General features: G+C 44.7%; 50 protein-coding genes (2 of these 50 cut by a window edge). 27 read left to right on the forward strand and 23 right to left on the reverse strand.

Translation table 11 applies throughout. The features are described 5' to 3' along the window. The 3 genes in view from RIH33_RS16705 to RIH33_RS16715 are tightly spaced (at most 6 nt apart) and all read left to right on the forward strand, a layout consistent with a single transcriptional unit that may run on beyond the window. On the forward strand, positions 1 to 392 hold the 3' portion of the coding sequence (locus RIH33_RS16705; RefSeq protein ID WP_406655029.1) for an acyl-CoA thioesterase. 4 nt of this gene lie to the left of the window's left edge; only the last 392 of its 396 coding nucleotides appear in the window; its start codon lies off the left edge, out of view; the stop codon is at positions 390 to 392. Between the two features lie 6 nt (positions 393 to 398). After that, the gene (locus RIH33_RS16710; protein ID WP_406655030.1) at positions 399 to 1,088 is read left to right on the forward strand and encodes a hypothetical protein; all 690 of its coding nucleotides are present in this window, start codon (positions 399 to 401) and stop codon (positions 1,086 to 1,088) included. Then, positions 1,088 to 1,939 carry an SDR family oxidoreductase gene (locus RIH33_RS16715; RefSeq protein WP_406655031.1) on the forward strand — a complete coding sequence of 284 codons (852 nt, stop codon included), beginning with the start codon at positions 1,088 to 1,090 and terminating at the stop codon, positions 1,937 to 1,939. Before RIH33_RS16710 ends, RIH33_RS16715 begins: the two co-directional genes overlap by 1 nt. A gap of 3 nt (positions 1,940 to 1,942) precedes the next feature. Here RIH33_RS16715 and RIH33_RS16720 read toward each other — a convergent pair whose 3' ends face one another. Continuing rightward, entirely contained in the window at positions 1,943 to 4,207 is a 2,265-nt protein-coding gene (locus RIH33_RS16720; RefSeq protein WP_406655032.1) for a TonB-dependent receptor domain-containing protein, read from the reverse strand. Between the two features lie 201 nt (positions 4,208 to 4,408). Here RIH33_RS16720 and azu point away from each other — a divergent pair, with 201 nt between their 5' ends. The 6 genes from azu to leuB all read left to right on the forward strand — a co-directional run bounded on the left by azu (position 4,409) and on the right by leuB (position 10,275). Then, positions 4,409 to 4,927 carry an azurin gene (gene azu, locus RIH33_RS16725; protein WP_406655033.1) on the forward strand — a complete coding sequence of 173 codons (519 nt, stop codon included), beginning with the start codon at positions 4,409 to 4,411 and terminating at the stop codon, positions 4,925 to 4,927. A gap of 283 nt (positions 4,928 to 5,210) precedes the next feature. Continuing rightward, positions 5,211 to 6,620 carry a 3-isopropylmalate dehydratase large subunit gene (gene leuC / locus RIH33_RS16730; RefSeq protein ID WP_406655034.1) on the forward strand — a complete coding sequence of 470 codons (1,410 nt, stop codon included), beginning with the start codon at positions 5,211 to 5,213 and terminating at the stop codon, positions 6,618 to 6,620. 34 nt (positions 6,621 to 6,654) lie between these two features. Then, positions 6,655 to 7,002 (forward strand): four helix bundle protein, encoded by a 348-nt coding sequence (locus RIH33_RS16735; protein WP_406655035.1) that lies wholly within the window; start codon positions 6,655 to 6,657, stop codon positions 7,000 to 7,002. 42 nt (positions 7,003 to 7,044) lie between these two features. Then, entirely contained in the window at positions 7,045 to 7,641 is a 597-nt protein-coding gene (gene leuD, locus RIH33_RS16740; protein ID WP_406655036.1) for a 3-isopropylmalate dehydratase small subunit, read from the forward strand. A gap of 54 nt (positions 7,642 to 7,695) precedes the next feature. Then, complete coding sequence (locus RIH33_RS16745) at positions 7,696 to 9,210, forward strand: alpha-isopropylmalate synthase regulatory domain-containing protein (protein WP_406655037.1); 1,515 nt, start codon at positions 7,696 to 7,698, stop codon at positions 9,208 to 9,210. 6 nt (positions 9,211 to 9,216) lie between these two features. After that, complete coding sequence (leuB, locus tag RIH33_RS16750) at positions 9,217 to 10,275, forward strand: 3-isopropylmalate dehydrogenase (RefSeq protein ID WP_406655038.1); 1,059 nt, start codon at positions 9,217 to 9,219, stop codon at positions 10,273 to 10,275. An 87-nt stretch (positions 10,276 to 10,362) separates the two neighbouring features. On the opposite strand, the gene RIH33_RS16755 is transcribed toward leuB, so the two are convergent. The 4 genes from RIH33_RS16755 to RIH33_RS16770 form a co-directional block, all read right to left on the reverse strand. Continuing rightward, positions 10,363 to 11,082, reverse strand: a complete 720-nt coding sequence (locus tag RIH33_RS16755) for a pirin family protein (RefSeq protein WP_406655039.1) — start codon at positions 11,080 to 11,082, stop codon at positions 10,363 to 10,365. 16 nt (positions 11,083 to 11,098) lie between these two features. After that, complete coding sequence (locus RIH33_RS16760) at positions 11,099 to 11,689, reverse strand: nitroreductase family protein (RefSeq protein WP_406655040.1); 591 nt, start codon at positions 11,687 to 11,689, stop codon at positions 11,099 to 11,101. Positions 11,690 to 11,818: 129 nt separating this feature from the next. Then, entirely contained in the window at positions 11,819 to 13,870 is a 2,052-nt protein-coding gene (locus RIH33_RS16765) for a ComEA family DNA-binding protein (RefSeq protein WP_406655041.1), read from the reverse strand. After that, entirely contained in the window at positions 13,867 to 14,673 is an 807-nt protein-coding gene (locus RIH33_RS16770) for a hypothetical protein (RefSeq protein ID WP_406655042.1), read from the reverse strand. Before RIH33_RS16770 ends, RIH33_RS16765 begins: the two co-directional genes overlap by 4 nt. Positions 14,674 to 14,730: 57 nt before the next feature. Between RIH33_RS16770 and RIH33_RS16775 the strand changes: the two genes are divergently transcribed. Next, the gene (locus tag RIH33_RS16775; RefSeq protein WP_406655043.1) at positions 14,731 to 15,360 is read left to right on the forward strand and encodes a toxin-antitoxin system YwqK family antitoxin; all 630 of its coding nucleotides are present in this window, start codon (positions 14,731 to 14,733) and stop codon (positions 15,358 to 15,360) included. Here RIH33_RS16775 and RIH33_RS16780 read toward each other — a convergent pair. Then, positions 15,357 to 16,817, reverse strand: a complete 1,461-nt coding sequence (locus RIH33_RS16780; protein WP_406655044.1) for a POTRA domain-containing protein — start codon at positions 16,815 to 16,817, stop codon at positions 15,357 to 15,359. The genes RIH33_RS16775 and RIH33_RS16780 overlap by 4 nt on opposite strands. 111 nt (positions 16,818 to 16,928) lie before the next feature. On the opposite strand from RIH33_RS16780, the gene yidD reads away from it, so the two are divergent. After that, a complete protein-coding gene (gene yidD / locus RIH33_RS16785) occupies positions 16,929 to 17,150 on the forward strand; it encodes a membrane protein insertion efficiency factor YidD (RefSeq protein WP_395416299.1) in 222 nt (73 codons plus the stop codon). On the opposite strand, the gene nadE is transcribed toward yidD, so the two are convergent. From nadE to RIH33_RS16805, 4 genes are read right to left on the reverse strand one after another with little or no spacing between them, the layout of a single operon-like run. Then, complete coding sequence (gene nadE / locus RIH33_RS16790) at positions 17,147 to 18,949, reverse strand: NAD(+) synthase (protein ID WP_406655045.1); 1,803 nt, start codon at positions 18,947 to 18,949, stop codon at positions 17,147 to 17,149. The two genes, yidD and nadE, sit on opposite strands and share 4 nt — an antisense overlap. 47 nt (positions 18,950 to 18,996) lie before the next feature. After that, on the reverse strand, positions 18,997 to 19,743 hold the full coding sequence (rnc, locus tag RIH33_RS16795; protein WP_406655046.1) for a ribonuclease III: 747 nt from the start codon (positions 19,741 to 19,743) through the stop codon (positions 18,997 to 18,999). Further along, positions 19,743 to 20,996 carry a beta-ketoacyl-ACP synthase II gene (gene fabF, locus RIH33_RS16800; protein WP_406655047.1) on the reverse strand — a complete coding sequence of 418 codons (1,254 nt, stop codon included), beginning with the start codon at positions 20,994 to 20,996 and terminating at the stop codon, positions 19,743 to 19,745. The genes rnc and fabF overlap by 1 nt, the downstream gene beginning before the upstream one ends. A 15-nt stretch (positions 20,997 to 21,011) precedes the next feature. Next, positions 21,012 to 21,248 carry an acyl carrier protein gene (locus RIH33_RS16805; protein ID WP_115868928.1) on the reverse strand — a complete coding sequence of 79 codons (237 nt, stop codon included), beginning with the start codon at positions 21,246 to 21,248 and terminating at the stop codon, positions 21,012 to 21,014. Positions 21,249 to 21,380: 132 nt separating this feature from the next. On the opposite strand from RIH33_RS16805, the gene RIH33_RS16810 reads away from it, so the two are divergent. The 3 genes from RIH33_RS16810 to RIH33_RS16820 all read left to right on the forward strand — a co-directional run bounded on the left by RIH33_RS16810 (position 21,381) and on the right by RIH33_RS16820 (position 25,188). Then, positions 21,381 to 21,809, forward strand: coding sequence for an IPExxxVDY family protein (locus RIH33_RS16810; protein WP_406655048.1), 429 nt, complete (start codon positions 21,381 to 21,383; stop codon positions 21,807 to 21,809). A 98-nt stretch (positions 21,810 to 21,907) separates the two neighbouring features. Further along, on the forward strand, positions 21,908 to 23,341 hold the full coding sequence (pyk, locus tag RIH33_RS16815) for a pyruvate kinase (RefSeq protein ID WP_406655049.1): 1,434 nt from the start codon (positions 21,908 to 21,910) through the stop codon (positions 23,339 to 23,341). Positions 23,342 to 23,415: 74 nt separating this feature from the next. Further along, positions 23,416 to 25,188 (forward strand): sensor histidine kinase, encoded by a 1,773-nt coding sequence (locus tag RIH33_RS16820; RefSeq protein ID WP_406655050.1) that lies wholly within the window; start codon positions 23,416 to 23,418, stop codon positions 25,186 to 25,188. Positions 25,189 to 25,197: 9 nt separating this feature from the next. Here the strand turns inward: RIH33_RS16820 and RIH33_RS16825 are convergent, their stop codons facing one another. The 6 genes from RIH33_RS16825 to RIH33_RS16850 are packed head-to-tail and all read right to left on the reverse strand — an operon-like array spanning position 25,198 to position 33,466. After that, positions 25,198 to 27,144 carry a M1 family aminopeptidase gene (locus RIH33_RS16825; RefSeq protein ID WP_406655051.1) on the reverse strand — a complete coding sequence of 649 codons (1,947 nt, stop codon included), beginning with the start codon at positions 27,142 to 27,144 and terminating at the stop codon, positions 25,198 to 25,200. 46 nt (positions 27,145 to 27,190) lie between these two features. Next, positions 27,191 to 28,735: an NFACT RNA binding domain-containing protein gene (locus RIH33_RS16830; RefSeq protein ID WP_406655052.1), complete on the reverse strand. Its 1,545-nt coding sequence runs from the start codon at positions 28,733 to 28,735 to the stop codon at positions 27,191 to 27,193. A gap of 37 nt (positions 28,736 to 28,772) precedes the next feature. Further along, the gene (locus tag RIH33_RS16835; protein WP_406655053.1) at positions 28,773 to 29,534 is read right to left on the reverse strand and encodes an MBL fold metallo-hydrolase; all 762 of its coding nucleotides are present in this window, start codon (positions 29,532 to 29,534) and stop codon (positions 28,773 to 28,775) included. Beyond that, the gene (locus RIH33_RS16840; protein WP_406655054.1) at positions 29,531 to 29,806 is read right to left on the reverse strand and encodes a hypothetical protein; all 276 of its coding nucleotides are present in this window, start codon (positions 29,804 to 29,806) and stop codon (positions 29,531 to 29,533) included. The genes RIH33_RS16835 and RIH33_RS16840 overlap by 4 nt, the downstream gene beginning before the upstream one ends. Then, on the reverse strand, positions 29,796 to 30,173 hold the full coding sequence (locus RIH33_RS16845) for a response regulator (RefSeq protein WP_159578805.1): 378 nt from the start codon (positions 30,171 to 30,173) through the stop codon (positions 29,796 to 29,798). The genes RIH33_RS16840 and RIH33_RS16845 overlap by 11 nt, the downstream gene beginning before the upstream one ends. Continuing rightward, a complete protein-coding gene (locus RIH33_RS16850) occupies positions 30,173 to 33,466 on the reverse strand; it encodes a PAS domain S-box protein (protein WP_406655055.1) in 3,294 nt (1,097 codons plus the stop codon). The genes RIH33_RS16845 and RIH33_RS16850 overlap by 1 nt, the downstream gene beginning before the upstream one ends. Positions 33,467 to 33,489: 23 nt before the next feature. Here RIH33_RS16850 and miaA point away from each other — a divergent pair, with 23 nt between their 5' ends. Beyond that, on the forward strand, positions 33,490 to 34,407 hold the full coding sequence (gene miaA / locus RIH33_RS16855; protein WP_406655056.1) for a tRNA (adenosine(37)-N6)-dimethylallyltransferase MiaA: 918 nt from the start codon (positions 33,490 to 33,492) through the stop codon (positions 34,405 to 34,407). Here miaA and pfkA read toward each other — a convergent pair. Continuing rightward, the gene (pfkA, locus tag RIH33_RS16860) at positions 34,396 to 35,367 is read right to left on the reverse strand and encodes a 6-phosphofructokinase (protein WP_406655057.1); all 972 of its coding nucleotides are present in this window, start codon (positions 35,365 to 35,367) and stop codon (positions 34,396 to 34,398) included. The two genes, miaA and pfkA, sit on opposite strands and share 12 nt — an antisense overlap. Before the next feature lie 122 nt (positions 35,368 to 35,489). Between pfkA and RIH33_RS16865 the strand changes: the two genes are divergently transcribed. From RIH33_RS16865 to RIH33_RS16905, 9 genes are all read left to right on the forward strand, one after another. After that, complete coding sequence (locus RIH33_RS16865) at positions 35,490 to 36,800, forward strand: hypothetical protein (protein WP_406655058.1); 1,311 nt, start codon at positions 35,490 to 35,492, stop codon at positions 36,798 to 36,800. A 2-nt stretch (positions 36,801 to 36,802) separates the two neighbouring features. After that, complete coding sequence (locus tag RIH33_RS16870; protein ID WP_406655059.1) at positions 36,803 to 37,897, forward strand: DegT/DnrJ/EryC1/StrS family aminotransferase; 1,095 nt, start codon at positions 36,803 to 36,805, stop codon at positions 37,895 to 37,897. Positions 37,898 to 37,980: 83 nt separating this feature from the next. Beyond that, a complete protein-coding gene (locus RIH33_RS16875; RefSeq protein ID WP_406655060.1) occupies positions 37,981 to 38,805 on the forward strand; it encodes a class I SAM-dependent methyltransferase in 825 nt (274 codons plus the stop codon). 12 nt (positions 38,806 to 38,817) lie between these two features. Continuing rightward, complete coding sequence (locus tag RIH33_RS16880; RefSeq protein ID WP_406655061.1) at positions 38,818 to 39,576, forward strand: phytanoyl-CoA dioxygenase family protein; 759 nt, start codon at positions 38,818 to 38,820, stop codon at positions 39,574 to 39,576. Between the two features lie 204 nt (positions 39,577 to 39,780). Then, on the forward strand, positions 39,781 to 42,036 hold the full coding sequence (locus RIH33_RS16885) for an N-acetylneuraminate synthase family protein (protein WP_406655062.1): 2,256 nt from the start codon (positions 39,781 to 39,783) through the stop codon (positions 42,034 to 42,036). Between the two features lie 2 nt (positions 42,037 to 42,038). After that, positions 42,039 to 42,806, forward strand: a complete 768-nt coding sequence (locus tag RIH33_RS16890; RefSeq protein WP_406655063.1) for an FkbM family methyltransferase — start codon at positions 42,039 to 42,041, stop codon at positions 42,804 to 42,806. Then, positions 42,803 to 43,516: a cytidylyltransferase domain-containing protein gene (locus tag RIH33_RS16895; protein WP_406655064.1), complete on the forward strand. Its 714-nt coding sequence runs from the start codon at positions 42,803 to 42,805 to the stop codon at positions 43,514 to 43,516. The genes RIH33_RS16890 and RIH33_RS16895 overlap by 4 nt, the downstream gene beginning before the upstream one ends. 53 nt (positions 43,517 to 43,569) lie before the next feature. Beyond that, entirely contained in the window at positions 43,570 to 44,523 is a 954-nt protein-coding gene (locus RIH33_RS16900; RefSeq protein WP_406655065.1) for a dihydrodipicolinate synthase family protein, read from the forward strand. A gap of 485 nt (positions 44,524 to 45,008) precedes the next feature. Further along, a complete protein-coding gene (locus RIH33_RS16905) occupies positions 45,009 to 46,007 on the forward strand; it encodes a hypothetical protein (RefSeq protein ID WP_406655066.1) in 999 nt (332 codons plus the stop codon). A 109-nt stretch (positions 46,008 to 46,116) separates the two neighbouring features. Here the strand turns inward: RIH33_RS16905 and RIH33_RS16910 are convergent, their stop codons facing one another. The 6 genes from RIH33_RS16910 to folK all read right to left on the reverse strand — a co-directional run bounded on the left by RIH33_RS16910 (position 46,117) and on the right by folK (position 53,290). Beyond that, the gene (locus tag RIH33_RS16910; protein WP_406655067.1) at positions 46,117 to 47,238 is read right to left on the reverse strand and encodes an acyltransferase family protein; all 1,122 of its coding nucleotides are present in this window, start codon (positions 47,236 to 47,238) and stop codon (positions 46,117 to 46,119) included. Next, a complete protein-coding gene (locus RIH33_RS16915; protein ID WP_406655068.1) occupies positions 47,235 to 47,981 on the reverse strand; it encodes a class I SAM-dependent methyltransferase in 747 nt (248 codons plus the stop codon). Before RIH33_RS16915 ends, RIH33_RS16910 begins: the two co-directional genes overlap by 4 nt. Before the next feature lie 49 nt (positions 47,982 to 48,030). Beyond that, positions 48,031 to 50,463, reverse strand: coding sequence for a YfhO family protein (locus tag RIH33_RS16920; RefSeq protein ID WP_406655069.1), 2,433 nt, complete (start codon positions 50,461 to 50,463; stop codon positions 48,031 to 48,033). A gap of 1 nt (position 50,464) precedes the next feature. Beyond that, positions 50,465 to 51,958, reverse strand: a complete 1,494-nt coding sequence (locus tag RIH33_RS16925; RefSeq protein ID WP_406655070.1) for a lipopolysaccharide biosynthesis protein — start codon at positions 51,956 to 51,958, stop codon at positions 50,465 to 50,467. 85 nt (positions 51,959 to 52,043) lie between these two features. Continuing rightward, complete coding sequence (locus tag RIH33_RS16930; protein WP_406655071.1) at positions 52,044 to 52,796, reverse strand: sulfite exporter TauE/SafE family protein; 753 nt, start codon at positions 52,794 to 52,796, stop codon at positions 52,044 to 52,046. Beyond that, positions 52,793 to 53,290, reverse strand: a complete 498-nt coding sequence (gene folK / locus RIH33_RS16935) for a 2-amino-4-hydroxy-6-hydroxymethyldihydropteridine diphosphokinase (RefSeq protein WP_406655072.1) — start codon at positions 53,288 to 53,290, stop codon at positions 52,793 to 52,795. The genes RIH33_RS16930 and folK overlap by 4 nt, the downstream gene beginning before the upstream one ends. A gap of 87 nt (positions 53,291 to 53,377) precedes the next feature. Here folK and sppA point away from each other — a divergent pair, with 87 nt between their 5' ends. The 3 genes in view from sppA to RIH33_RS16950 are tightly spaced (at most 57 nt apart) and all read left to right on the forward strand, a layout consistent with a single transcriptional unit that may run on beyond the window. Continuing rightward, positions 53,378 to 55,111, forward strand: a complete 1,734-nt coding sequence (sppA, locus tag RIH33_RS16940; RefSeq protein WP_406655073.1) for a signal peptide peptidase SppA — start codon at positions 53,378 to 53,380, stop codon at positions 55,109 to 55,111. 57 nt (positions 55,112 to 55,168) lie between these two features. Further along, positions 55,169 to 56,152 (forward strand): biotin synthase BioB, encoded by a 984-nt coding sequence (gene bioB, locus RIH33_RS16945; protein ID WP_406655074.1) that lies wholly within the window; start codon positions 55,169 to 55,171, stop codon positions 56,150 to 56,152. A gap of 18 nt (positions 56,153 to 56,170) precedes the next feature. Then, a protein-coding gene (locus tag RIH33_RS16950) for an ATP-binding protein (RefSeq protein WP_406655075.1) crosses the window boundary here: on the forward strand, positions 56,171 to 57,671 show its 5' portion. Its footprint extends 209 nt past the window's final position; the window shows 1,501 of its 1,710 coding nt (coding positions 1-1,501); its start codon is at positions 56,171 to 56,173; the stop codon falls past the right edge of the window.

The raw sequence follows: 57,671 nt of genomic DNA on the forward strand, positions 1-57,671 counted from the left end.
CTCCTATACAGTACAGTGAAGAAATAAAAGTGAGTGTCGGAGATCTGGATGAACTCCATCATGTCAACAATGTGGTTTATCTGAAGTGGGTACAGCAGGTAGCTGAAAATCACTGGAGGTCAGCGGCCAGCCAGCTCGTTCAGGATCAGTTCATTTGGGTGGTTTTGAGTCATTTCATTCAGTATCGCAAGCCGGCGGTTCTCGATGATAACCTCACACTGTTAACATATGTGGGAGATTTTCGGGGAGCCAGAAGTATTCGCCATGTGGAAATCAAAAGAGGGACGGAGTTGATTGCCGATGCCAAAACGGAGTGGTGTATGCTGGATGCGATAACTCAACGCCCCAGACGAGTAACCGATGAAGTATCCAGGTGGTTTTTCAAAACATAATCAACGATGAAAAAAGCAGTTAAAATTAGCCTGATTCTTATGCTGAGCTTATTAGTCATTCTCCTTATTACCTGGACAACGGTGAATGAGCCGCTACCTGAAGGAGAGTCGGGCCCACGCGCTGAGGCCCTGGCAGACCGGATGCTTCTGGCCCTGAATGATAGTGCATATCAGCAACTCGAACAGATTAGCTGGAGGTACCCCAGGGGACCTCATGAATATGATTGGTATATACAGAAGGATACGGTAGAGGTGCGATGGGAGGACATGCGGGTTCTGTTTTGCACCAGCACATTGGATGGAAGTGCATTTTTGGGTAACAAAGCATTATCCGGCAGCCAAAAGGAAAAAGCGTTATATACAGCTTGGGATTTTTTTGCGAATGACTCCTTTTGGCTCATTGCTCCATTCAAAGTGAAGGATCCGGGTACCGAAAGAAAAATTGTAGAAACGGACCGGGGGCCGGCACTGCTGGTGACCTATACCAGTGGAGGGGTGACACCCGGCGATTCCTACCTCTGGATACTAGATGAAAATGCCCGGCCTGTGGCGTGGAAGCTCTGGGTGCAGAAAATCCCGCTGGGAGGTTTGGAGACCAGCTGGGGCAACTGGCAACAGTACAAAGGAGTGTGGCTGGGTACCAGCCATGTGATAGGGCCAGTGCAGATCAATTTAGAAATTCAGAACATTAAATAATGAATCAATCAGGAAATGTACTCATTACAGGGGTGTCTACAGGGATCGGGTATGCATGCTGTGAGGTTTTTTTGGCTGCAGGGTATCGGGTGTTTGGTAGTGTGAGGACACCAAAGGATGCTGACAGCATGAGTGCGACATTGGGTGATCATTTCACACCCCTCATTTTTGATGTCACGGATCATGAGGCTATAGACCGGGCGGCGATAACTGTGGCAGAAGCGTTAGGAGATCAGGGGTTAGCCTGCCTGATTAACAATGCAGGAGTAGCACTGGGTGGACCGATGATGCACATTTCCATTGAGCGTTTGCGTGAGCAATTTGAGGTCAATGTCATCGGTTTAGTGAAGGTGACTCAGGCTTTTTTGCCACTATTGGGAGCGAGAGCAGACCATAAAGGGAAACCAGGCAGGATCATCAACATCAGCTCGGTAGTCGGGCATATTGCTATGCCTTTTCTTGGGCCATATGTCGGCTCCAAACATGCCCTGGAGGGTATTTCCAATGTGATGCGCCGTGAGCTCATGCATTATGGCATTGAAGTGGTAGTGGTGGGTCCTGGTGCTATCAAAACACCCATTTGGAACAAGGGAATGGATAACCTGTATGAGGATACTGCTTTCGCTAACTCACTGCAAATTTTCGCCAGGGGATTTATTCGTGGAAGTATTAAGCACGGGTTTGAAGCCAATAAACTGGCTGATGACATCCTCAAGATCTTCAGAAAAGCCCGCCCTAAAACCAGGTACGCTATTGTGGCTAAGCCCTTCTTAAATTGGTGGCTTCCAAAGATTTTGCCTGCCAGAATGATGGATCGGTACCTGGCGAAGAAACTTGAGATTACGCGGTGAAAATTAACGGAAGGTGTATTTGAGCGAAACACCACCGAAATAGTTTCTTGGATTTCCCGGGTAGTAGTATCGGGGTTGACTGCCACCAAAACCAGTGGCATTGATTAGGAGCATAGCGGCGTAGTTGGTGTCGGTGAGGTTATTGGCACCCAGATTTATATCCAGCTCCAAGGGCCCCACGACATGCCTGAAGCCAGCCTTGGCTCTGAGGATGAAATATCGCTCAGCATAAAGTGAATTTTCATCGTTTACTGGAATCTCTCCAACCAATTGCGCACTAAGGTTTCCATAAAACCCCAGGTCACTAAGGAGTTCTACACCCGGGTTGATAATCCATTGCGGTACGCCAGTTAGCTGATTGCCGCTGTAGTCATTTCCGTCATTGACAAATTCATCAAAATGGTAATTCATATAGGCCACACTGGTAAAAGCATTGAGGGTGTATCGGTCTGAGAGGGGGAGATAATAGTTACTCAAAATATCTACTCCAAAGTGATTATTTAATCCCGCATTTACGCCTACATAGGCGTCATCGCTTATACGTTGTGCTACCAGCAGATTTTTGATCTGCATATAGTAGGTAGTAATGTCGTAAGTAAACCTGGGCTGTGTACCTCGAATACCTAATTCATAGTTCCAGCCGGATTCCGGGAGTATATCCGGATTGATTTGGCCATCGGGGTAAAGGGTCTCTTCAAGACTCGGCGGAGAGAAGCCATGGCTTAAGTTCGCAAAGAGTGTGTGGTGAGCGCCTGTCGCATAGGTCAGGCCTAGTTTGGGAGAGACCACAGGGTCGAAGGCATAATCCCCACTGATGTTATTGGCTGATTCATTGAACTGATCAGCTAGCGTATAATGTGTAAAATTCAAATTTAGCCCCAATGTTGTGTTGAGGTTTGGTACCAATGTGGCGGCTGCTTCTGCGAAAGCATTGAAATAGCTTCTGTTTTCCAGATTGCTCGACAGGAGGTTACCCTTCACGCTGCCATTGCTGTTATCATCATAATTGTTCTCGAAGGTTTTCCATTTGTATTCATCAAAAAACAGCTCTATTCCGGTGAAAAACCGAATATTTGCCCACCGCTTGGCTAAAGTATTTCTGGTGCCCATCGTAAAGGTGGTTTCATCCAGAATGTTAAAGGGTCTGGGCTCATAGGCATCTCTATTTTTCAGAAACACTGTGGATTTCAAGCTCCAATCCTGATTAAACCCGTGATAATAGGTCAGGCCAAAAAGTGTTTTATCATAAGCTTCAAATCCCCTGGCCTGTTTCCAGGTGAAGGCTGCTTTTTCAGGGTTGTTTTTAAAATCATCTTCATTGATAGAGCTGGGAATGAAGGCTTTTAGATGAGTAAAAATACCCAGGGCAGCAATGTAGCTCTGTGGGGTGAGCTGGTACTTGAAGGTCACTCCCGCTTGTTGCCTGTGGTATTCACTGTTTTCTCTGTACCCCTGCCGATGTAAGTCGGAGTAGACTGCCGATACCGTGGTTTTGTTGTCATGATGTGAGCCTTGGAGTACCCATCTGCGGGTATCAAAGGAACCCATTGTCAGGCTGCTTTTGGCGCTGGTTTGCTGAACCGGAGGTGTAGGTGCCAGCAGTCGGATAGCGCCTCCCAATCCGGCGCCGTACGCACTGGAGTTAGGCCCTTTTGTGATTTCTATCCGGCTGATCATTTCCTGGTCAAGGTCCTCGATAGAGGAGTTTCCGGAACCATCCGTGAGGGGGATGTCTTCATAATAGGCCTTGATCTTATTGGTCCCATACAGGCTTCTGGAACCAATGCCCCGGATGGTGATTCTGTTGGTGGTGAGCGTGCCCACATGCATGAACACCCCTGGAGTTCGGTTGAGTGCGTTGGTCACAGAGAAAGGGTCATCGCGTATGAGCATTTCCCGATTGATGGACTGGATACTCGCCGGGGTGTTGAGTGTTTTCCTTGAAAAACTTCCACTGGTCACGATGACATCATTGAGCGTAAGGCTGGAGGGCTCAAGAGCCAGCGTGATTTCTTTAGCCTCTTTTACCTGAATGGTGAGTGTTTGGTAACCAAGATAACTTATTTGAAGGGTTATGGGAAAATCCGCCACCGGCAACTGGAAATTCCCGTCCATATTGGTGACGGAAGTATCAGCCCCTGTACTAACGAGCGCTCCTATGAGCGCTTCCTCATTTGCACCGTCCTTCACATGACCCTGTAGGGTGGTTTGTGCATGGCCCGGATGGCAAAGGATAATAAGCAGAATGAGGAGGATAGGTAATTTCATAAGTTGGTTTTGAAACAGGCGAGGCGGTTCAGAGAGGACGAAAAACAGCACCTTCTGGTTCCCAAAGTTAAGTGGTAAGTCATAAATGAATTCAATCGCTGCATAAAATGTGAGCGGTCGACTGAATATGAGATTGAAATTTGGGTGGTCTGGGCTAAATGCTGTTATTTTATTCCCGCTAAGACAATCAAAATTACATTCATGAAAAAATCTAGATTATACGTATGCCTTTTAGCAGGTTCGGCACTTGTTTATGGCTGTGGTGGCGGTGCTCAGAAACAGTCTGCTGAAAGTACAGAAACCGCTGCGGCGGAAGTACCGGCAGAGGTGGTGGCGGATTCTGTTACACTGGAGATTTCTGCCAATGACAACATGCAGTTCAGCACGGACCAACTGAAAGTAACCGAGGGACAGGTGGTAACCCTGAATTTTAAGCACACCGGTAAGATGCCAAAGGAGTCCATGGGCCACAACTGGGTACTTCTGGCAGCAGGCTCAGACCCGGCAGTTTTCGGAGCAGCCGCAACCACGGCGCCCAAGACAGAGTATATTCCACAGGATAAACTGGAGTGGGTGATTGCCAATACACCCATCATCGGTGGCGGCGAGGAGGTTAGTATCAGCTTTCAGGCGCCTAAGGCAGGCTATTACAAATTCATCTGCAGTTTCCCCGGACACTGGGGCGTGATGCAGGGTGATTTTGTAGTTTCTCCCAGGTAATCTTTTCAGAAAGTTCCAAATGAAAGACCGTTTTGAAAGAGAGGTGATTTACCTTTTTTTGAAGACGGTCTTTTGATGTCAGTTCCTCTGCCTTATTCCTATGCAACCTAAGTGATTTCCTGTCACTTTCCATGTTAGGCATCGTACTTATTTTCTAATTTGTTGGTCTTCTATAAAGGCTTTTCCCAATTCTATTCCTTAGTTTTGCCACCTTATTTTAAAAGAGTTGAATGACTTTTTTAGAATTTTTAAGTATTGAAATTGTATAAACGCAAAATAAAAAATGGGTAAGACGCTGTTTGATAAAGTTTGGGATTCACATGTGGTGCGGAAGATAGAGGGCGGACCAGACGTATTTTTCATCGATAGACATATGGTTCATGAAGTGACCAGTCCGGTTGCTTTTCTGGGATTAAAAAATCGGGGATCGGGCGTACTCTATCCCAATCGTACTTTTGCCACTGCCGATCACAACACACCTACGATCAATCAACATTTGCCAGTACAGGATCCACTATCTGCCAATCAGCTCAAGGCCCTGGAAGAAAATGCGAAAGAGCATGGAATTTCTCACTGGGGCTTGGGTCATGAGAAAAATGGAATTGTACACGTGGTAGGCCCTGAGTACGGCATTACGCAGCCTGGAGCTACCATTGTTTGCGGTGACTCTCATACTTCTACCCATGGTGCTTTTGGGGCCATTGCCTTTGGAATTGGTACCTCAGAAGTAGAAATGGTTTTGGCCACTCAGTGTATCATGCAGCCAAAGCCTAAGAAAATGCGCATCAACATCACCGGTCAGCTGCAGTATGGAGTGACCCCAAAGGATGTGGCGTTGTTCATCATTTCCCAACTGACCACTTCGGGTGCCACGGGCTATTTCGTGGAGTATGCAGGAGAGGTGTTTGAAAATATGACCATGGAAGGTCGTATGACCGTTTGTAACCTGAGCATCGAGATGGGCGCACGCGGAGGAATGATCGCTCCGGATGAGAAGACATTTGAGTACATCAAGGGTCGTGAGTTTACTCCACAAGGTGCTGACTGGGACCGTGCGATGGAGTACTGGGAAACATTGAAAACAGATGCAGATGCGGTGTTTGATAAGGAGCTGACCTTTGATGGTTCCAAAATAGAGCCGATGATTACTTACGGTACCAACCCGGGTATGGGCATGGGCATCAGCAATCATATTCCTGTAGCTGAGTCGTTGGAGGGCGGAGTATCCACCTACAAGAAATCATTGAGCTACATGGGCTTCAACGAAGGGGAGTCCATGATGGGCAAAAAGATTGATTATGTCTTTGTGGGCAGTTGCACCAACGGGCGTATTGAAGACTTTAGGGCATTTGCTTCTTTGGTGAAAGGCAGAAAGAAAGCAGATCATGTGACGGCTTGGTTGGTTCCAGGTTCGCACAAAGTAGAAGCTGCTATCAAAGAAGAAGGATTATTAGCAATTATTGAGGAGGCCGGATTTTCATTACGGGAGCCGGGGTGTTCCGCATGTCTGGCTATGAATGACGATAAAGTGCCTGCCGGAAAGCTGGCCGTTAGTACTTCCAATAGAAATTTTGAAGGAAGACAGGGACCCGGATCGAGAACCCTTTTGGCCAGTCCATTGGTGGCTGCTGCCAGTGCCGTTACCGGCGTAGTGACAGACCCAAGAGAGTTGATGGAGGAGGAATACGCATGAGCGCCTGGCGCTGACCGCTTAGGCGCAAATCGGTATGAGGGAGTATAGAAAATATAATGTTTGGGAGTTCGGTCACGAATTGACTCTTGAAATATATAAGTCTACCGAGAGTTTTCCAGATGCCGAAAAGTTTGGTCTTATTAGCCAGATGAGAAGGGCTTCATACTCAATACCTTCTAATATAGCTGAGGGTTGTGGAAGGGAATCTGATGCCGATTTTAAGCGATTTCTCGTAATTTCCCGGGGGTCAGCGGCAGAGTTAGAGTACTTTTTAATCCTTTCCAGGGATCTGGAGTTACTCAATGTGGAGCAATTTGACCTGTTATTCGATAAGGTGAATAGAGTGAAAAGAAGTTTGAATAACCTAATAAATAAAATTTAACTGCGTTTGGCGCAAAGCGTTAAACGCCTAGCTTTTTAAAGCATGGCATACGACAAATTTGAAATATTAAAGACTACGGCGGTTCCCTTGCCGATTGAAAATGTGGATACGGATCAGATCATTCCAGCGAGGTTTTTGAAAGCCACTACTCGTGATGGATTTGGTGATAACCTGTTTCGTGACTGGAGGTATAACTCAGATAACACACCCAAGCAGGATTTTATCCTCAACAACCCTCTTTATGGAGGCAAGATATTGGTGGGAGGGAAAAACTTCGGGTCGGGCTCTTCACGAGAGCATGCCGCCTGGGCAGTTTACGACTATGGCTTCAGGTGCGTGATTTCCAGCTTTTTCGCCGATATTTTCAAGAATAACTGCCTCAATATTGGGGTGCTTCCTGCACAGGTGAGCGCCGCGTTTTTGGATAAAATATTCAAGGCCATTGAGGCTGATCCAAACGCCGAATTTGAAGTGAGTCTTCCCGAACAAACCGTGACCATCGTAGCCACCGGTGAGCAGGAGAGCTTCGATATCAACAGCTACAAAAAAGGAAATATGCTCAACGGATTCGATGATATTGATTATCTCCAGAGCATGAAGGATGAAATCAAATCCTTTGCTGAGAAGCTGCCCCTATAAATTTCGCATGGACGAGGGAGCTTTGAAGTACCTTGGTCTCTAATCAATACAATTTTGAAAGTAGAAATTCTCGATACAACATTAAGGGATGGTGAGCAGACCTCTGGGGTGTCCTTTACCGACAGTGAGAAGCTGACCATCGCGCAGCTTCTATTGGAGGAATTGCGGGTGGACCGTCTGGAGGTGGCTTCTGCGAGGGTTTCAGAAGGAGAATTTAAAGGCGCAAAGAAAATACTCAACTGGGCGGCACAAAATGGCTACCTGGATCGCATTGAGATTTTGGGTTTTGTGGATCACACCATCTCTGTGGACTGGATCAAAGAATCTGGCGGGAAGGTCATCAATTTGCTTTGCAAAGGCTCCCGCAAGCACTGTGAAAGCCAACTTAGAAAAACAGTAGAAGAACACCTGGCGGACATTGCTCAGACGATAGGTTATGCCCACGAGCAGGGACTGACGGTGAATGTATACCTGGAGGACTGGTCTAACGGAATGCGGACCTCTCCTGATTATGTGGATCAGATGGTGGAGGGGCTATTGAAGCTGCCTGTAAGCCGTATTATGTTACCGGATACCCTCGGAATTCTTAATCACAAAGAATCAGCTGATTTTTGTGGTCAGATGACTGCCAAATTTCCTCAGGCGCGATTCGATTTCCACGCTCATAACGACTATGACCTCTCCACCGCCAACGTGTATTCGGCGTTGGAGGCAGGGATCACCGGCATTCATACCACTCTGAACGGTCTTGGTGAACGAGCAGGTAATGTGCCCTTGTCCAGTGTAATCGGCATAGTGAAGGATCATCTCCATGGAGAGATGAACATCGATGAAACGAAACTTTACAAGGTATCCAAGATTGTTGAGTCGTTTTCAGGTATCCGTATCCCGGCCAACAAGCCGTTGGTAGGAGAGTTTGTGTTTACACAGACCAGTGGAATACACGCCGATGGGGACAGCAAGGATAATTTGTATCACAACAGCCTGAACCCTGAACGCTTTGGTAGACATTACTCTTACGCACTGGGCAAGATGTCTGGCAAGGCCAATATCAAGAAGAACCTGGAGGAGCTCGGAATAGAGCTGAGTAAAGAAGAAACCAAAAAGATCACCGAGAAAATCATAGAGTTGGGGGATAAGAAGGAGGCGATTACCAAAGAAGACCTTCCATTTATCATCAATGATGTACTCAGAAGTGAAAAGATTGAGCAGCATGTGCAGATCAAAAACTACTCACTTTCGGTGGCTCAGGGGCTGAGGTCTGTGGCTACGCTTTGTATAGAAATAGGAGGCAAAACCTTCGAAAAGACTGCTTCAGGTGATGGTCAGTATGATGCATTCATGAATTCGCTTAAGCGAATCTATAAGGACTTAGGGGAGTCACTTCCCCGACTCGTGGACTATGAAGTGCAGATACCGCCCGGAGGGGAGACCGATGCCCTTGTGATCACCACCATTACCTGGGCCAATGGAAAGACTTTTAAGACCAGGGGACTAGACCCTGACCAGACAGTTGCCGCTATTAAGGCAACAGTGAAAATGCTAAATATTATTAAAAATCATAATTGAGGATCAATGAACTTTAAAATTGCAACCCTTCCGGGAGACGGCATAGGGCCGGAAATTGTAGATCAGGCTATCAAAGTAATGAAAGTTGTGGGCGAAAAATATGGCCATGCTTTCGACTTTGAATTTGCACCCACAGGGGCTTCAGCTATTGACCTGGTAGGAGAACCTTATCCCGACTCTACGCATGAGATCTGTATGAATGCTGATGCGGTGCTTTTTGGAGCTATTGGCGATCCTAAGTACGACAATGATCCTAAAGCAAAAGTACGTCCCGAGCAGGGACTGCTGAAAATGAGAAAGAAACTTGGGCTATACGCCAACATCCGTCCGGTGGCTACATTTCCTTCTTTGATCGATAAGAGTCCGTTGAAAAATGACAGGGTAGAAGGTGCTGATTTTGTGGTGGTTAGAGAGCTGACAGGAGGCATTTACTTTGGGGACAAAGGAAGGTCAGAGGATCTTACTTCTGCATTTGATAATTGTGTATACACCACAGAAGAAATAGAGCGCATCCTGAAGCTGGCCTATGAGTATGCCGGAAAAAGAAACAAGCGACTGACCGTGGTGGATAAGGCCAATGTACTTTGTACTTCTCGTTTGTGGAGGGAGATAGCACAGAAAATGGAGAAAGACTACCCTGAGATAGAGACTGATTACATGTTTGTGGACAATGCAGCCATGCAGCTCATTCAATGGCCAAAGAAATTTGATGTGATGGTGACCGAGAACATGTTTGGAGACATCCTTTCGGATGAGGCCAGCGTGATCACTGGATCTCTGGGCTTATTACCTTCGGCATCTGTAGGGTTGCATACGTCCGTGTTTGAGCCTATACATGGGTCATACCCTCAGGCAGCTGGCAAGAACATTGCTAACCCTGTTGCGACCATACTCTCCGCAGCTATGCTGCTCGATGCGCTGAATCTGCTGGAGGAAGGACAGGCGGTAAGAGATGCTGTTAATGCTTCTTTGGAGGCCAATTTTGTGACTGAGGACATTTCCAAAGAAGCAGCTAAGTCTACTTCAGAGGTAGGGGACTGGATTGCTGCTCAGGTGAAGAAGTAACGGATATCGGAATTAAGATCACTTTAAAAAGAAAAAGCCCGGGCCATCTGGTCCGGGCTTTTTGCTTAATGTTCAAAGTCATATTTATTAGAATGGACTCTTAATCATCGGTACCTCTATCAGGAGCAGTCTGGCATCATTGGATGCCGAGAAGGTTATTTTTTCCGAGTCAGTGATTCCCATGGCATCACGCTTCTTCAGCTGTTCGCCATTCACGGTTACTTCCCCTTCTATCACAAAGGTATAAACTCCGTTACCTTCTTTCTTTAGGTCATAGCTCAGCTTCTTTGTGGCATCCAAATCAGCCAGGGAAAACCAACTGTCCTGGTTGATCCAGAGGGCCTGATCATTGTCAGGAGCCACTACTGTTTGCCATTGATTCTTGCGGCCTTCAGGCGCAAAAGTGATCTGCTGATAGCGTGGCTCTATGTCCCGTTCTTTGGGCAATACCCAAATCTGAAGAAAATTAACTTCATCTGACTTGGAGTGATTGTATTCAGAGTGAGTGAGTCCGTACCCGGCGCTCATGATCTGCACATCTCCTGTTTTGATCACCTCCGTATTTCCGGTGCTGTCTTTATGCTCCAGGTCACCCGAAAGTGGAATCGACACGATTTCCATGTTGTCGTGGGGGTGGGCTCCAAAACCCATTCCTGCCGATACGATATCGTCGTTCAGCACTCTAAGTGCCCCAAAGTTCACACGCTCCGGATTGTAATACCTCCCAAAGCTAAAGGTGTGTCTGCTTTGTAGCCAGCCGAAGTTGGCGGTACCTCTGCTTTCAGAGGCGTGTTTAATGGTATTCATCGTTTTCCTTTCTTTTTTAACTTAAAAATTGTCCGTGATGAACAAATTCATCGATGGGCATTCTGTTTCTTTCTTCCAATTCTCTGTCTCTAAGCGCTTCTGGCAGCTGATCAGGGTCACCGAAATAGCCCAGTGCTATGATCGTTACAGCTTCAAAATCCTCAGGCAGCTCAAAAAGTTCTTCTACCTGTGCCTTATGAAATCCCCCCATTTGGTGCAGCCCAATGCCCTCTGCGGTGGCCTGCAGTGCAAGGTTACCAATGGCCAATCCTAAATCGTGATGGGCTGACTTATTGGGCGATCCGTTGCGAGTGTAGGTCTTTTTAACAAGGTTTATCATGAGGACCGGGGCTTGTTCGGCCCAAACCTGGTTGCCAGGCATCAGGGTTTCTACAATTTTTGCATGTGCTTCTTCACCTTTGTGAGCGTAGATCACGCGCCAGGGTTGTTCATTCATGCTCGATGATGCCCAACGCATGGCTTCAAACAATGTGTTGAGCGTCTCAGTATCCACTGGCTTCGGTGCAAACGCCCTGGGGCTCCATCGGTCCTTGATTTCCTTTAATATATGGTATTGTGTTTTGGCTTCTTTAGCTTCTAGTATCATGATGCAAAATTTTTAATGTAACTAGTTATTTGTACGAGCATACATTATATGTAGTTACATATAAATGTAATTAAGTAGATATTCCTCCTTTTAGGCATTCAGAGAGTCATTTCTGAAGCCTATCGTCGATCAATCCCGGAACTTATACCTGACCATCACCCTTAGTTCGGATCTGGTGCTGCCGGCCACTGCCTGCAGACCTGAGCCTACTGAGTCTTCATCGGGGTACTCAAATCGGGCGTAGCGCGCCCAGAAGCTAAGTGATTTGCTGGCTGTATACTGCAGCAGTAAGTAGGATCTGAATCCGGTACCATTGTAGGCCGGTATGCTGAAGGCATAAAGCACGTTGCGCTCGTAGAGGTATTGGCGGTTATTAAAGTCTTCTGTTTCGAACAGTGCAAACCGGCTGGAGAGTTTCATTTTCCAAAAGGTGAGGTTTATATCCTGTACGAGGGCAATTCCGTGAGTTTTGGTTTTAGCTTCCTCATAATTAGATCCCTGTACCCGAGATTTGAAGCTAAAAGTTCGTCCTAAGGCATAGTCTACATTGAAAATATAACTCTGTTTGATGGTCTCCGTAAGCTGGCTCAGGTTGCCATCTTCAGATGATACGGAGAGTTCCTTATTTTCCTGACGAAACTGTGCGTACATCTGTACTGAGCGGGAAGGCTTGTAGGTAAACCTGCCAAGGTATTCAAATCCCTCGGAGGGGGCGTTCACTCTGAATCGTAACCAGGGGAAGGAGAACTTGTCAAAATAGGCAGACAGTTGATACTTTCGTGAAGGTTTGTACATGAGTCCCCAGTACACGCCGGTTTCATTGATGTTTCTGGAGCTTTCGCTAAAAGCATTGCCATAGAAAGAGTGGTAGTTTTTATCATAATTTCTTACCATCCAGCTGAAATCGAGCTTTGGGGTGAGTGAGGCGAGCAGCCCACCCACTGCCCCAACACCGCCTGATTGTGATCGGGCCACTTCGCTGAAAAAGATGAAATTCTGCCAGTTGTAGCTGGCGTACAGGCTTCCGATGAGGTTTTGATCTCCTGCAAATTCATACTGATTGTAGTTGTTGGGCTTCTTTTGCAAAGGCCTGGAGAAGATAGACATAAGACCCGTGGCTCCGATACTCAGCCCAGGCCCCATGGAGTAATCAAGCGCAAATCCTGTGGAGATTTCCCGTAAGGTATTTTTGCCACCAAGCTCTGTTTCAGTACGGTGAAGCCCGGTGGCCTGGATGCTGTTTACAAATTCTTCAAAGTTGGAATAGCTGCTGTCGTTGCGCAGGTTCCCATCTTGCATAAGGGTAGATCCAAATACGGTTGCCTCCAGCTGTCCAAATGAAAGGGTGGCGGCTGCTCCTCTGAAATAGCCTGATTCCAGCACTGAAGAATAAGGTCTGATTCCCACGGTGCTTCGTTTGATGGTATTAACCGTCTCGGCACCTTTGCCAGCCCCAAATCCTGATCCAAGGACAAGCCCCTGGCCAAACTGCATCTGGTAGTCTCCGATTGCCAGTGTTTTCATCCGGCCTTTGTTTTCCAGGAGAAAATGAAACGAATAGAAATCAAACCCATACTGCTTTTGATCAGAATCGATCTGAAATGCTTCACCGGCATCTTTTTCGAAGGTGACACCCAGACTGAAATCGTCAGGGTGGCTCACTCGAAATCTTCCATAGAGGGTGTTTTGATCGCCCTGATACCCGGAGCCATCCTCCCGTTGGTATCCTTCTTCTGTTTCGAGGGTACGGCTATACCTCAGGAGCAGGTAGTTATTTTCTTCCGTAAGTATCCGCTGAGCCAGTGGCCTTCCGTCGGCTGTTTCGGTCACTGTCACAAAGGGCAGCAGATCCCTGATAGTAGCCATGTCGAACTCAGGGATGGCCTGCAGTTCATAGAGCGAGAGCAGCTTACCTCGCTTGTTCATGTAATTGAAAAATGCGTTGAGTTGGATAGGACTTAGGATTGACAGTGAAGCCAGGTCTGCTCTGGTGGCCTTATTCAGGTTAATAGGATTGGTATAGTAGAGGAGGAGCGATTCATACAGGTCTTCATAATTGATGTCATCATCCTGTATCTGAAAGCGCCGCTCTGCAAAATCCTCCAGATCAATTTCAGACCTTACCTGAGCCTGAGCAAACAGCACGAGCCCTACCATACCTATGATGAGTGCTGCTTTCAAGGTTTTTTGAGTTGATAGGCCAAGGATATTTCGTGTATGGCTCCCAGATTTTCATTGGAGAAAGCATAGTCAAACAGGAAATTTTTGGGTTGAAACCCAAAACCGAAGGTGGCTCGCACCTGGGCGCTGTTGAGGTCATTTGGCTGTACGTTCAGACCGGTTCGGATAAGTACGTTTTTAATAATGGCATATTCAAGCCCGGCTTTTATTTTCTCCCGACTATTCAGTTGCTTTTCCACTTCGGTATTGATCATCAGAAAATCTTTCGGCCGAAAGGAGAGCCCTGCTTTCATCGTGGTGGGGTGCATTGATCCATGCTTGAAATTGAAGATGTGGGCTCCGAAGATGATTTGCCTGGTGATTTCCGCCGTACCACCCATTTCAAGCGCTGCCACGCGCCGGGTACTGAGCCCTTCTGCATGCGTTTGTATAATGTTTATGCCAGCGCCCAGACTGACCATCTGAATCCTGTTGGCAACCACCAGTCCGATTACCTGTTGATTAAAAAGGTCATCCCCGAACTTATAATACTTCAGGGCAGTATTAAACAGTGAATGATGGTAAACGAGTCCACCTCCAAGGACATGGAAGCCCTCTATATTATATCTGTTTTGATAGGTGATCATGGCCGTGGAGGCATCCAGACCACCCAAAGCTCCTGGGTTATTGAAAGTAGCCCACCCATCGGTGAAGGTGAGGGAAGTACCGGCCATGGCGCCATTTCTGGCACCTAGAGCGTAGTTTCCATCCTGAGCAGAGAGCAGCCAGGGTGTCAGCAGAAGAAAGAGCATTATCCAACGCATATTGCAAAGTAGGTTATTCCACTTATTAAGTCAATGGTGCTATATTAATGACCTGTTATGATTCGATATATTTTTACTTGTTGTTACTTATTTATAGGCTTTTTGGTGGTTGCTCAGGATACGCTCTATTATGATTCAGGAGCCATTAGGTCTGTAGGCCGGCTGGTCAATGATCAAAAGGAGGGAGATTGGTTGATTTATTATCCGGGTGGCTTACTCAATTCTCAGCTGTCATATCACCGGGGTGTACTGGAAGGAGAGCAACGGGTATATGGATTTACCGGGGCGCTAGAATCCAGAGAATTTTGGGTTGATGACCTCCCTCAGGACTCGGCGTTTTACTATTATGCTGACGGGACACTGGAGCGCCATGGCAGGTATGAGATGGGTCTATACAGTGGCTTGTGGCAGTTTTATCATGCGAATGGGGAGTTGAGGCAGGAGGGCAGTTACCAGAAAGGTTTGCCGCATGGGCTATGGCTCAGTTATTATGAGAATGGTCAGGTCCGCGATGAGGGATTTTACACTGATGGTCGGGAGTCAGGATTGTGGAAGTTTTTTGATGAGCGTGGTAACCCTACCTATGAGGGCCACTATGCCGATTGGAAGCGAGTGGGGCAGTGGTATTTTTACAATAAGACAGGTAAGCAGAAAAAATGGAAAAGATTTCCATTGAGTGGAGATTAGAGTTCTGACTGGAAGTTGATAAAGAAATTGAGTTCACCCTGGGAATTGTAAGAATACTCAAAGCGGAAGGTGATGTCATACAAGGTAACTATGTCAAGCCCAAGCCCTACGCCGTACAGCAGCCTGTTTGTGAGCACGTCACTCTGGTAGTATCCGGGGTAGTTGTTTACCCATCCTGCATCACCAAACATTTTAGCGTAAAAGGCAAATGGAATTTTTCTGAACTTCTTCAGAGGCATGGCCTGGCCGAGGTTGGCCTGGGTACTAAGGAGTCTTTTTTTCAAGGTGTTCTTGGTTAAAAAATTCTGTGGACCTTCAATCACATCAAGCTCATAGCCCCGTACATAGTAGTTATCCAGACCAAACTGGGTATAGTTGAAGTAGGGGACATTATCACTCGTGGTGAGCTGTCCACCTATGCTCACGTTGCCATAAAAACCAGACCCCATGTCGAAATAGTGGTAGTGGTTGGCGGTGAGTCTCCATATGTCCACGTCTTTGAATATCCCCAAACCAAGTTTTTCGATCATCGCGAGGGTTTTGTGACCGGTAAGTGGATAGTTTTTATTGTTTCGCTTATCCTGTGAGAAGGAATAGGACAACCCCAGTACCTGTTGGCTGGTCGTCCCCTCACCGAAATAGTTGGGATTGAGCGCTGCAATGGTATCGGATATGTTCATGGAGTAACCCTGTAGCATCAGATAATGGTAGTTGTAGAAAGAGGGCCTGTAGGTATATACAATATACCCCGATGTAGCCTCCCTGTTAATTTCCTCAGCGGTGGTAGAGTCCGTGAAGACCGTGAAGTGATCGGTAGTCATGTAGGGTAGTTTTTTGTTGTTCAGGTATCCACCACCAAAGGTCAGCCCGTGTTTTTGACTTTTGTCTATGTAAGGGATTGAGTACTGAAAAATCAACCGCTTTTCAAAGCCTGTGAGCCCGATGAAGCGGAGACTTTCTTTCCGTCCTCTGAAGTTATAAACATCCAGTTTCAGCCCATATTTTACCCTGCTGGGATCATGGTCGCGGTTGTACCACCAGTCATTGAAGTTTCTATCCGCCAGTCTGAATACGGGAGAAGGCCAGATGTACCATCGTTCCTCTACTTTGATCAGTAAATCCACTGTGGCCGAATCCAGCTCCAGTTGGTCTATGGTGACTGAGTAGAAGAGGTTTGTGTTGTACACGTTATTTCTGGAGGTCTCCACCAATTCGTCCAGACTGCCTGCAGGTACATATTCTCCCTCCTGGAGCCTCAGCTCACGGGTGATGATGTAATCCTTGGTCTTTTCATTTCCCAAAATGAAGATTTTATGCACCTGTATGAGACGGGAGTCGAGTGTGTCTTGCTTGGCTGTTTGCTTTCTATTACCCTTTTCTGTTTGCCCGAAGGCCACTGTACCGCCTACAAAGGCCACCAGCAGTAATAGATATAGTTTCAATAGTTCTTTCCTCACGATCCTACTTTATACCGACTAAAACAAGCCGGAAGTGTGTTTCATTTAGTGCAATCTGCAAACTGAGCGAATATAATTGTTTGCGCCAAATATGGTGACTACTTTTGATGGGTGAAAAACGTAATCAGAAAGCTTTTTATTCTCCCGGTGCTGTTTTATCAGTATAGTATTTCACCACTTTTTCCCAGTACCTGCCGTTATTCACCCACCTGCTCCAATTATGCCAAAGATGCCATCATGAAACACGGTGTGTTCAAGGGAACCTGGCTGGCGATTCGCCGAATTTCAAAGTGCCACCCATGGGGTGGGAGCGGGTACGATCCGGTGCCTTAGGGAGTCTGTTGTAATTCTTTCAGTTCCTCATCAAAACCACTGGAAAGAATAGGGAACCGGCACCACGTTCTCGGATCCACGTTGAAGTCATCCAGGTGAAAGCTTGGCGCTATTCGCTCCCGCTTCCATTGATTGATTGACCATAACCTGAAAAATTTAGTGATCCACTGTTTCAGCAACACGTGATCGGGCCATCGTCCTTTGAGTCTGGCATATACTTCCAGCGGTGATTTTCTATCTCTGATGGCTTTCTCCTCTATGTCTACGAGTACGGCATAGGGCATCAGATCATCCTCGTCCGTTTGGTGCCGGTCCTGGGGCCGTAGTTCGGCAGTGGGCGATAGGGTGTTTACCTTATGCAGTCCTGTATATCCCAGCTCCTTTTCGGCGTATACCAGCCAGCTGAGAATAAAGTTCTTGTCAACAGCGGCAATAGGTGAAATACTACCACTCGTATCACCATCCATGGTGGCGTAGCCTACATCACCTTCACTTCTGTTTGAAGTGGACAATAGCAAGCACTTCTTGATATTGGCCAGCATCCAGATGATCGGGGACCGGGCTCTGGCCTGGATGTTTTGAAGGGCAATGTCATCAGTTGTCCAGTCAAGGGATCGTTCGAGTACGGTCTCGATGGATCGGGTATAGGCGGACACTTCCTCGTCTATGGTCCAGTGAAAGAACTGAGCACCAATACTTTCCGCCAGGCCTTTTGCTGAGGACAGGGTGTCCTCTGATGAGTTTTTGGTACCCTGATAGGCGGTATAAAAAAGTTGGCTAACGATTTCCTTCGGATCATCTGCAGGCACTAGGTCGATACCCAGCTTGTTCTTGAATTCATCAAAGCCAAGTTCAATCAGTCCGTTTTTCACAGCCTGAGCCACTAATACAGCGATACTGCTGGAGTCTGCGCCACCACTTAGTGAGAGGACAAATCCTTTGCTCTTGCTTTTTCTCAGGTAATCGAAAAGGGCCAGTGAGGCGGCTTTGGTAAACTCTTCGTGTCTGCCCTTGGCATCCGGGAGAATGTTTTCCTCGCTCAACTCCGGCTGATCAAAATCAATGGTACACCCCAGTGTGTTGAAGTTTTTGAATGAAAGTCGGGTGTTTTTTCCCTTCAATACCCCTTCCTGAGCAATGAGGATGTCACCGTCATAAATCATCCGTCCGGATTCATTTCCCAGGAGATTGGCATATAAATAGGTGCAACGAAAGGTTTCGGAGCTGCTGATGACCAGGTGCTCTCTGAAATCCGCTTTGGCAAATGCAAAATGACTGGCCGATGGGTTCAGCAGCAAGTCCACCTCTTCATTGATCAGGTGGCATGCCGGACGATCCTTTCTCCAGGCATCTTCACAAATTTCAAAGCCTATTTTGATACCCAGATAATCGATCGTGAGGTGCCCGAAAGGGCAGGTTTCGTTACCAATCTGTAGCTCTGTAATCCTGCCGGATTCCCAGGGGGTAAACCATCTTGGTTCATAGTGCACGCCATCATTGGCCAGTTTTTGCTTGGCGTAGACTCCCAGTATTTTCTGGTTGGCAATGAAGCAGGTGGTGTTGAAGACCCGCTCCCCGTATCTCATGGGCAGGCCCACAGCCACTGCTATATCCTGAGTGTGCGGAACAATGTCCTGAAGTTTCAGAAGGGCCTTTTCAGGGAGCCATTCGCTGAGAAACATGTCTTCACAGCCATATCCGGTAATGGAAAGTTCGGGTAAGCAAAGAATCTCTATGCCCTCGGAACGGGCCTGAGCAATAGATTGCTTAATATTTTGCAGGTTGTTTGACCAGTCCATAGGGATCTGGTTGAGGCAGGCGCCGCCTATTTTAATCCTTCTTCCCACTATTCTATCTTTAGTTGTTGCAAAGACCTCTGAGCTGCGTCTTGCTCCGCTTTCTTTTTGCTAAAGCCAAACCCTTTGCCCAGTGGTTCTTCATCCACGATCACCTGAGCTACAAACTGCTTGTCCCTGGCATCTTCATTTGATTTTAGAATCTCAAAACGAATGGTTTTGTTTTCCCTTTGTGCCCACTCGATGATCTTGCTCTTATAGTTGGTGGTGGTGCTGGCCAGCTCTTCAAAGTCGAAATGAGGCTGAATCAGCTTGTTTTCAATGAATTTTTTACTGAATCTAAACCCCTGATCAATGTAAATAGCGCCAATAAGTGCTTCCAGAGAGTCACCATAGACGGATTTGTGAGAGATGCTGCTTCCTTTGTTTTTGTGATACTTCACCAGGCCTTTCAGCCCAATTTTTTTTGATAGGTTATTGAGTGATTCACGGTTGACAATCTTAGAGCGCAGCTCTGTGAGGAAGCCTTCCTCTTTGAAGGGAAAGCGCTTGAAAAGCATCTCGGCCACTACCATCCCCAGGATGGCATCCCCGAGATACTCCAGTCGCTCATAGGAATCTTTAAGTCCTTTTGAGTTGAGCTCGGCAGCACTGGAGTGCCGCGTAGCTCTTTCATAAAGGGAGAGGTTGTTGGGTCTGCGACCCGTGACGATCTTGTAATTCCTGTATAGCTCCTTATCCGGTCCGGAGAAAAGATATTTAATGAACCCGTGAGATTTCCTGAATATTGAGGGCACTACCCGCTGTATTTACCGAAAATAACAGAAGCGTTGTGACCACCAAAACCAAATGTATTACTCACTACCACATTGACATCCCGCTTTTGGGCGGTGTTAAATGTGAGGTTCAATTTAGGATCTATTTCAGGGTCATCCGTGAAATGATTAATAGTTGGAGGTATAATGCCCAACTCTAAAGCCATGATAGAGGCGATACTTTCAATGGCACCTGCAGCTCCTAAAAGATGTCCTGTCATGGACTTGGTACTACTGATGTTCATGTTGTATGCGTGCTCTCCAAATACCTTTTGGATGGCCTTTACTTCTCCGGCGTCTCCAAGTGGGGTAGAGGTGCCGTGCGTATTGATGTAGTCTACTTCGGTAGGCTTGATATTGGCATCTGCAAGGGCCTCATTCATTACGATCACAATCCCATCCCCATCGGGGTGCGGTGCCGTGATGTGGTAGGCATCGGCAGACATTCCCACACCGAGTACTTCAGCATAGATTTTAGCTCCGCGTGCTTTGGCATGATCCAGATCTTCAAGCATCAGTGCTCCGGCACCCTCGCCGAGCACAAAACCGTCACGATCTTTGTCATATGGACGCGAAGCAGTTGTAGGGTCATCATTTCTTTCAGAAAGCGCTTTAAGGGCATTGAAACCACCAATTCCGGTTTCGATCACTGCCGCTTCAGAGCCACCAGTTAGAATGACGTTGGCTTTACCGAGTCGGATGTAGTTATATGCATCTGACAAAGCGTTGTTAGAGGAAGCACAAGCCGATACTGTGGCAAAGTTGGGTCCTCTGAACCCGTACTTGATAGACAAAAGTCCGGGGGTAATATCCAGAATCATTTTTGGAACGAAGAAGGGGTTAAACCTCGGGGTGCCGTCACCCTTTGCGTAGCCTATCACTTCGTCCTGGAAAGTGGTGAATCCACCAATTCCGCTGCCCCATATCACCCCGATGCGGTCTTTGTTGGTTTTTTCCAGATCCAGTCCTGAGTCCACGATAGCCTCATCTCCGGCTACCATACCATAGTGACTGTTAGGGTCCATTTTCCGGGCTTCTTTTCTATCTAAAAAGTCCAATGGATCAAAACCTTTCACCTCGCAGGCGAATTTGGTGCGAAATTTTTCTGAATCGAATCGAGTTATAGGAGCGGCACCGCTAACACCCTTAGCAAGTGCGTCCCAATAATCATTTTTATTGTTTCCTAACGGTGTTACCGCACCGATTCCTGTAACTACGACTCTTTTTAATTCCATAAACTGAATCTCAGATTATTTTACGTTTTCTTCCAAATATGAGATGGCCTGGCCAACAGTAGCGATATTTTCAGCCTGATCGTCTGGGATAGAAATATTGAACTCTTTTTCAAATTCCATGATTAGCTCCACAGTATCCAAAGAATCAGCTCCCAGATCGTTGGTGAAGCTGGCCTCAGTAGTTACTTCTGATTCTTCAACACCCAATTTGTCAATGATTATTGACTTTACCTTTTGTGCTATTTCTGACATTTTTATAAAATTTAGTTAAAATCCGATGCAAAGAAATACATTCTAACCATTAAAATCAAAACAAATTAAACCCTTGAGAAATGGTATCGCACAAGGTATTTGGGTAATTTAGCGCTTCATTAAGCCACAGGGATGAAGAAGAGTCGGCTAACTACCCAGTATCCAACTGATTTTGAATTGATAGGGATCGTATCATCGGCTAAAGAGTATCAATTAGCCTGGCATTTGAATCAATTAAATGAGTTTCACCTGGTAAAGGAGGAGGATGTGAAGATTGATTTTGCCGAAAACAGACAGATTCGTGTATCAGTACTGATGGAAGAGACAGAATTCAGGAAAGTGTACTTGCTGAAGAATAAGCTTGTAGCTACCAATATCCAGTCCAATCAATTTCTTATTCAGGAGCTGCAACAATTTGATTTTTTGCTGAAGTTGTCCAGCCAAACAGACGAAAACTGGGCGAATGAGTTACTTTTGAAGGTCAAAACCATCCCCGTGATAGACTATTGTCTGACCATAGACGTGAGCAAGATTAAAATGAAAGATAATTTGGTTTTCTGATAAAGAAGGGCCGAATGGCAATGTTGGATTCAACATGATCAAAATATTCATTTACTTGCGGTCAATTTAAGAGAGAATTTACAACCGATATTATACGCATGAAAAAATCCCTTTTCAAAAAAACCAAAATAGTGGCCACCATCGGGCCTGCCAGCCGCAACAAGGAAACACTGGCAGAACTGATCAAAGCTGGCGCTAATGTATTCAGATTGAATTTTTCACATGGTACACATGCTGATCATCAGAAAACCATACAAATGGTACGTGAACTGAATGATGAGCTTGGAGCCAACGTGGCTTTACTTCAGGATTTGCAAGGCCCGAAAATCAGAGTGGGGCAGGTAGAAAATGACGGTGTACCCATAGCTCCGGGTCAGCAATTGATCATTACCACCAAAGACATGCTGGGTACCAGCGAAAAGGTGAGTACGGTCTATGAAGGTATCGTGAATGATGTGAAGCCTGGAGATGCTATTTTGATTGATGACGGCAATATTGAATTAAAGACAATCAAGGTGACCGGTGATGAGGTGATCACCGAGGTGGTTCATGGCGAACTTCTCAAATCAAGAAAAGGCATTAATCTGCCCAATTCCAATGTATCGGCTCCATCTATGACCGAGAAGGATATAGAGGACCTGGAATTTGGTTTCCAGTTTAATCTGGAATGGGTGGCCCTCTCTTTTGTGAGAAAAGCCAGTGACATTATAGAAATAAAGAAAAGATTAGTGGCCGCTGGTGTCAATACCAAGGTCATAGCCAAAGTAGAAAAGCCGGAAGCCATTACTAATCTGGAAGAAATCATCAGAGAGACTGATGGAGTGATGGTAGCACGTGGTGACCTGGGTGTGGAGGTTCCTTCTGAGAATGTGCCATTGTTACAGAAGCGTATGGTGAAGTTGTGCAACAGAGCGGGCAAGCCGGTGATCATTGCTACCCAGATGATGGAGAGTATGATAGAGAACCCGCGTCCTACAAGAGCGGAAACCAACGATGTGGCCAATGCCGTTTTTGACGGAGCAGATGCACTCATGCTCTCTGCTGAGTCAGCTTCAGGTAAATTTCCGGTGCAGGCCGTGCAGCAAATGGCCAAGACGATCGTGGCGATAGAGTCTGATTCCAGGACCATTTACTCCAAATACGAAGAAGAAGACACAGAGTCTACTACCCGACACAATGACTTGCTGGTAAGATCAGCCTGCCGGTTGAGCGATCAGGTAGGGGCAAAGGCCATAGTAGGGATGACCAAAAGCGGCTATACTGGTTACCGACTGGCTATGCACAGACCTAAGGCCAATATTTTCTTGTTTACAAACCAGAAACACCTGCTTCGCCAGATGAATCTGGTATGGGGAGTGACAGGCTTCTTCTACGATAAGACTTATGGGATTGATGAAACCCTTGTGGAAATAGAGAAAGAGCTTGTGAAAGAAGGTTATTTGGAAAAGGGGGACTTCTTTATCAATACGGCCAGTATGCCACTCCACTGGAAGGGTCATACCAATATGATGCGAGTGACCCAGGTAGAGTAGAGGAGGATTTTGGCTCATTCACCGTGACTAAGGTATCAGTGGGCGAGTATTGAGGTTGCTAACATATGAAAATCATGAGTTTTGCTGTATATATGGCAAAGCGCATGATTTTTTTTGTATCAGGAATAAACGGCCAATTGCTTTTTCTGGGCATTATTCTTGTTTTTGGAAGTGTTTTCCTACCGGTGATTCAGTCCCGGATCGAAAAAAAGGAAGCTGAGATCCTTAAGGTACATTTAGAAAACAGACATCAACAAACCCTGATAACCTTTGAGGAGTCTATGAAGGGCTTTGTGACGCTCATGTCTGGGGTGAGAGCTTTTATGGTTTCCGGCGATACTCTGCCATCTCAGCAGGAACTTCAGGATTTTTTGGCCTATCAAATGAAGGACCTGAAGTACAACACGCCTATTATTTTGTCCTTTGTGGACAAGAACCACATATTCAGGTATTCATTCAATCAATATGAAGATGACCCGGCTAAGCTCATAGGATCTTCCGTAAGGGAGTTTAGGAGTGCAGCTGAAATTGCAGAACTGGATGCTGTGATGCGTGATGAATTGATTCATTTACTTGCCCCGATCAACATGGTGGAGGGGAAGGTAGGGATACCGGTCACCTTTGGCATTGTCAGGGATGAACAGGTCCTTGGATACGTCGCAGCCATTATCGACTTTAAAACTCTTATTAACCCCATATACAACGCCCAGTCTGTGGAGTCTTATGTTCATCATTTCTCTGTGGGAGATCACATTGATTTTGACCGGGAGAGAATTTATGATGGATCAAAAACCTATCATGATAGGCAAGATTCAAGTTTTTATAAGAATTACGATGTTCCTGAAAATACATACCTCTACAGTGGATTGGATTTATACGGCTTGAAATTTACCATTGGCACAGCTTTTCTGGAGCAGGATGAGCAAAGGTTCAATATGTCGATACTCCTTTACGGTTGGTATCTGTTGCTTATAGCCTTTGTGGGGTTTTCTGTCTACCGTCTCCTGCATTATAGAAAGCTAAATGGGGAACTAAATACTTCAAAAGCCAGAGTAGAGTCACACAAGGTGATGCTGGAAGAGCAGAACAAGGAATTGCAGCGGGTGGTGGGTACGAAGGATAAGCTTTTTTCCATCATTGGTCATGACCTTAGAGGGCCACTTTCCTCCATTGTGACGATGATGAGTGAGTCACAGCATAACAGGATTAGTCCGGAGGAAAAGTTGAGGTTTTTAGCCGGACTCCGTGATGCGGCCAAACAGAGCCTGAATCTACTGGATAACTTGCTGCGTTGGTCTATGATCAATACTGGGGCCAGGTCACTGGACTTAAGGAGAGTTGATGTAGCCAAATTGGTGAGTCATGTCACTGATCACCTGGAGGTAGTTGGCAGGTCCAAGGATATTTCTATTGTGGCTGAAGTATCAAATGGTCTGGAGTTAATGGGTGATCGGGATATGTTATCCACGGTGTTGAGGAACATTATTTCTAATGCTATTAAATTCAGTTATATCCATTCTGAGGTGAAGGTCAGAGCTTATTCAGCAGGGCACCTGGTTATATTTGAGGTACACGATTCCGGGGTAGGGATGACTGAAGAGCAATCTTCGACATTGTTTGAGGTAGACAGAGGAATGGGTGACAGGGGTACAGAGGGTGAAGCTGGAACAGGCCTGGGGCTTATTGTGTCCCACGATTTCGTCAAGCTTCATCGCGGAGACATTAAGGTGGAAAGCAGGGAAGGACAAGGGTCTATGTTCAGGATTATTTTGCCAGGAGGTGATGTGAGCCATGAAGAAGAGCTTGCTAAGAGTAAAGAGGAGCATCTGAAGGCCTCGGGCTGGTAAGGGCCGAGTCTATTCCTTCAAGAATTTACCTGTCCATTGGGTCATACCATCTGCCGCCTGAAAGAAATATAGGCCGGAAGGTAGCTGGCTGATATCTATGGTTGGTTCTTCACGATTGAGTTGAATCAAAAGAACACTTCTGCCAGTGGAGTCATAAATTTTAATCGAATTCACCTTTCTGTTCAGGTGAATGAGCGAAGAGGCAGGATTTGGAAATATTTGCAGGTCTTTCTCCGTGCTTTGTTCAGCCTGCAAGATGATATTCCCCTTTTCATCTACCTGATGGAAGGAGTTCACTTTTTTAATCAGCCACTTATCCGGATCAAAAGTCAGCTGCTTCACCTGGCCACTTGCTGGAATCTTGAAGTATTGGTGATTTTCTGTAGGGTAAAGCCTGGAACGTTTCACCTGCCCACTCTTGTAGGTGATTTGAAATTCCAAAGGTGTAGAGAAAAAGGACACATCATCAGTGGTGGTCTGTTGAATATTGATGCCCAGGGTGTCACCGGCTAATTTGGTCCAGGTGATGTCAAAAACCGGAAACCCTCCACCATAATACCATTGCTGGAAAAAGGACTCAAAATCCATCTTGGTCTCCCGCTCCAGTACAGCTCTGAAATCCTCACCAGATGCCGACTGACCGCCATATTCCTGAAGATAAGTACGCATGGTCTTAAAAAACAATTCATCGTTATCAATAAGCTCACGGATCATATTGATCAGCAGCCCACCTTTGAGATAGGTCAGTCTATATTGAAAAATTCGCGAATCGGTCAGTTCCTCATCCAGAGGAATATAGACAGAACCCGTGTCTGTACCGGTGACGCTGAGCATGTCGTCTTCCATGATGGCGCGGGCATTCTTAACAGACAGAAGCTTTTCAGCGGCTATGTATTCACAGTATCGTGCAAAGCCCTCGTTGATCCAGATATCATTCCAGGTAGCACAGGTCACATGATCTCCAAACCACTGGTGTCCAAGCTCATGCGCATCCAGCCCAAAGGTGAAAATACCCATAGAGCTCATGGTTTGATGTTCCATGCCCCCGCTGAATGGCGCCATTACATGACCATACTTTTCCTGATGGAAGGGATAGAGTCCAAAAAGCTCAGAAAAAAGCTCCATCATCTCCGGTAACATATCAAGTTCGTCCTTGTAGTAGGGCAGGGTTGCGGGGTTGTTGTAGATGTAATTCTGAATCAAAATGGAGTCGCCGGAGAGCGCTGCGGGCTTGGCGTAATTGTTATATTCTACGTATTCACCTACGGTAAAGGCCACCAGGTAGTAGGCCATTGGGTAGGTAGATTTCCATTCATGGCGTGTTTTCCCATTGATCAGGCTTAGGCTTCGGGTTAATGTCCCATTGGAACCCACTTTGAGGTGATTGGGGACAGTGATGTGGACACTGACCGAGTCTATTTTATCATTGAGGTCTTGTTTGGCAGGCCACCAGCTTTTAGCATTAAATGGTTCTGATAGTGTCCAGGTGACCTGGTTATCCCAGGCATTGGATTGGGCATTGTTGATGCCGGAGAAAATGCCACTGGAGGCAGGGTTGGGAGTGCCCTCATAGGTAACCGAAATGGAAATCAGCTCACCTGCTGCTACCCTTTCCGGTGGGGAGATATGCAGCAGGTCCTCAGTATGCGTAAAGGAGACATCTTCTCCGTAAATTGTGACCCTGAGTACATTTAGTTCATCGATCAGTTCCAGTATGAATTCATCCGGCTCTTCCCTGACTACCTCCACGAGCAAAGTAGCGGAGCCAGAGATGCTGGTAGAGAGGTTGTCAGCTGCCAGATCCAGTATCAGGTATTTCATATCAAAATGATCTGAAACAGGTGCCGAATACTGCGTGGACGCTACACCGGAGCCACGATGACAATAGGCAATGTCTGTCTGAGAATAGGTCAGACCGGAAATGGCCAAAAGAACAACATAAAGGAGAGTTCTCATAAATCTAAGGTAAGAACAATATGAACACGTAGGTACCTGATTTATTTCAGAAGTTTTTAGGCTCCACCATCACTATCTGCTCTTTTTCCACCATCACGGCGCCCGCAGGGGTTCCTTTCCGCTTTCGTACGTACTTTTTCGGTGTATAAATGACCGGGCAGAGGGAGTCAGTTTTGCGTTTAGAAAACCATGCGGCCAGTTGAGCTGCATGCTCCAGTACCGTTTTGGGGATGTTCTTGCCAGCCTGATGTCTGATCACTACATGGGATCCGGCCACATCTTTGGCATGAAGCCAAAGGTCATCCTTGTTGGCCACCTTCAGGGTGAGCTCATCATTGGCTTTGGCGTGCTTGCCCACCATGATCTGGTATCCCTCGAAGGTGTATTGGTGATAGGGTAGTACCTCTTCTTGTTTTTCTTTCTTCTTTTGGGTGGGTTGCAGGCTACGGATGGCTTTGATGTTTTCAGCCTCTTCAAGCTCCGCCGCTTTCACCTCCAGTGTGTTCAGATGTGTCTGCCGGATATGTAGGTTCTCCTCAAGTTTATTGATTTCCAGCTGCTGATTTTTGGATTTGCGGTAGAGGTTTTCAGCATTTTTCTGAGGTGTCCATTCCGGGTTGAGCTTGATGGTAATCTCAGTGTCAGCATAAAAGTCGTGGAGTGTGACCGAAGTGCTCCCCTTGGGAATCTGATGAAGGTTGGCCATCAAAATATTAGCAATTTCTTCGTAGCCACGTCTCTCCCTGATGGCTTCCAGTTTTTCACGGGTTTTTGTCAGATAGCTCCTGGTTTTCTTAATGGTGTCTTCCAGAGGGCGCAGTGCGGCATGTTTTTCAGACTGGAGATAATATGAGCGGGTATACTCCTCATAGTATCTGGTACAGGCGGCGATGGCATCACTTGTTTTCAGTAGTATGGGGAGATTCTGTTCCAATAGGGAAAGGACGGGCATTCCATTTTTTTGGTAGATCCAGATGGGGTTGCTTTCCAGCTGATTCAGCGTCTGGGTCATGAGTTCCCATTTTTCCGGGATGTCTTTGCGCTCATATCCAAGGTCAGCAAGGAATTGGTTCACCTCTTTTCCGAGTACCGGAATGTAAGCTTTGGGATTTCCATCAAGGTCTGCGAACCTTTCAAAATTCAAGGTAAGATCCTTTTTTAACTCCGCAGGGATTAGTTCCTTGTCTCCGGGAAGATTGTTTCGGAAGAGTTTTAGGGTTTCATGATTTTGAGCCAAAAGGACATTGGAGCGACTGGCGTGCATTTTGAAAATGAGGTAGTACCCATTCTCAAAATCGATGGCAAAGGACCTTTCGAAGGGATAAACCCTCACTGAAGAAACCTTTTTGCCCCGGAGTCTTGCAAAGAGATCTATGCTGTTTTTTTTGGCTCTTTTGAAATCGCTTGAAATCTGCAGAAGGCAGATTTGAGGGTTTAAATTAGCTCGGATATATACCTCGCCACTTTCAGCAGCCAACCCAAGAATGAGCTCGTCTTTGCTTTGGGAGAAGCATTCCAACAGCTCGTGACCAGCTAACAGGTTATGCAGGTCACGGGCAAGTCTCTTGAGAAAAAAGTAACTGTGAAACATGAGGGCAAAGATGCATGATCCTGATGATGATATGGTATCACAGGGTGACCTTAAGGCCGTCGAAAGCAAAGTCGATACCCTCCGGAAGCTCCGGCTCCACATCGCGGTGTTTGCCCATGGAGTGACTCATGTGCGTAAAGTACGTTTGCTCTGCGCCTAGTTCTTCCGCCATGGCGATGGCCTCTGCCAGTGTGAAGTGGCTGATGTGTGCCTTTTTTTGGAGGGCATTGAGCACAAGTATTTTGGAACCTTTGATCTTTTCTTTTTCAGCCTCGGGAATGGCGTTAGCGTCGGTGATATAGGTGAAGTCACCAATCCTGAACCCAAAGACCGGGAGCTGGTAGTGCATCACCTGGATGGGGGTGACAGCTACGCCACGTATGCTGAAGGGCTCATTGTGAATTTCATGAATTTTCACCTGTGGTACCCCAGGATATTTCTGCTCGGCAAAGACATATGAAAATTCTTTTTGGAGCTGGGTGATCACTTCAGCAGAAGCAAACACAGGCATGTCCATTTGCTGCCTGAAATTAAAGCTGCGAATGTCATCCATACCGGCTGTGTGATCCTTGTGCGCATGCGTGTAAAGGACGGCATCCAGTCTCTTGATGCGTTCTCTTAATATTTGCGTTCTGAAGTCAGGGCCGGTATCTATCACCATACTTAGTCCGTCTATTTCGATATGAACGGATGTACGTGTGCGTTTGTCACGAAAGTCAATAGAGGTGCAAACTTCGCAATCACAGGCTATGACGGGCACACCCTGGGAGGTGCCGGTACCTAAAAAAGTAATGATCAAAATGAAAGTTGTGTTTGATTGATTTCCTGAAAGAGTTTTCGGTTTTTCTCACTCAGGTCTTTCGTGTTGATGTCAATTTGCTTGAGAATCTCGAGAAGGCTATTGATTTTTCCATCCAGAGAATAGTACTTATTGACTATGGCAATCCGCGTGTCTTTCAGGATGCAATAGCCGGATTGAAAATTTCCCTTCTCATATCTGAGCATGTAGTCTGTCTCGGAGAAGATATCCTCCAGCCTGTTTAAGAAATGTTTTGTGTATTTAATTTCCATCTACCATGTAGCCTTTTACTGTTTCCACCAGGGTGTCGTAATTTAATGGTTTTGGAAGATAACCATTGATTCCGGCTTCCTTAAAGTCATCCAGACTATAATTATTGGCATTGCCCGTGATGGCTATAATGGGGACATCAGCATTTTTGTTTTTCATTTTACGGATTTCCCGGGCACACTCCATACCGTCCATTACGGGCATGTGTATGTCCATGAGGATAAGGTCAAAGGTTTCGGACTCTAGTTTGTCAATTACCTTTCGGCCATCCTTTACTGCACTAATCTCATAATTCTGCAGGGAGAGAATCTTTTTGGTAAGATTCTGTATCACAGAACTATCCTCTGCAACCAATATTTTCTTAATCATTAGGGTAGGGTTCGGGTGGTTAAAAAATTTGCGTAACTCTCTTTAAATTCGGTAAGACACTTTTTCAATTCACCAAGCTGCTTATTCATGTATTTATAGTCCTTATTTTTTAGTTTTTTCTCCAACTCTCTGGCTACGGCTGCCAGCCGTTCAATGCCCAAAGTGCCGGCATTTCCCTTGAGCGTGTGAAGCTCTCTGCGCATGGATTCGTATTCCTTCTGGCTGGCAAAATCTGTAACACTGGCCACTTGTTCTGTGGCTTCCTGGTCAAAGTCGCTCAGCACACTTTCTATCAGTTCTCGGCCTCCATACTTATAGAGGTGGTTGAGTGTGTTCTGATTGATCACCAGCTCTTCGGTGCTTTCATTAAAAACTTCAGAACTTACCGATTTAGGCTCAAAATGCAACCAAGTTTTGACTTTTTCAATTAAACTGTTGGCTTTTATTGGTTTGGCGATGTAATCGTCCAATCCTTTCTTTAGAAATTTCACCCGATCCTCTTCCATGGAGTAAGCGGTCATAGCAACAATAGGCGGTCTGTGCTGTAGTTTGAGCTTTTTTATTTTGGCAGTGGCCTGTACTCCATCCATGTCAGGCATCTGAATGTCCATAAAGATCAAATCAAATTTCCTCTTCTTTACTTCTTTGATCGCTTCCTGCCCGCTGCTCACTTCCACTACTTCACATCCGGATTTTAGAAGTATGCTCTTGGCCACATTTCTGTTGATCTGATTGTCGTCTACCAAAAGAATTTGGGGGCTGGAATCAGTAAACTGTTTGACAAAAACATTCTCTTCGGTCTTTTCAGTTACTTCATGAGCACCGATAGAGTACGCTTCAAAAGTAAACCAAAATGTGCTTCCCAAACCCGGTGTGGAGGCCACACCAATTTCGCCGCCCATCGATTTGACGAGCTCTTTGGAGATGGCAAGCCCCAGGCCGGTGCCCGAGTAATTCTTACTGCTGGAGCTGTCTATCTGGCTGAAATTCTGAAACAGTTTTTCTATATCAGTCTGGTAGATGCCGATTCCGGAATCTTTGATGAAAACTTTGAATCTGTAACAGTTATCCTGCTGGTTTAGCACACGAATGCTCAGGTTGATGTTTCCCTTTTTTGGAGAAAACTTTATGGCATTGGAAGTCAGATTGGAAAGTACCTGAGTGAGACGCGTTTCGTCAGCCATGATGTACTCCGGCAGCTGATCATCCAGGTGGTAATACAGGGTATTGTTGCTCAGGTGTGCCTGCTGCGAATAAAGTTCGTAGACTTTCTCAAAGGTGTCTATCAGGCGCACAGGCTGAAGTCTGAGCTTCATTTTTCCGGCTTCTATCTTGGAGAGGTCCAGGATGTCATTGAGGATATGCAGCAGGCTGTCCGAAGATTTTTTGATGGTACGAATGTATTCGGACTGCTCATCGTCCAGTTGGGTGGACCCGATGAGGTCTATCATCCCTATAATGCCGTTCATCGGGGTTCTTATTTCGTGACTCATATTGGCCAGAAACCTTTCTTTGATCTGCAGCGAGCGCTCAGCCAGTTCTTTGGCTTCTCTCAGTTGTCGGTTGGTCTCTTTCAGCCGGGTGAAATCCCGTGCCACACCCTCGATCTCATATTTATTTTTTCTTCGCTTGATTAATCTTACGTTACTCAAAAATTGAATTTCATTGCCATTTTTGGTCACTACCACACCCTCGTAGTTTTGCACTTGTTTGTCTTTGTACAGTTCTTTGAAAAGGTCCGAGAGTTTGGATCTGGAGATGAAATAGTCGGTGATTTTTTTACCGACCACCTCTTCCTGCTCAAAACCAAGCACGCGCTTCACCGAGGGACTCACAAGGGAAATAATCCCATCCATATTGCATCGGAAATAGATGTCCTGGAAGGATTCGAATATGTTTCTGAACTTTTCTTCGCTCTCCATCAGAGCAGTTTCTGATAGTTTTTTCTCAGTGATATCGTTGGCTATGGCCGAAATCTCATGGATACTCCCATCGGGCAGGAAAATGGGATTGAGGAACACATCACGCCATACTTTTTGACCATCCAGTGTTTTTTGACTTATCTGAAAATTGAGGGTGTTTCCCTTAAAAACATGTTCGTATTTTGTTTTCCAAAAATCGTTGGTTTTGTGGGGCATCGTGCTTGAGTCCTGGCTTTTAAGACTCATCCCTATTTTGGGCTCATGGCCATAGTAAGCTTCAAAAGCTTCGGCGTAGTTTTTATTAAAAGACGTGAACCTAAGTTCGGAATCCAGGGACCAGATCTGGTGGGTACTGCTTTCAAAAATGGCGTTGATACGGGCACCCTGGTTTTGAATTTTTTCCGTATTGAGCTTTCGCTCCATAGAGAGGGTGATCTGGCCCGAGATGAAGTCCAGTAGCTCCAGGTCTTTGTGGTTGTAGGCAGATTGATCCTGATACGAAAAAACAGAGAGTACACCTATCGGCCTGCTGTCCAACTGTATCAGTACTCCCAGCCATATATTGGGCAGCTTGTCCTGGAGTTTGACCTTTTTCTGTTTGGCTATTTTTTCAATGCCATCGCTGTAGATGATCATTGGTTTGCCCCGCTCAAAAGTGTAGTCGGCCAGTAGTTTTTCTACATCTTTTTTGAATTTGACGCCCGTTTTCTCTTCATAACCATTTACCCAATAGGCATATTGATAGGTTTTTCCCTGCTTCAGCGCCACACTAAAGTTTCTTACTTTCAGTATGTCATTGAGCTCCTGGAATATTTTGCCATAGAAGTCCTCCGGGCTGTTTTGAGAGATGGTAATGTTGGCAATTTTGTAGTAAAGGCTCTGGGCTCGCTCAGCACGGAAGCGCTCAGTAATATCAAAAAAGACGCACCTGAACTCCGCCGGTTCGTCATCCTCAAAAACGCAGGTGAGCTTGCCAATCACATAAATATTCTTTCCATACTTGGTCTTCAGTACAGTTTCAAACCTCTCCAGGCGACTACCGGCCGTGATTTTGAGGAGGTTGTGAAGCGTTTGCTTGCGGTGGTCTGGGTGGACCACTTCTACAAATTTCAGATCGAAAATTTCGTCCTCTCTGTAACCAAGTTTGTTTCTCCAGGCTTCGTTGACAAACCGAAACTCACCATTGGGCTTGAATATCTGTATGAGATCATTGGATGAATCAAAGAGTTCCTTGAGGTGGAAATTGGTTTTTTCTACCAGACCATAATAGTCCTCATGGGCTTTTTCAAGTCTTTCCTGAAGCAATTTTACCTCTTCCTTAAGTGATTTGATGTCTTGTTCGGCCAGATCCATTTCTATAAAATTAGCCAATTAATGCTACTTTCGGGATTGAAATGAGCTTGAAAAAAAACATACTGGTATCTGTGGTGGGCCCCACGGCCGTGGGTAAGACTGCTCTGGCCATTGAGATTGCCAGATATTTCAATACAGAAATTGTTTCGGCGGATTCCAGGCAGTTTTATCGAGAAATGAATATTGGCACTGCCAAGCCAGATCAAGCGGAATTGGACCAGGTGAAGCATCATTTTATCGATTCACATTCTATCAAAGACCACTACAGTGTGGGGATGTACGAAAAAGAAGCACTTGCACTTTTGGATGAGCTGTTTGAGCATCATGACGTGGTGGTGCTGGTGGGAGGATCGGGCTTGTTTTTCAAAGCCATTTGGGAAGGGTTTGATGAGATGCCTGAAGTGGACCTGGTCCTGAGAGCAGCCCTGAACAGGTGGTTTGAGGAGGAAGGACTCGCGCCAATGCTGGAGGAGCTGAAGGAGAAAGACCCTGAGTATTTCAGCCTGGTGGATCGGCAAAATTATCAGCGTGTCATCAGGGCACTGGAGGTCATTCGCTCATCAGGCGAAAGTTTTACTTCTTTCCGGAAAGGCAAGGCTCCGAACAGCAGGAATTTCGAGAATCTGAAAATCGGATTGAATTTGGAGCGGGATGTCCTTTTTGATCGAATCAACAGGCGGATGGACCTAATGATAGATGCCGGACTTTTTGAGGAAGCTGAGGAGCTATTACCTTACAAAGACCATAATGCGCTGCAGACCGTAGGCTATACGGAAATTTTCAGTTACCTGGAAGGGAAATATGATCGGGAGGAGGCAGTCAGGCTACTGAAACGTAACAGCCGGAGGTATGCGAAACGCCAGCTTACCTGGTTCAGGAAAGATGAAGAAATAAAATGGTATCAGCCGAACGAATCCGAACGAATCATTCGGCTGATAGCAGATTGCTTAAATGCTTAGAATGTCTACCAGTCTCATCAACTCCGGGTTGATGGGCTTGGCTTTGGAGATGGCCAATTTAAAGCTTGTGTAGGCTATTTTGTCGTTGACCACACCTACCATCACGTTCTTTTCGCCATTTACCAGACCTTCTACGGCTGCCATGCCCAGTCTGGATGAAAGGATACGATCATATGATGTAGGGGACCCACCTCTTTGGATGTGGCCAAGGGTAGAAACTCTGATGTCGAGATCTGGAAGTTCTTTTGCCACCTTTGCAGCTACTTCTATGGCGTCTCCCTGCTCACCACCCTCTGCCACCACTACTATGGAGGATGTTTTTTGGTTGTCCCGTCCTTCCTTCAGGGTTTGAATCACGTCTCCTATCGTGGTAGAGGTTTCTGGCACCATGACCAGCTCCGCTCCACCACCGATTCCACTTTGGATGGCGATATAACCACTATGTCGGCCCATTACTTCTATAAAAAACACCCGATCATGCGAGTTTGCCGTATCGCGTATTTTATCAATGGCATCCAGTGCGGTATTCACAGCTGTATCAAAGCCGATGGTATAATCGGAGCCATAGAGATCATTATCTATGGTGCCGGGTGCACCCACGATGGGAATTCCATATTCTTCATAAAAGATATTGGCTCCTGTGAATGTGCCGTCACCGCCGATGGCCACCAGGCCCTCGATTCCTCTTTTTTTCAGTTGCTCATAGGCCTTAGCACGACCTTCCTTGGTCATAAAGTCTTTGGACCTAGCAGACTTCAGGATGGTACCCCCTCGCTGAACAATGTTGCTCACCGAGTATGACTTCATTTTGTAAATGTCACCGTCTATCATGCCATTGTATCCATATTTGATACCATAGACATCCAGACCAAGATATAGCCCTGTTCTCACCACAGATCGGATACAGGCATTCATGCCTGGCGCGTCACCTCCTGATGTAAAAACACCAATACTTTTCATATTCTAAATCAATTTAAAAAATTAGGGGGCTATATTGTTTATTTGCTTTCGGGGCCCAATATTAATTAAAATAAGAAAGGTATAAAATGGAATTTGTCTCTATTAATGCAAAATGCCACTAGATGAAGAATAGACGTATTTTGATTATCACGTATTATTGGCCACCGAGCGGGGGTGTGGGAGTACAACGATGGTTGCATTTTGCTAAGAATCTAAAAGAAATGGGGTGGGAACCCATCATTTATACTCCAGAAAACCCACAATTTGATATTCATGATGAGAGTCTACTCGCGCAGAGTAAAGGAATTTCTGTGATTAAAAGAAAGATATGGGAACCTTTTGATTTTTTGCACCGCCTTACAGGTAATAAAAACCGGAATAGTATCCAACAAGGGTCAGCACTTGAGAAATCAGGTAAATCATGGAAGGATCAAGTCATTATCTGGATACGTGGCAACCTATTTATTCCGGATCCCAGGGTTTTCTGGGTCAGACCTTCGATAAAATTTTTAAAACGGGAGATTGCTGAAAGAGAGATTGAAACGATTGTTACCACAGGGCCACCTCATTCTATGCATCTTATAGGCCTGGGTATCAAGAAAAAATTGCCCCGGATTAAATGGTTAGCGGATTTCAGAGATCCTTGGTCTGATTGGGACTTGCTGGATAAACTTAAGACTGGCAAGTTGGCAAAGTATGGGCACGAGCGATTGGAAAATAAGGTTTTCAGGTCTGCAGATACGATCCTTGTGACTTCAACCGGGACTGCGAAACTGATGTCTCAGAATCACAATATTGCTGCTGAAGTAATCACCAATGGAATAAGTGAAACTTATGAGTATCTGAACCAACGTATTTCTGAGGAGGGTAAATTGGTTATTGGCTACTTTGGAATGTTGAATGATGTGCGGAACCCTGATACCTTTTGGCAAGCATTAGAAGAGTTGTGTGTAGAGGATCCGGTCTTTTTGAATCGCCTGGAAATTAGGATTGGCGGGATTATTAGTGAGAGCGTAAGTGATGGGTTGAAAAGCCGTAAATTTGCGCAAAAAATAAAATTTATGGGGTATTTGCCCCATGGAAACCTTTTCAAGGAATATGGGAAATGTGATATGCTTCTTCTTTTGCAGAACAAGTCAGAAAACTCCAAATTCCTCATTCCTGCAAAGTTTTTTGAATATCTCGTGGCTGGAAGACCAATCTTGGGTTTGGGAGAGGTGCCCAGCGATCTTGGAGATTTATTTTCGAGCAGACAAATTGGGGTTTTTATGGCACATACCCAATTCAAAGCAATGAAGGAATTTATAACTGCAATTTATAATAGGAGCTTTGAAATTAATCTGGAAGACTACAAAAGTCTGATAGGTATGTATTCTCGGAATAGTCAGGCCATGAAATTGGCTCTGCTGTTAGAAAAACAATCGGGTGCTTGAATATGAAAATTCCATTTTTAGATCTCAGAAGGCAGTATCAACAGATTAAGCATGAAATTGATGCTGAAATCCAAAGAGTTCTTTCTGATGGTTTTTTTATAGGGGGTGTTCCGGTTTTGGATTTTGAGAATGCGTTTTCAAAGTTCTCAGGAGCAACTGATTGTATTTCTTGCGCGAATGGTACAGATGCGCTTGAAATAGCACTTAAGGCATTGGGGATTGGCAGAGGGGATGAAGTATTGGTGCCCGCCAATAGTTGGGTTTCAACCGCAGAGGCAGTGAATAATGTTGGTGCAGAGCCGGTCTTTGTTGATGTTATTGAGCGGGAGTATACCATTGATCCAGGTCTTCTTGAGAGTGTCATCACAGATCAAACCAAAGCAATTATTCCGGTGCACCTCTATGGACTGCCTGCCCGAATGGCTGATATTACTGTCATTGCCAAAAAGTATGATTTAAAGATTATTGAGGATTGCGCTCAGGCGCACGGGGCTCAGTTAAATGGAAGGGCTGTCGGTACTTTTGGTGAGGCTGCTACATTTAGCTTTTACCCAAGTAAGAATCTGGGGGCATATGGAGATGCGGGAGCTATTGTTACCAGTGATTTACATCTTGCCGGGAAGATGAGAAGGATTGCCAACCATGGACTGCTGGGAAAGCATGATCATCAATTGATTGGCAGGACGAGTCGGCTGGACACATTGCAGGCTTCAGTCCTACTAATAAAATTGCACTACCTGGAGCAATGGGTGTTGAAGAGAAATCTGGTTGCAAGTTGGTACAACGAATACCTTAGAGAAGACATAGCACGTCCTGTCAATATGGACGGAGTGTACCACGCCTTTCACCTTTATGTCATAAGAACAAAGTATCGCAAGGATTTGATTGAGCTTTTTGATGATCTTGGAATCGGGTATGGCATACACTACCCGGTACCGATACCCTTAATCAACTCATACTCATATAAAGGACATAACCGCAATCAATTCCCCATCGCTTCCAAATTGAGTGAAGAAATCATATCACTTCCCATGTATCCTGAGCTAAGTGAGCGAGAGGTTAAATATATTTGTGATCAAATCAATACAATTGGCTGATTAATCAATTTAAGAATGGTTTGTTCATAGGTGTTAGGGAAGGCACTCTATGGTATAAAAAAGTGAACCTTTAAACATTGTAAATGAAAATATTGGACTGGCACCCTGGCGAAGACACTTTGCTTAAAGGGAAAGAAATAGAAGTACATGAGATTTACCACAGCCACCTGGCCACTCAAGAACTGACCAAATCGAAAATTCTTAAGAATTCTAAGCGCCAAATGAGAGCGAAAGCACTTGAGAAAGCGCTTCGCAAAATTGGAAAAACTTTAAAAGGAAATGTTCTAGAGTTGGGAGCAGGGGATGGTTGGTGCTCCGCTTATATCCTGTCTAAATACTATTCCCAATTAGCTGAGGTCCACACAATGGAAATTAATCCTGCAGCCATTAATCAATTGATACCAAAGGTTTTCGATGTAGTAGGCGTGAAAACGGATAAATCTACGCTCATACATGGAAGCTTCAATAACATTCAGGTTGAGGACTATTATGACTTTGTGGTAGTTATGGGAGCAATACACCATTCCAGTAATTTATTTAAGACGTTTACTGAGATTCAAAAAGCCCTGAAACCGGGAGGATGGTTGATTGCTCAGGAACCTTACATGGTGGATGATACAATGAATTCTTTCTACATTAACCGTCAGAATAAGGTAGATGATTTCAAAGGTTTAACCCAAGTGAAAAATGGGGATAGATCGGATGTTTTCTTCCGTGCCTGCGAGTATCGCACTGCTGCTTTTCATGCCGGGTTCGATTACAGGACTTTCATAAATCCTGATTTATCACTTTGGTACTTCAAAAGAGCACTGCTGAGACAGAATGCAGGCAGACCAAAGAATATGACAATCTACGCTCAAAAGCCTTTAGCAGGGCTTCAATTGCCCACACCCACCGGATGGGAGTAAATGAAATGAATTATGATTATCCAGGAACATTTTACTTTAAATACTACAAGTGTTGATCAAATTGTTGACAAGCTTGATGAATTTGGGTTAGTCGTATTACCCGATTATTTGGGGCAGAATGATGTTGAAAAGCTCTTTGAAGAGTTTCGAGACTTTGCTGAGACAGAGGATACCCCGTATAAGAAAAACACTCCCTATTCTGAGGGTACGGCAACCCGGGTCAAACGCCTGGAAATGGATACCGACCGATTTAAAAAAACCAATGAGGTGTTTGGTTCGGCTTTCATGCGCGAAGTGACGGACAGGTATTGGAGTAAGGATGCTTACCTCAATCACGAAATATTTGTAGTGAAGGATGTTGTGGGAAGTCAACATGTGGCCAATGATTTACATTTTGACGTCAAACCAACGCTTAAATATTTCATATATCTCAATGATACCACGAAAGAGAATGGAGCATTTAGTTGTGTGCCTGGTTCGCACAAGGTTACGCATAAATTGAGGGCGAAGCATCGCGACAAGCTTAGCTATGGAAACCGATCATTAACAAGACAGTTACCTGTCAAAGAAGAAGAAGTTATACCCATTGAAGGGAAGGCAGGCACACTTATTATTTTTTCTACTGAGGTGTTTCACAAAGCGGGCCATGTATCTAAGGGTGAGAGGTATGTAATGAGAGGACACAGTAGGACGGAGCAACAAGACAGAATAGGTGATAAAGTCGGAACTTTTCAACTACTCAAAAATAAGCTTAGGTCTCTGCTTCGTTAGTTGATGTTTTCATGAGGTCCTTTTACTAGAGAAACTCTGACAGGAGATGGAGGGTTTTTGAGCGGACAATATGCATTTGTCCAGCTTGATTTCCCAAATAGGGAGTAAAAAGGCGCAATTACCGGAAGATCTAATCTGAAATATTTAATTTCGGCACCTCATGAAAGAATCTCAATCTTTTGCCTTAATTGACTAAGAGTAAATATGATCATAGATAGAAATATTTATAAGTATATAATTTATCAGGAGGAAACTATTCACAATTCCCTGAAGAAAATTAATGAACAGAAGGGTAGGATTCTTATTGTGGTTTCTGAGCGAGATATTGTTTTGGGGGTGGCTACTAATGGAGATATTTTGAGATGGTTGGTAGAGAACGACCTACCCGATCTGTCTCTGCCTATTTCCCTTATAGCCAATTCGAAGTTTAAGTACGTACGGGAATCAGACAGCCCTTCCAAGTATCAGGAGTTACTCAAAGAGGTGAATTTTTTGCCCCTGATCAATCAAAATCAGCAACTTCTAGGAGTGGTGAGAAGGGATCATCCGGCTGAGGGTATTGAAATTGGGAATCATCACGTAGGGGATGGACATCCAAGTTTTATTATCGCGGAAATAGGAAATAACCACAATGGCGATCTGGCTCTTGCAAAACAGCTGGTAGACTCGGCTATTCTGGCGGGGGCTGGTTGCGCTAAGTTTCAAATGCGGAACCTCAATTCACTTTATGCTAATGCAGGTAAGGCGGATGACATCAAGGAAAATCTAGGTTCTCAATATACCCTGGATTTACTTTCTAAATTTCAGTTATCCAATGAACAGCTCTTTGAAGTGTTTGATTACTGTAAGCAGAAGGGAATTCTACCTTTGTGTACACCATGGGATGCAGAAAGTCTAAAGGTTTTGGAAGAATACGGCATGCCAGCTTACAAGGTTGCTTCTGCGGACCTGACGAATCACGATCTTCTCCGGCAATTGGCTGCCACTGGCAAACCGGTTATTTGTTCCACGGGAATGAGTATCGAAAGTGAAATTATCGAAACAGAGAAATTGCTTCAAAGTCTGGGTGCTCCCCATGTGATGTTGCACTGTAATTCTACCTATCCTGCACCTTTTGGAGACATTAACCTCAATTATATTCATCACCTTAAAGAGATTGTCAATTGTCCGGTCGGATATTCCGGGCATGAGAGAGGAATTCATGTCTCCATTGCAGCAGTTGCCCTTGGTGCCCGGGTGATTGAACGGCACATCACCCTTGATAAAACAATGGAGGGTAGTGATCATAAGGCTAGTTTACTCCCTAATGAGTTTGGTGAAATGGTTAGAGGAATTAGAGAGGTGGAAGAGAGTCTTGGCAAGAAAGAAATCAGGAAAATTTCTCAGGGAGAGATGATTAACAGGGTGAACCTCTCCAAAAGTTTGGTTATTAACCAACCCTTGAAAAAGGGAGAATTAATAGAGGCTCATATGGTCGAAGTGAAAAGCCCCGGAAGAGGTCTTCAGCCCAATGGTCTCAATGCTTTGATCGGTAAGCGAGCCAAACATGATTTCAATCAATATGACTTTTTCTATCCAAGTGATATCGAAGATGAAGAAGTTTCCAAGAGATCCTATAATTTCAATCGTCCGTGGGGAATTCCGGTGCGGTATCATGATTTCAAGGAGATAATAGATGGGACCAACGCAGATCTGGTCGAATTCCATTTGAGTTATAAGGATTTGGAAGTGGATATTCAACAATTCTTTACTGAACCTTTAGAGTTGGATTTTGTAGTGCACAGCCCCGAATTATTTGAAGGTGATCACACCCTCGATCTTTGTACCACTGATGAGGCCTACAGGCAAAGATCAATCAAGGAATTGCAGCGAGTCATTGAAGTCACCAGACAGCTCACGCCATATTTTAGAAAATCCGTTAAGCCCTTGATAGTTACCAACGTTGGCGGTTTTACAAGCCATGGTTTTCTGACCGAGAAGGAAAGAGAGCAACGTATGGTTATACTGGAGTCTAGTCTGAAGGCGCTCAATACAGAGGGTGTAGAATTGATCCCTCAAACAATGCCACCGTTTCCCTGGCATTTTGGTGGTCAACAGTATCATAACCTGTTCGTGTCAGCCGCAGAAATCAAAGATTTCTGTGTTCGGAATGATATGCGCATTTGTCTGGATACTTCCCACTCCAAATTAGCATGTACCCACTACAAATGGTCGTTCCACAAATTTCTGGAAGATGTTGTTCCATACACTGCTCACATGCATTTTGCTGATTCTGAAAATACCGGGGGTGAAGGATTACAGATTGGTGAAGGAGAGGTGGATTACCATGCTGTTGCAGAAGTGATCAACAGGTTGAATCCCGGGGCTTCTTTCATACCCGAAATATGGCAAGGACACGAGAACAGAGGGGAAGGCTTTTGGGTAGCCTTAGAACGACTGGAGCTTTTAATCAATCAATAACGATGGGTAGATTAGTAAAAGTGCTCAAGCAGGGGCTCACCCAATTCACAAACTACAACCGTCCGGCCGGTTGGTTTTTCCTGTCCTTTGTTCGGGTATTTAGAGCGGGAGGGTGTGAGTTCAACTTGTCCAGAAATCTGTTTCCAAGTGGGTATTATTCTCGGTTTCTTTTCAAGACCTACGAAAGTCCTGAAATCGTTTTGACCAAAAAATACTTGATACCCACCGATTCGATTATTGAGCTTGGGGCCTGTATTGGGGTTGTTTCATGTATTTCTAATAAAATTCTTGAAAAACCCGAGAACCATGTGGTTGTAGAGGCGAACCCTGACCTGATTAAGGAGATTGAAAAGAATAGGGTAAATAATGACTGCCATTTCTCCGTGGAAAATGCCATTGTTTCTAATCGGAAGTTTGAAACGTTCTATACTTATAATATTGCTATATCTGGATCTATGCAGAAGAAGGTACATAACCCCAAACTTATTTTGTCCAGGGAGGTACAGGTGAAAGGATTGGGATTTCAGGAACTGCAATCGAAATATGGCTTGAAATTTACCGCCCTCTTAATGGATATTGAAGGAGCGGAATATACCCTGATTGAAGAGAATCTTGAGTTTTTGAAAAATTTGAGACTTTTAATTATTGAGTTTCATCCAAATATTATGCAAGAGTTAGATACCGAAAAGTATCATGTCTATTTAACAGAACTCGGTTTTGAATTGGTAGAGACTGTAGAAAAAACGAGTGTTTACACGCGATCAATATGAAAAATCTGGCGATAGTTCCAGCCCGTGGTGGCTCAAAACGACTTCTCAAAAAGAATCTTAAATTGCTCAATGGGAAACCGTTGGTTCAGTATACGCTTGAAGCAGTGGTTGATTCAAACATGTTTGACACAGTCATACTATCTTCTGATGATGATGAAATACTGTCAGTAGCCGATAAGGTGAAGGGTGTAACACCACAAAAAAGAATTCCTGAATTAGCCACTGATAAGCGAAAAGTCATTGATCTCATCAAAGATATAGCTGAACGTGATGAGGTTAAAAGTACATATGATACGATAGGGTTGTTTTTACCGACCTGTCCTTTTCGTACAGCCAGGCATATAAGGGAAGGTTTTGGCTTGCTGACAAAAGAAGATTACTCCGTGGTGAGCATTACGGATATGTCGGATCCGGTACAGCTTACACTTTCAATGAATGATCAGAAGGTAATTAATCCGGAGGCCGTTCTCAACCCCTCTCCATTGGTAACCGGGCAAACTCGATCACAGGATTTTGAAACGATTTACAGGGTGAATGGAGGGTTTTACATCGCTTGGCTTGATAAATTCCGTGAACGGGAGAATTTTTTTCAGGGGCAGGTCAAAGGATATTATATTGATAAATTGCACTCGGTAGATATAGACTTTGAATTGGATTTTGAGTGGGCGGAGTACCTTCTCCAAAAGAAGCATATTTCGCTGGAGAATTAGTGAGATGAGCATTGTTTGAATATTTGATATTAACCTGAAATAACAATATGGGAATGAATAAATTAATGGATTTGAAAGAGAGAATCCAGGGACCCGTTTACTCGGTGATGACCCCCTTTCTTGAAAACGAGGAAATAGATTTTCTCTCATTGGAACACTCTCTACAGAGAATTTACGATGGGGGCGGTAGGATTTTCTACGTCATGGGTTATAACAGCCGATTCAGTGAGTTGTCATGGGAGGAAATAAGACTCCTCAATAGCTTTGTCACTCAAAAGGTCAAAGCCATAGACCCTAACAACATTATGATCGTAGCTGACCCTCTTCACTGCTCCACGCGGGTTTCGATAGAGTTTGCCCGTCATGCCCAGGAGATTGGTGCGGATTTAATCTCAATTATCAATAGAGAGAAGTTTTACTCTGAGGAGCAGATATACAGACATTACAAAATGATTGCTGATGCCGTGGAAATTGGCATTCTGATTCATGAAATGCCGTTTTTAAGTGGATACGGCGGACCCATTGTAAACTGGCCAATATCCTTGCTGGACCGAGTGGTAGATATTCCTAATGTTATTGCAGTCAAAGAAGATGCTAAGGATGATGCTTTTTCGAGGCAAGTCATAGAGAAAATAAAGGACAGAGCGGCCATTGTTATATCCGGAGGAGGTAAGAGGCAGTGGCTTCAGTTTGCTGAGGTGGGGTGTCAGTCATGGCTTAATGGTATAGGGGTATTTGATCCTCGATTGGCATCCAAATTCTGGGAATACTACCAGGCGGGAAATAAGAATGCTTACATGAGGATTATCAATGAGGTTGAAGTTCCTTTTTTTGAGCAGGGAGTGAAAAAATATGGTTGGCATTTGACCATTAAGGCTGCTATGGAGGCCCTTGGAGTGATTCATAGATATGAAAGGATGCCTTTGATGGAATTGAATCCCGAACAAGCCATGGACGTGAAAAGATTGATTGAATCCCTGCCAATAGATGAGGTAGTTTCTCAGTAAGTGAATTTTCAGAAATGAGTATTGGCGAGAAAGAATTGTATGAGATCGTTGTTGATATTGAATGCAATTCTACTGTGAATGATTGGGTGTATGAAGGGATTGAAATTTGGCCTTTGATTCGCTGCAGTCTGAGAGATGCTTTTTTAGTGAATCAAAGGCGCCTTGCTTCAAAAGGCCAAAAGAAACATTCTGTTAAGTTTGATTTACATGCTATTCTCCAATCATTCAAGACGTACAGGTCGGTGCCAAAAACGGACCTGTTAATTTTCACCAGTACCTCAGGGCATTCGGATCATAAGGAAGAAAAGCCATATGATCGGGTTGCGGATCCTGTGTATGAGTTCCTGACTGACTATATTGATTGGTCCGTTACTAAAATTTCCAATGGGAAGAAACCACCGGAAGCTGATGGTTTCTTTCCAATGAATTTTATGGATCTCAGGTTATTTGCCAATCCGGTGAAATATATCAGACATCAGCGTGGGGTGAAGAAATACCTGGACTCAATTGGAATAGTTGAAGAAATTGAGAGGAGAAGTGGTCTGATTTTTAAGTCTCTCTTGATCAAATCGATCAGCTTTATTCTGGCGGCTCATAAAAGTGCCAGAAGTATCCTGAAAAGGTCGCAACCCAGAGCCGTTGCATTGGTGTGTTATTATCACAATGTCAACTTCGCTTATATGAATGCGGCAAAATCATTGGGAATACCAACTGTAGATATACAGCATGGCAAACAAGGAATTTATCACCTGATGTACACACATTGGAGTCAAATTCCGGAGGGTGGTTATAGAATGCTTCCGGATTTCTTTTGGAATTGGGGAGAGAATTCTAAAATTAACATAGAAAAGGGTAGGAATAGCTTGGATTATCATCAGCCGATTGCTCTTGGAAATCACTGGCTTATTAATTGGAAAAAGACCAGAGACATCAAGCCTTCCCTGACTTACGAAAAACTATTGGATGCTTACTCCACCATTGTCCTTTTTTCTCTGCAACAGGACATGGAAAATCCTATCCCTGATTTTGTGTTAAAGGTGATTGAGGAAACTCAGCATTCTGTTCTGTGGCTTTTTAGGCTTCATCCGGCCCAGAAAATTGGGAATGCAAAAGTTAGGGAGATGCTGGGAAATTTGAAGGTGAATAATATTGAAATTAAGGAATCTTCAGCATTGCCACTTTATCAAATCATTGAGCACATTGATATCCATTTAACCAACTGGTCTTCTGTCTGTATTGAGGCGTTGGGTTTTGGTGTTAAGAGCATCATCGTTCATGCTAACGGCTATGATCTCTATGAGGAATTGATCAAAGTCGAACAATTTTTTTTCGCTAATGATTCTAATAGCTTGCAATCCGCCATGGATAAGATACTGGCCGACACGGGAGAGGTGGATGCATCTACTCATTTTTTAATGGATATGGAAATCATTAAAGAGCGCACGACGCAACTCTTCATCCATCGAATTTTATCCGAAAAATAATCCTCATATCATTATTATTTGCAAGCACCGGCAAGGTGTATCACCAAAGGACGGTTTGTGCTGATTAGGTTATTGTCGTGAAATGAATGACCTGTATGATTAATTCTCACTATAATGATGACGTTGTAGGTGCTGGCTTCAATTTTTGTAATAACCTGTATGATAATTTAATTGATGGCTTTTCTATTAATATGTATGAAATATAGCTGATTAAAGAGATCAGAATGAATGATACAAAAAACTTCAAAGTGTGATGCAGATCGGTTCTATTTACCTGTTCAAAAACAGCCATATGTAATAGGTAAAATGAGAAACCAATTTGCCCGATAAATCTTAAAAATGGTAGTTTAAAAAAACTATTCATCCATGGATTGTTCATATATAGAGAAACAGTTATCAAGCTAAATGATAAACCAAATAAGATTGACAAGTAGCGAAATCCATATAAAGGTTGGTTAAAACCTAAGAAGTTTTTTGAAACTAAAATGAGTGTTATGACACCTCCAGTTAAAAATAGCACTGTCGCGAGTATATGAATAGTGAACTGTTTTCTTTCTAAATATTCTTTTTTGAACTGAACTAGGTAAGCGGCAAAAAATCCCAGCAAGAACACATCGATGAATGTTCCTCTTTGTAACGTGTTCGGAGAAAAGTAGAGTAAATAATCATTCAGGTTGGCGTAAAACATTATGTATAGCGTAAAGTTTAGGAGTGCCAAAAAGGATAATAATATTAAGCCCTTTGGTTTTAATAGAACCCACCCGATAATCGGAACAATTAGGTAAAACTGAATTTCCGAAACTATTGACCAAAAAACTCCATCCCCTCTATAGAAATAGAGATGCTCCAGATACCCATTCAATCCATTAGATACATAAAGATATTTTGGTGAATAAGAGGTGGAAATTACTTGAACAAGAAATACTCCAGTCACAACGATATAATATACGGGGACAACTCTAAGTGCTCTTTTTATGAAGAAGGATTTCATTGCATTAAGAGTAAAAGGCTTGGATAATATTCCAATACCTAATAAAAATGCCGACATGGTAAAGAAAAGGTATACTCCAATGTGCCCTATACCAAGAAAATTTACATATTCGGCAATGGATTGCTCTCTCCCTGAAGTATGCGAAAAGAATACGATAAGAACTGCTAAACCTCTTAATCCATCTAAAACATCAATTCTTTTCACTTGTACAATGTCCTTTCCAAGATCAGTTCGACTCATTTTTTGCCTTTAATCTTAATTGCCGCTCTTATGTATTTGCTCGTATTTCTGTTCTTGGATCTTGGTTCACAGAATGAAATAAATTCAAACGTCCATTTGGGAGCTATACACTCCATGAGGGCTTTATATTCATTGTCCCTCCATCCCGGATAACCAAGTAACTCATCAAAGACAATAATGCAGCCTGGCTGAAGATGTGGTACAGTTTCTTCGAAAATAAGCTTTGTAGGGCTGTAGGTGTCCATGTCAATATGCATGAAGGCAATTTTATTAGCCTCCTTCAGGTTATTTTCAATGAAGGGCGGTAGGGTTTTGTCAATCCAACCCTTGATGAGCACCACGTTGGCGTGGACTTTCGGTAAATTCCCCTTCATGTCAAATGTGGATTTTACCATAGAGGTACCAGACCAGTCCTCAGATAATCCCTCAAATGAGTCAAAACCATAAATCTTCCTTTGATCATTTTTTCCTTGTAGTACTTCACTGAAAAAGTTGATTGAATTTCCCTGAAAGACACCAAACTCTAACAAGGAACCCTCCGCTGGGATGTTATTAAGGGCGTGTATCCAGAATTGATCTTTACGATCCAGTAGAACCGCGCCGGCACCCTGATCATGTATTAGCTGAGCGCTTTCTTTGTAACTAATCCGATCCAATTCATAGAAGGTCTTTCTCGAGTTGGTGACATTTGAAAGCAGAAAGCTGCTGATTCCATCAATGGATTTTGCGATTTTTTTGATCATGTTATTGATTAACTGAGGTAATTAGTTTGGTACAATTTGTTACACCCAATCAGGTAGTCGATTTACGACGCTCCATCCAGATGCCACCTATAAAGAGAATAAAAACCAATAATTCACCTAAAATGGTTAAAGTGTTACCTGCGTAGTAACTCCTGGGTTCAAAAACAAATCGGATTTCGTGATCACCTTTTTCAAGTGAAAGAGCTCTTAAGACATAATTAACCCTCAGAATTTCAACTTCACTGCCATCAATGTAAGCCTTCCACCCCTTAGGATAATATATTTCACTGAATACAGCGAGGCTTTTTCCTGAAGTCCGGGCTGTATATTTGATTTCATTCGGTGTTCGGCTGAGCAACTGCACTGTTCCGGTAGCACCGGGAGTCATCTCCGGTAGTGAAAATTTCGATTCATCTATGACGGCCGTTTGAGCCGGATTGGCACTACATACAGCCGTTAATTCCTCATCTGCAGAGGCTACCTCCATTAAGTTCGCTACTACCCAGCCATTTCCAAGTGAACCCGGATTGCGAATGACTGCATTTTTTGAAGATCCGGCCAGAAAAAAACGAGCATTGAGCATGTTGAGTACCGGAGTGTTGGGTAATCGGGAACTTCCGGATTGAAGAACATTAATTGTTTCAGAGATTTCTACCTGGATACACGCACTGATCAGGTCCTGATACCTACGGATTTTGGCACCATGGTATCCTCCTATTGATTCGTGATGGTATGAGGTTTTGGCTTCATTGAATGGATTCTGAAGATTGAGTACGCGCTCACCAGGAGCCGCCAGGCTCTCAATATAAAGATCAGCTTCGGTTGGCTTAAAATATGTTTTTACTGGTCTGCTCTCAAAAGAATCCTTGTTGAGAAAGCGCTTTGAAAGGCTGAAGATGTCCACAAAGAGTAGTAATATCATCCCTGAAATGATCATTCCTGATTTGAGTGACTTTTTCCAATAGGCCCAGATAAGTCCAGAAAATGCCAGGATGAAAAAGAGTGCCTTCAGCGCATCAGACCTCAAGAGGGACTCCCTATCGCTTCTCAGGGCATCTATCAGCCATTCGGGCAAGCGAGCATCTATACTGCCCCGATAACTCAACGCACCTGCTGCTATCACCAGTAGGAGGGCTGTGCCTCCACAAATACCAATTGACCAAAGAAGTTTTTTCCTTAGATTTTTATCTGATATTCCCGTCAATACCCTTTCCATCGCCATGAAGCCCATTAAATTAATGGACAGAAGGGTCATGCAAATTGCGAAGGTAACCGACCTGAATTTGTTGTACATCGGGAAGTGATCAAAGAGGAGATCATTCAACAAGGTGAAGTTGCTGCCCCAACTAAGTACAATTCCGATGAGTGCCACCACAATCAACCATGCTTTGGTTCTCCGATCCAAAACAAAAATCCCCAGAATGAAAAGGAAAAATGAGAGCGCTCCGGCATAGTATGGAGCTGTCAAAGGTTGATCACCCCAATAGGTGGGCATTGCCTTGAGTTGGTCTCTTAGCTGCTGCCCATTATAGCCAGCTTGTCTTAAGGCACCAGCAGTTGCCGAGTTTGTGCTGAGTTCTTGACTAGATGAGCCGCCATAGATATTGGGGATAAAGAGGAACAGAGGCTCCAGAATTCCATTACTGTAACGAAAAGCATACTCTTTATCCAGGCCAGAAGATTCTTTGCTGTCATCTTTGAGCTCTGACTTTCCTCTGATGCTGTATTTACTGTATTCGTATACGGTCCAAAGTTTTCCTGAATTGGCACCAACGGCGATGGTTGCAGCCAATACCAGCCCGGCAATGGTGAGGAGCAGAGATTTGGTTTGGTTGTCTTTCCAGAAGTAATAGAGCTGGAATGCACCATAAACTAACACTGTAATGAGTAAATAGTAAGTGATTTGTGGGTGGTTCATATAAATCTGCAAGGCCAATCCCAAAGCGGTAAGTCCTATGCCCAGATATTTTTTCCTGGTAAAGGCAAGGTGAATTCCAGCAAGTACCAAAGGAGCAAATGCCAGAGCTGCAATTTTGGAATTGTGACCAGCAGTGAGGCTGATGATATTGAACCCATTGAGTCCAAAGGCAATGGCCCCTGCGAAAGCAACCCAGGGCCGCACGCCAAAGGCCAGGAGCATAATATAGGAGCAAATAAAGCAAACCAGTGTAATTCCCTCCGGGTTGGGAAGGCCAAGTTTGATAATCTGGTAAATATAGATGAGGACGTCTCCAGGAAACTGGACACTCGTGAGATAGGCTGGCATACCACTAAACATGGCGTTATTCCAAAGGGCCTCTTCACCTGTTTCAGCTCTGTATTCTTTTAGCTGATAGTTACTACCCAGGCCTTGCAGAATGTCATGTTGAGCTAATTGTTTGCTTTCGAAGAAAAATGGAGCGTAAACAATGACTGTTACGATGAAAAAACCCAGAATGATAGTTCCGTGGGTAAGAATTGATCTTTTGAGGTTATTTGTCATATCAGATTTTGATATTTAAGTATTTCTTAAGGATGGATTTAACAAATGAGTTAGTGTCCCTGGAAATATTGAATTTGTAAATGAGCATTCCATAAAACACGCTAATTAAAGCAGATTTCCCCATGATGTTCAATACAGGACTCTCCCAGATAGATACAAAATAGAAGAGAAGCATTGTGCCAAAGCCAATTAGAAGGAGCCAGATGTGGTTTTTTGTAAACAGGGAAATCTTCAAATGCCTGACGATATAATAATGCTTAAGCAAATTAAAGAGAATTGTGGATACGAGAAAGGCAATCCCTGCACCATTAATCCCAATCGTTGGCAACAAAGTAAGGTTCAGAATACATAGAACGGCAACGGACAGCAGGAGGAAGTAAACATTTACCCGGTAATGCTCGGAATAAGCCAGTATGTTTCCATTCAGTCCAAAGAGCATATCAAATACTTTGGCAAAACTTATGGCCATTACCACGTACAGGCCCTGAGAGAATACCTTGCCATTTGGGATCACCAGGAATAGGTCCTCTATGTTACATACTATGCCAATGAGGAATAAAAAGCCAATGCTTCCCAACGTAAGTGAGCTTCTCTGGTATAGATTCTCTATTTCTGTATAATTTTTGTTTTTAAACTCTCGGGATACTACCGGTGCTGTGATCATGAGCACTGCTCTGTTGGGTAGTTCTATGATAATTCCAATATAAAAGCAGGTGGTGAATATCCCATTTGATTCAAGCCCAATTAAGGTGGTAATCAGAAGAAAGCTAATATTGGTGTAAATGGAGTTTCCGGCAGAGGCAGCGAGATTGTATATGGAGTAATTCCAGGTTTCACCTATCCATTTTTTCATACTGATCCACGAAAACATGGTCATTCTGAATTTCTGATTGACCAGAACATGGATGGTTTCGAGCACGGTTGCAGAAACATAAAGTGCAACCAGACCTCTTACGCAACCAGCAAAATCTATTAAATCAATCGCATACAGGCATATTATCAAAGCATAGCTTATACGGAGGTATATATCCTTCAAGATGGCAGGTACCAATACGTCCAGTACTACCCGGCTATATGATTGGAATTGAATGAAAAATGACTGACTAGCCAGAATGATCAGGCTAAGAAAAATGTACTCATTGTACATTGCGGACTTTGTTTCAAAAATAGATTTGATCTCATCTATGAAAAGAAATAAAAGTAATGCTGCAGCTATATTGGCAAAGAAGATCAGGTAGATCTGGTTGCTTAAAAATTCTTTTCTTTTTACCTCATTTTTTTCTACGTGGGGGTAGTACCTGACAAGGGTAGCAGGCATTCCCAGACACACAAATGGAGCCATTAGTAGTGCGTTGTTTACCACGATATTGAGTAGTCCGATTTGCTCTGGATCAAGATATTTCGGGCGAAGATATAGGGTGTTCAGGTAGCCTATTGCCACACCCATATAAGCAAAAACCGACCCCCAAAAACTTTGTCTGATGACTATCCCCATAGTTGAATAAAACCGTGAATTTAGGAGTTTTCAGGTAGGATACTGAAAGATTGATGGAATACTATGGATTTGAATTTCCCTGATTTCACCCAAAAAACCACAGCTTAACTGCCAGACCCATGACAGTGACAATGAGGATGAGTCTGATCCACTTATCATCCTTACCTACTGACCAGCGACTCGCTACCCACCCTCCGGCAGAGTTGCCAGCTGCCAGGGTGAGTCCATAATCCCACCGGATCTGATCCTCCCACCAGAAGATGCCCAGGGCCACCAGCGTGTAGCAGACGATCACAAAGGACTTGATACTATTCGTCTTGGCCATGTTGAACCCGTGGACCCCGGTGAGTGTGGCAATAATGAGAAAACCCACTCCCGCCTGGATGAACCCGCCATACAGGCCTACAAAAAAGAAAAGTGCGATGGTTAGCCATTTCCGCTTTGGAGAGAAAACCTCCAATGTACCCTGACGAGCAAGGTAGGGTTTAAGCACCGTGAGGATGATCACAATGACCATCACCACTGCCAGAATTTTATTGAAAAGAGGCCCCTTGATATCGATGGCAAAATAAGCCCCGATGATACAGCCGGCAACAGCCGTGATGCTCACATAAAAGGCATACGGAAACACGGATACACCTTTACTTTTGAAACCACCCACCGCCACAAGACTTTGTAAAAACACTCCAATCCGGTTAGTAGCGTTGGCCTCACTGGAGGGTAACCCCATGAAGATAAACAGTGGCAGTGTGATGAGCGAACCACCCCCGGCCAGGGTATTGATCACCCCTGTAAATAGTCCTACCCCCAGCAAAATCAGTGCTTCTATCCAGGTCATATATGCAGGTACAGGTCAGTTTTGTGACACGCCAGGGTGTCAGGGCAGATTTCGAGGAGCTGCTTCTGGGGTAGTTTAAGCACCGGGTGTATCTCATCAGGCACCAGCTCTGCCAGTGGCATCAGCGTGAAGCGCCGCATGGCGATGCCCGGGTGAGGTATCCTCAGGTGAGGACTCTCTACTATAAAATCATTGTAATACAGGATGTCTACATCGATGATCCGCTCGCCCCATTTCTTGAGTCTTGTCCTCCCCATTTGTTTTTCTGTATCCAGGCAGCATTGGAGCAGGCTCTCGGGATCATGGATGGTATCTATCTGCAAAACCATGTTTAGAAACCACCCCTGATTTTCATCGCCCCAGGGCGCAGACTCATACACGGCCGAAAGGCCACTGATGTTGATCTCATGTGCTGCTAAGATCTCTTTAGCCTGCTGGAGGTTTTGCATCCGATCACCCAGATTGGAGCCTAAAAGTAGAAAAATCCCTTTCATCAAAGCAATTAAACAATTTCGTACTTCAACCGTCTTTATTTGGCTGGATAATTAGATTTGTAAAATAATAGTATTTAAAAATATAACATGGCATTTCTGCGCAATCTATTGGCCACCATTGTGGGGCTTTTTATTTTTTGTTTCCTATTGATTTTCCTTTTAGGCAGTATCGCTGCTTCTTCAGAATCCATCCCCCATGTAGAGGATAATTCTGTTTTACACCTGAACCTGTCGGGAGTGGTGGTAGAAAAAGCCGTGGATGACCCGTTGCAGGAGCTTCTGGGAGGCGGTCCGGCACCTATCAGCTTACTGGATCTCCTTGCGGCAATAGATGCTGCCGCTTACGATGACCGCATTCGTGGTATCTATATCGAACCACAATTTCTTTCGGCTGGTTACTCTTCGTTGCAGGAAATCAGAGATGCCATCATCGATTTTAAGAGCTCAGGTAAGTTTGTGCATGCTTATGGAGAATACATCAGCGAGGGGGACTATTACCTCGTGTCTGTGGCCGATTCCATATACCTGAATCCTCAGGGGTCATTGGAGTTCAACGGGCTGTCTGCCGGAGTTACCTTTTTCAAAGGACTCTTTGACAAGCTGGAGATAGAGCCGGAGATTTTCAGAGTTGGAGAATATAAGAGCTTCGTGGAGCCTTTCATTCGCAAGTCTATGAGTGAGGAAAACAGGCGCCAGCTGACTGAGCTCATCACGTCTGTGCACGATACCTATTTGCAAAATGTATCTGCTACCCGTGGTATCTCATTGGATGCCCTTAAGGGGATCTCAGATCAGATGAAAGTGCGATTGCCAGAGGATGCGGCCAGGGTAGGGTTGGTCAGCAAAGTGGCTTATGAGGATGAGATGATAGATTTACTCAAGTCAGAGGTTGGGATTCAACCTGGTGATGACCTGGAGCTGATTACCTATGATAAATACATGAAAACTACATCCGCCAGTAGTCTTTCCAGCAATAAGATTGCGGTGATCGTGGCCAATGGCGATATCGTGATGGGCGAGGTAGACAATGCCGTAGGGAGTGATCAGTTTGCAGAGGAGATCAGAAAGGCACGTGAGAGCAGCTCGGTGAAAGCAATTGTCCTCAGGGTAAACTCTCCTGGTGGGAGCCTGACAGCCTCTGATATCATTTGGAGAGAAATCATGCTTACCAAAGGCAAAAAGCCCATCATTGCGTCTATGTCAGATGTGGCTGCTTCAGGGGGGTATTTCATTGCCATGCCCTGCGACACCATCGTAGCACAGCCTAATACCATTACCGGTTCTATTGGGATTTTTGGTTTACTTTTCAACTTCGGTGACTTTCTCGAAAATAAGCTTGGTATCACCAATGAAAGCGTGTCCACAGGAGAGTTTTCAGACCTCATGACGGTCACCAGGTCACTTACCGAGTATGAGCGATCGATCATTCAAAATCAGGTGGAAGAAGGGTATCGTACTTTCGTGACCAAAGCAGCCCAAGGTCGGAATATGCCGGTTGAGGAATTGATGAAACATGCCGGAGGCCGGGTGTGGAGTGGTACACAAGCCAGGGAAAGAGATCTGGTGGATGTACTCGGCTCCTTTGATACGGCGGTGAAAATAGCGGCTGAAAAGGCCGGGATAGCCGATGACTATCGTCTGAGCTTTTACCCCAGACAAAAACCACTTTTGGAGAAAATGCTGACTGACCTCAGTGAAGCAGAGGTTAAGATATTCGGAGGCCAGGAGAAGGTATTTACACCGTATCTTCAGCAGATCGAATCTTTGCAAAGAATGAATGGCATACAGGCACGCCTGCCCGGAAATCTGGAGATTAAATAGGCCTGAATTTTGGTGAATATCTAAACCTAACTAACTTCCCAATAGAAAATTTGAACAATGGAAATACGCAACGACTGGACGAAAGAAGAGATAAAAGCAATATTTGATAAGCCTGTATTGGAGCTGATCTACGAAGCGGCTACTGTGCATCGCCAACACAATGACCCCTCGGAAGTGCAGGTTTGCACTTTGCTTTCGATCAAAACAGGTGGTTGTCCCGAAGACTGTGCTTATTGCCCTCAGGCTGCGCGGTACCACACGGATGTGAAAGTACATAAGCTCCTGGATGTAGATTTTGTGATGGAAAAAGCCAGGAAAGCCCAGGAGAGTGGAAGTACCCGTTTTTGTATGGGAGCGGCATGGCGCGAAGTACGTGATAACCGTGATTTTGATAAGGTTATAGAGATGGTTTCCGGGGTGAATTCCATGGGTATGGAAGTTTGTTGCACCCTGGGTATGCTCACCGAGACCCAGGCTCAAAAGCTAAAAGATGCAGGCCTTTATGCCTACAATCATAACCTCGATACCTCTGAGGAGCATTACGAGGAGATCATTTCTACCCGTACTTATGATGACCGATTGGAGACCATCGATAACGTGAGAAAGGCAGAAATCTCAGTGTGCTCAGGTGGAATCATCGGGCTGGGAGAGGCCAATGAAGACCGAATAGGAATGCTTCATACGTTGGCAACAATGAGTGAGCATCCGGAGTCTGTTCCTGTGAATGCTTTGGTACCTGTGCCGGGCACCCCTTTGGAGGATCAGGAGAAAGTATCCGTATGGGACATGGTGAGAATGATCGCAACCGCTCGGATCATTATGCCCCGGGCTATGGTTAGATTGTCTGCCGGTAGGGTGCGAATGTCCGTGGAGGAGCAAGCCCTTTGTTTCCTGGCCGGTGCCAATTCTATTTTTGCAGGAGATGAGTTGCTGACCACCCCCAACCCTGAAGTGGATCAGGACAAAGCCATGTTTCAGACCCTAAACTTGAAACCCAGAGCCTCCTTTAAAGGGGCTGCAGCTGAAAAATTCCTTGTTTAACCCGGAGACCCCAGAGCAATGAAATTTGTGGACCTCAAAATCCGTAATAAACTTGCTCTGGTGATGATTCTCTTCGCGCTGGCAGTGATTTCACTGTTGTCAGCATTGTATTATATTCAGTTCAAAGAGGCCCTGAAGGAAAGAGTTTTATTGCAGCTATCCTCTGTTAAGCAGCTCAAGGTGTCTCAGGTGAGGCAGCGAATGGAAGCACTGGTATTCGATTTCTTATCAAACCAGGTTTTCACAGAGCAGCCGGACAATGCGGACGTGTTGATTGCTTATGGGGTGATTAGCCACGATACTGTGGTGTCAGGGTATCCGCTTTCTTATCCGGAGATTGTCGGGTCAGTGGCTATTCAGGATCTCACACCTCATGATCCGGCAGGGCAAATTACCCTTTGCCTGTATAAGAAAGAGGCCAACGAGATTCGCTTTGGCATTTTTCGCCCAAATATTCAATCTATCTTGATGGAACGGACTGGCCTTGGCGAAACGGGCGAATCCTATCTGGTAGGTGAAAATATGACTATGAGGTCAAGTTCCAGGTTTTTTCCTCAAAGGCGGCCTACAGATATCGTGGTGAAGAGCCAGGGAGTGATTGATGCACTGGAAGGTGAGGAAGGTTACGGGCTCATCAATGATTATCGTGGCGTGACAGTGTTTAGTGCCTACGAACGATTGGATGTCTTTAACCTTACCTGGGTGATTCTTTCAGAGATAGACGAACAGGAAGCACTTTTCCCCCTAAAGAGCCTCCGAACCAATCTGGTGATTGTATTGGGCATCATCCTGATTTTTGTTTTTATCGCTTCATACGAGCTCGCACGGCAGCTGGTGAAGCCGGTGTTGATCACGGAAGAGCAGCTGCGAAAAATGTCAAAAGGTATTTTTGAATCCACTTTCGATGTGGTGAAGCGAGAGGATGAGATTGGTCAGATGTTTAGCGCTCTTGAGCGTTTGATTGCCGCGCTGAAGCAGACGGTGGTTTTTGCTAATGAGATTGGATCCGGAAATTTTGAAGCGCGATACGATCTGTTGAGTTCGGAAGATAAGCTGGGGGCGGCACTCATGGGCATGAAGGAGCGGCTGCAGGCCTATCAGGTGAGTGAAAAGCGACTGAAATTAGAAAATCAACGTTCGCTGATCAGTGGGGAGGAAAAAGAGCGACTAAGGTTATCTCAGGAGCTCCATGACGGATTGGGACCTATGCTCACCATTCTGAAGATCAAAGTAGAATCCAGTACCATACAGGCAGACGAAAAGAAGGAACTCATGCGGCTCTTTGATGAGACACTGGGTGAAATGCGCAAAATCTCCAATAACCTGATGCCAAGTGTACTCAGAGACTTTGGAGCGGGAGAGGCCATCCGAAACCTCCTGAAACAAATAGGTCAGGATCGGTTGCAGGTGCATTACCAGTATGATCCTAATGGGAAAATTAACATTCCTACAAATATTTCTATTGCCCTTTATCGGGTGGCTCAGGAAGCGGTCAACAATGTCCTGAAGCATGCCAGGG

Origin of the sequence: Marinoscillum sp. (assembly GCF_040222955.1) — a bacterium.
In the GTDB taxonomy this organism is placed as follows: Bacteria; Bacteroidota; Bacteroidia; order Cytophagales; family Cyclobacteriaceae; genus Marinoscillum.

What these genes read in the sequence shown, in the direction of transcription:
- RIH33_RS16910 (WP_406655067.1), bottom strand. Translation starts at nt 47,238, where the DNA reads ATGAGTCGAACTGATCTTGGAAAGGACATTGTACAAGTGAAAAGAATT.
- RIH33_RS16865 (WP_406655058.1), top strand. Translation starts at nt 35,490, where the DNA reads ATGAAGAATAGACGTATTTTGATTATCACGTATTATTGGCCACCGAGC.
- RIH33_RS16825 (WP_406655051.1), bottom strand. Translation starts at nt 27,144, where the DNA reads ATGAGAACTCTCCTTTATGTTGTTCTTTTGGCCATTTCCGGTCTGACC.
- RIH33_RS16885 (WP_406655062.1), top strand. Translation starts at nt 39,781, where the DNA reads ATGATCATAGATAGAAATATTTATAAGTATATAATTTATCAGGAGGAA.
- RIH33_RS16870 (WP_406655059.1), top strand. Translation starts at nt 36,803, where the DNA reads ATGAAAATTCCATTTTTAGATCTCAGAAGGCAGTATCAACAGATTAAG.
- RIH33_RS16755 (WP_406655039.1), bottom strand. Translation starts at nt 11,082, where the DNA reads ATGAATACCATTAAACACGCCTCTGAAAGCAGAGGTACCGCCAACTTC.
- RIH33_RS16895 (WP_406655064.1), top strand. Translation starts at nt 42,803, where the DNA reads ATGAAAAATCTGGCGATAGTTCCAGCCCGTGGTGGCTCAAAACGACTT.
- RIH33_RS16820 (WP_406655050.1), top strand. Translation starts at nt 23,416, where the DNA reads ATGAGTTTTGCTGTATATATGGCAAAGCGCATGATTTTTTTTGTATCA.
- RIH33_RS16915 (WP_406655068.1), bottom strand. Translation starts at nt 47,981, where the DNA reads ATGATCAAAAAAATCGCAAAATCCATTGATGGAATCAGCAGCTTTCTG.
- RIH33_RS16810 (WP_406655048.1), top strand. Translation starts at nt 21,381, where the DNA reads ATGAAGAAGAGTCGGCTAACTACCCAGTATCCAACTGATTTTGAATTG.
- sppA (WP_406655073.1), top strand. Translation starts at nt 53,378, where the DNA reads ATGGCATTTCTGCGCAATCTATTGGCCACCATTGTGGGGCTTTTTATT.
- RIH33_RS16840 (WP_406655054.1), bottom strand. Translation starts at nt 29,806, where the DNA reads ATGGAAATTAAATACACAAAACATTTCTTAAACAGGCTGGAGGATATC.
- RIH33_RS16920 (WP_406655069.1), bottom strand. Translation starts at nt 50,463, where the DNA reads ATGACAAATAACCTCAAAAGATCAATTCTTACCCACGGAACTATCATT.
- RIH33_RS16710 (WP_406655030.1), top strand. Translation starts at nt 399, where the DNA reads ATGAAAAAAGCAGTTAAAATTAGCCTGATTCTTATGCTGAGCTTATTA.
- leuB (WP_406655038.1), top strand. Translation starts at nt 9,217, where the DNA reads ATGAACTTTAAAATTGCAACCCTTCCGGGAGACGGCATAGGGCCGGAA.
- leuC (WP_406655034.1), top strand. Translation starts at nt 5,211, where the DNA reads ATGGGTAAGACGCTGTTTGATAAAGTTTGGGATTCACATGTGGTGCGG.
- folK (WP_406655072.1), bottom strand. Translation starts at nt 53,290, where the DNA reads ATGAAAGGGATTTTTCTACTTTTAGGCTCCAATCTGGGTGATCGGATG.
- RIH33_RS16925 (WP_406655070.1), bottom strand. Translation starts at nt 51,958, where the DNA reads ATGGGGATAGTCATCAGACAAAGTTTTTGGGGGTCGGTTTTTGCTTAT.
- RIH33_RS16880 (WP_406655061.1), top strand. Translation starts at nt 38,818, where the DNA reads ATGATTATCCAGGAACATTTTACTTTAAATACTACAAGTGTTGATCAA.
- RIH33_RS16930 (WP_406655071.1), bottom strand. Translation starts at nt 52,796, where the DNA reads ATGACCTGGATAGAAGCACTGATTTTGCTGGGGGTAGGACTATTTACA.
- RIH33_RS16770 (WP_406655042.1), bottom strand. Translation starts at nt 14,673, where the DNA reads ATGCGTTGGATAATGCTCTTTCTTCTGCTGACACCCTGGCTGCTCTCT.
- pyk (WP_406655049.1), top strand. Translation starts at nt 21,908, where the DNA reads ATGAAAAAATCCCTTTTCAAAAAAACCAAAATAGTGGCCACCATCGGG.
- pfkA (WP_406655057.1), bottom strand. Translation starts at nt 35,367, where the DNA reads ATGAAAAGTATTGGTGTTTTTACATCAGGAGGTGACGCGCCAGGCATG.
- bioB (WP_406655074.1), top strand. Translation starts at nt 55,169, where the DNA reads ATGGAAATACGCAACGACTGGACGAAAGAAGAGATAAAAGCAATATTT.
- RIH33_RS16720 (WP_406655032.1), bottom strand. Translation starts at nt 4,207, where the DNA reads ATGAAATTACCTATCCTCCTCATTCTGCTTATTATCCTTTGCCATCCG.
- RIH33_RS16715 (WP_406655031.1), top strand. Translation starts at nt 1,088, where the DNA reads ATGAATCAATCAGGAAATGTACTCATTACAGGGGTGTCTACAGGGATC.
- RIH33_RS16775 (WP_406655043.1), top strand. Translation starts at nt 14,731, where the DNA reads ATGATTCGATATATTTTTACTTGTTGTTACTTATTTATAGGCTTTTTG.
- nadE (WP_406655045.1), bottom strand. Translation starts at nt 18,949, where the DNA reads ATGGACTGGTCAAACAACCTGCAAAATATTAAGCAATCTATTGCTCAG.
- RIH33_RS16875 (WP_406655060.1), top strand. Translation starts at nt 37,981, where the DNA reads ATGAAAATATTGGACTGGCACCCTGGCGAAGACACTTTGCTTAAAGGG.
- RIH33_RS16845 (WP_159578805.1), bottom strand. Translation starts at nt 30,173, where the DNA reads ATGATTAAGAAAATATTGGTTGCAGAGGATAGTTCTGTGATACAGAAT.
- azu (WP_406655033.1), top strand. Translation starts at nt 4,409, where the DNA reads ATGAAAAAATCTAGATTATACGTATGCCTTTTAGCAGGTTCGGCACTT.
- RIH33_RS16890 (WP_406655063.1), top strand. Translation starts at nt 42,039, where the DNA reads ATGGGTAGATTAGTAAAAGTGCTCAAGCAGGGGCTCACCCAATTCACA.
- miaA (WP_406655056.1), top strand. Translation starts at nt 33,490, where the DNA reads ATGAGCTTGAAAAAAAACATACTGGTATCTGTGGTGGGCCCCACGGCC.
- RIH33_RS16830 (WP_406655052.1), bottom strand. Translation starts at nt 28,735, where the DNA reads ATGTTTCACAGTTACTTTTTTCTCAAGAGACTTGCCCGTGACCTGCAT.
- RIH33_RS16735 (WP_406655035.1), top strand. Translation starts at nt 6,655, where the DNA reads ATGAGGGAGTATAGAAAATATAATGTTTGGGAGTTCGGTCACGAATTG.
- fabF (WP_406655047.1), bottom strand. Translation starts at nt 20,996, where the DNA reads ATGGAATTAAAAAGAGTCGTAGTTACAGGAATCGGTGCGGTAACACCG.
- leuD (WP_406655036.1), top strand. Translation starts at nt 7,045, where the DNA reads ATGGCATACGACAAATTTGAAATATTAAAGACTACGGCGGTTCCCTTG.
- RIH33_RS16760 (WP_406655040.1), bottom strand. Translation starts at nt 11,689, where the DNA reads ATGATACTAGAAGCTAAAGAAGCCAAAACACAATACCATATATTAAAG.
- RIH33_RS16900 (WP_406655065.1), top strand. Translation starts at nt 43,570, where the DNA reads ATGAATAAATTAATGGATTTGAAAGAGAGAATCCAGGGACCCGTTTAC.
- RIH33_RS16805 (WP_115868928.1), bottom strand. Translation starts at nt 21,248, where the DNA reads ATGTCAGAAATAGCACAAAAGGTAAAGTCAATAATCATTGACAAATTG.